General features: G+C 42.5%; 33 protein-coding genes and 1 pseudogene (1 of these 34 only partly in view). 16 read left to right on the plus strand and 18 right to left on the minus strand.

The window, feature by feature from the left end; genetic code table 11:
• Positions 1-311: the beginning of a DUF3612 domain-containing protein gene (locus BIW53_RS19285; protein ID WP_070993655.1), read on the minus strand. The gene continues 1,186 nt to the left of window position 1, outside the view; 311 of the gene's 1,497 nt are visible here — the first part of the coding sequence; it begins with the start codon at positions 309-311; its stop codon lies off the left edge, out of view.
• 172 nt (positions 312-483) lie between these two features.
• On the opposite strand from BIW53_RS19285, the gene BIW53_RS19290 reads away from it, so the two are divergent.
• The 6 genes from BIW53_RS19290 (at position 484) to BIW53_RS19315 (ending at position 7,227) form a co-directional block, all read left to right on the plus strand.
• Positions 484-966 carry an aldolase/citrate lyase/malate synthase family protein gene (locus BIW53_RS19290; protein ID WP_070993656.1) on the plus strand — a complete coding sequence of 161 codons (483 nt, stop codon included), beginning with the start codon at positions 484-486 and terminating at the stop codon, positions 964-966.
• A gap of 217 nt (positions 967-1,183) precedes the next feature.
• Complete coding sequence (locus tag BIW53_RS19295) at positions 1,184-3,082, plus strand: metallophosphoesterase family protein (RefSeq protein WP_139158893.1); 1,899 nt, start codon at positions 1,184-1,186, stop codon at positions 3,080-3,082.
• Positions 3,083-3,422: 340 nt separating this feature from the next.
• Positions 3,423-4,286, plus strand: a complete 864-nt coding sequence (gene kynA, locus BIW53_RS19300; RefSeq protein WP_070993658.1) for a tryptophan 2,3-dioxygenase — start codon at positions 3,423-3,425, stop codon at positions 4,284-4,286.
• Between the two features lie 20 nt (positions 4,287-4,306).
• Complete coding sequence (locus tag BIW53_RS19305; protein WP_070993659.1) at positions 4,307-5,494, plus strand: aminotransferase class V-fold PLP-dependent enzyme; 1,188 nt, start codon at positions 4,307-4,309, stop codon at positions 5,492-5,494.
• Between the two features lie 203 nt (positions 5,495-5,697).
• Positions 5,698-6,063 carry a cupin domain-containing protein gene (locus tag BIW53_RS19310; protein ID WP_070993660.1) on the plus strand — a complete coding sequence of 122 codons (366 nt, stop codon included), beginning with the start codon at positions 5,698-5,700 and terminating at the stop codon, positions 6,061-6,063.
• A 531-nt stretch (positions 6,064-6,594) separates the two neighbouring features.
• Positions 6,595-7,227 carry a DUF2306 domain-containing protein gene (locus tag BIW53_RS19315; protein ID WP_070993661.1) on the plus strand — a complete coding sequence of 211 codons (633 nt, stop codon included), beginning with the start codon at positions 6,595-6,597 and terminating at the stop codon, positions 7,225-7,227.
• 550 nt (positions 7,228-7,777) lie between these two features.
• Here the strand turns inward: BIW53_RS19315 and BIW53_RS19325 are convergent.
• A pseudogene (locus tag BIW53_RS19325) lies at positions 7,778-8,749 on the minus strand (transposase).
• A 69-nt stretch (positions 8,750-8,818) separates the two neighbouring features.
• Here BIW53_RS19325 and BIW53_RS19330 point away from each other — a divergent pair.
• The 3 genes from BIW53_RS19330 to BIW53_RS19340 all read left to right on the plus strand — a co-directional run bounded on the left by BIW53_RS19330 (position 8,819) and on the right by BIW53_RS19340 (position 10,960).
• Entirely contained in the window at positions 8,819-9,094 is a 276-nt protein-coding gene (locus BIW53_RS19330; protein WP_070993663.1) for a hypothetical protein, read from the plus strand.
• Between the two features lie 417 nt (positions 9,095-9,511).
• Entirely contained in the window at positions 9,512-10,303 is a 792-nt protein-coding gene (locus tag BIW53_RS19335) for a PhzF family phenazine biosynthesis protein (RefSeq protein ID WP_217495727.1), read from the plus strand.
• 51 nt (positions 10,304-10,354) lie between these two features.
• The gene (locus BIW53_RS19340; RefSeq protein ID WP_070993870.1) at positions 10,355-10,960 is read left to right on the plus strand and encodes a DUF998 domain-containing protein; all 606 of its coding nucleotides are present in this window, start codon (positions 10,355-10,357) and stop codon (positions 10,958-10,960) included.
• A 99-nt stretch (positions 10,961-11,059) separates the two neighbouring features.
• Here the strand turns inward: BIW53_RS19340 and BIW53_RS19345 are convergent, their stop codons facing one another.
• The 5 genes from BIW53_RS19345 to BIW53_RS19365 all read right to left on the minus strand — a co-directional run bounded on the left by BIW53_RS19345 (position 11,060) and on the right by BIW53_RS19365 (position 15,111).
• Positions 11,060-12,109: an acyltransferase family protein gene (locus tag BIW53_RS19345; protein ID WP_070993665.1), complete on the minus strand. Its 1,050-nt coding sequence runs from the start codon at positions 12,107-12,109 to the stop codon at positions 11,060-11,062.
• Between the two features lie 111 nt (positions 12,110-12,220).
• Complete coding sequence (locus BIW53_RS19350; protein WP_070993666.1) at positions 12,221-12,742, minus strand: GNAT family N-acetyltransferase; 522 nt, start codon at positions 12,740-12,742, stop codon at positions 12,221-12,223.
• A 106-nt stretch (positions 12,743-12,848) separates the two neighbouring features.
• On the minus strand, positions 12,849-13,370 hold the full coding sequence (locus BIW53_RS19355; protein WP_070993667.1) for a cytochrome b: 522 nt from the start codon (positions 13,368-13,370) through the stop codon (positions 12,849-12,851).
• Positions 13,371-14,004: 634 nt separating this feature from the next.
• The gene (locus BIW53_RS19360; protein ID WP_070993668.1) at positions 14,005-14,436 is read right to left on the minus strand and encodes a hypothetical protein; all 432 of its coding nucleotides are present in this window, start codon (positions 14,434-14,436) and stop codon (positions 14,005-14,007) included.
• Positions 14,437-14,523: 87 nt separating this feature from the next.
• Entirely contained in the window at positions 14,524-15,111 is a 588-nt protein-coding gene (locus BIW53_RS19365) for a DUF998 domain-containing protein (RefSeq protein WP_084228265.1), read from the minus strand.
• A 498-nt stretch (positions 15,112-15,609) separates the two neighbouring features.
• Between BIW53_RS19365 and BIW53_RS19370 the strand changes: the two genes are divergently transcribed.
• Entirely contained in the window at positions 15,610-15,885 is a 276-nt protein-coding gene (locus BIW53_RS19370) for a helix-turn-helix domain-containing protein (RefSeq protein ID WP_070993669.1), read from the plus strand.
• A complete protein-coding gene (locus tag BIW53_RS19375) occupies positions 15,878-17,113 on the plus strand; it encodes a type II toxin-antitoxin system HipA family toxin (protein WP_070993670.1) in 1,236 nt (411 codons plus the stop codon). Before BIW53_RS19370 ends, BIW53_RS19375 begins: the two co-directional genes overlap by 8 nt.
• A gap of 218 nt (positions 17,114-17,331) precedes the next feature.
• Here the strand turns inward: BIW53_RS19375 and BIW53_RS20610 are convergent, their stop codons facing one another.
• The 6 genes from BIW53_RS20610 to BIW53_RS19400 all read right to left on the minus strand — a co-directional run bounded on the left by BIW53_RS20610 (position 17,332) and on the right by BIW53_RS19400 (position 23,484).
• Complete coding sequence (locus BIW53_RS20610) at positions 17,332-17,679, minus strand: hypothetical protein (RefSeq protein ID WP_084228266.1); 348 nt, start codon at positions 17,677-17,679, stop codon at positions 17,332-17,334.
• Between the two features lie 60 nt (positions 17,680-17,739).
• Complete coding sequence (locus BIW53_RS21245; RefSeq protein ID WP_281179891.1) at positions 17,740-17,865, minus strand: hypothetical protein; 126 nt, start codon at positions 17,863-17,865, stop codon at positions 17,740-17,742.
• Between the two features lie 113 nt (positions 17,866-17,978).
• Positions 17,979-18,761, minus strand: a complete 783-nt coding sequence (locus tag BIW53_RS19385) for an MBL fold metallo-hydrolase (RefSeq protein ID WP_070993671.1) — start codon at positions 18,759-18,761, stop codon at positions 17,979-17,981.
• Between the two features lie 64 nt (positions 18,762-18,825).
• Positions 18,826-19,701, minus strand: coding sequence for a lipase chaperone family protein (locus BIW53_RS19390; RefSeq protein ID WP_070993672.1), 876 nt, complete (start codon positions 19,699-19,701; stop codon positions 18,826-18,828).
• Positions 19,698-20,615, minus strand: coding sequence for an esterase/lipase family protein (locus BIW53_RS19395; RefSeq protein ID WP_070993673.1), 918 nt, complete (start codon positions 20,613-20,615; stop codon positions 19,698-19,700). The genes BIW53_RS19390 and BIW53_RS19395 overlap by 4 nt, the downstream gene beginning before the upstream one ends.
• Positions 20,616-20,994: 379 nt before the next feature.
• Positions 20,995-23,484 (minus strand): amidohydrolase family protein, encoded by a 2,490-nt coding sequence (locus BIW53_RS19400; protein ID WP_084228268.1) that lies wholly within the window; start codon positions 23,482-23,484, stop codon positions 20,995-20,997.
• Between the two features lie 490 nt (positions 23,485-23,974).
• Here BIW53_RS19400 and BIW53_RS19405 point away from each other — a divergent pair, with 490 nt between their 5' ends.
• From BIW53_RS19405 to BIW53_RS19420, 4 genes are all read left to right on the plus strand, one after another.
• Positions 23,975-25,630, plus strand: a complete 1,656-nt coding sequence (locus BIW53_RS19405; protein WP_245699489.1) for a trypsin-like serine protease — start codon at positions 23,975-23,977, stop codon at positions 25,628-25,630.
• Positions 25,631-25,715: 85 nt separating this feature from the next.
• Positions 25,716-26,921, plus strand: a complete 1,206-nt coding sequence (locus tag BIW53_RS19410; RefSeq protein ID WP_070993675.1) for a hypothetical protein — start codon at positions 25,716-25,718, stop codon at positions 26,919-26,921.
• A 157-nt stretch (positions 26,922-27,078) separates the two neighbouring features.
• Positions 27,079-27,861 carry a putative porin gene (locus BIW53_RS19415; RefSeq protein WP_070993676.1) on the plus strand — a complete coding sequence of 261 codons (783 nt, stop codon included), beginning with the start codon at positions 27,079-27,081 and terminating at the stop codon, positions 27,859-27,861.
• Between the two features lie 279 nt (positions 27,862-28,140).
• Positions 28,141-30,741 carry an ExeM/NucH family extracellular endonuclease gene (locus BIW53_RS19420; protein WP_070993677.1) on the plus strand — a complete coding sequence of 867 codons (2,601 nt, stop codon included), beginning with the start codon at positions 28,141-28,143 and terminating at the stop codon, positions 30,739-30,741.
• Positions 30,742-30,786: 45 nt separating this feature from the next.
• Here BIW53_RS19420 and BIW53_RS19425 read toward each other — a convergent pair whose 3' ends face one another.
• Positions 30,787-31,572, minus strand: a complete 786-nt coding sequence (locus BIW53_RS19425; RefSeq protein ID WP_070993678.1) for a PhzF family phenazine biosynthesis protein — start codon at positions 31,570-31,572, stop codon at positions 30,787-30,789.
• A gap of 411 nt (positions 31,573-31,983) precedes the next feature.
• Here BIW53_RS19425 and BIW53_RS19430 point away from each other — a divergent pair, with 411 nt between their 5' ends.
• Positions 31,984-32,766 (plus strand): hypothetical protein, encoded by a 783-nt coding sequence (locus BIW53_RS19430; RefSeq protein ID WP_070993679.1) that lies wholly within the window; start codon positions 31,984-31,986, stop codon positions 32,764-32,766.
• Positions 32,767-33,060: 294 nt separating this feature from the next.
• On the opposite strand, the gene BIW53_RS19435 is transcribed toward BIW53_RS19430, so the two are convergent.
• The 4 genes from BIW53_RS19435 to BIW53_RS19450 form a co-directional block, all read right to left on the minus strand.
• On the minus strand, positions 33,061-33,390 hold the full coding sequence (locus BIW53_RS19435; protein WP_070993680.1) for a hypothetical protein: 330 nt from the start codon (positions 33,388-33,390) through the stop codon (positions 33,061-33,063).
• A 19-nt stretch (positions 33,391-33,409) separates the two neighbouring features.
• On the minus strand, positions 33,410-33,898 hold the full coding sequence (locus BIW53_RS19440) for a hypothetical protein (protein ID WP_070993681.1): 489 nt from the start codon (positions 33,896-33,898) through the stop codon (positions 33,410-33,412).
• A 513-nt stretch (positions 33,899-34,411) separates the two neighbouring features.
• A complete protein-coding gene (locus BIW53_RS19445; protein WP_070993682.1) occupies positions 34,412-35,026 on the minus strand; it encodes a hypothetical protein in 615 nt (204 codons plus the stop codon).
• 49 nt (positions 35,027-35,075) lie between these two features.
• Complete coding sequence (locus tag BIW53_RS19450; RefSeq protein WP_217495724.1) at positions 35,076-51,548, minus strand: putative Ig domain-containing protein; 16,473 nt, start codon at positions 51,546-51,548, stop codon at positions 35,076-35,078.
• Positions 51,549-51,669: the final 121 nt, after the last annotated feature.

The following is a 51,669-nucleotide window of genomic DNA, read 5'->3' on the forward strand; positions in this document are numbered from 1 at the left end:
AGGGCCATGCCCGAGATCCCGCCATGATTACCTTTAGCAGGTATGATATTGGTAGCTTCTGGTTCATTATCCAAGAACCAAGAGACCGGTTTTTGGAATACTTCGGAAAGATTCTCAAGCATACTTTCACTAGGTGTGCGCTTGCCCCGCTCAATCATCGACAAATAGGATACTGAAGGAGCTGATTGCGCATCAACCCGAATACAGCGCGCTGATAAATCTTCCAAAGTCAGGTGGTTACGCTTTCTCAAGTTACGAATTTTTGTGCCCAAGAAATGGGATTTTCGCATCAAACTTTGTTCTTTTTTCATTATTTTTATACCAACAAATTCACCTACCTGTGTTTGAAAATAACACAATTTGTAAAATTTACACTGTAAAATTCTTTTTGTGAAATTATCTAAAAAAGTCGCATACACTGAATTTGAACACTCTCACTAATCACGTACACAATTACAACGACCAGGAATGAGGTAACAAATTATGACAGCACTCACCCGTTCAAATTTTGAAACACAACCAAAAAGCTGCCAAAAACTCAGCATTGCAAAACAATATCTTGATCAGCACTGTCCGCTCGATCATGGCTCTCATCTACAAGCTACCCACTATGTTGTTTACTACAACCACCTGATGGCGTTTTTTGCTGATGGCAGTCATTGTGGTCTGAAATACCCAAAACAATTTGTTGCTCTATGTGGGCACAGAGATGACCCCAGTGCAATTTTGCTCAAAAAATCTGACAACTTGCATATTGAAATCGCGTTCAACCGCTGTGGCGAAACCGGTAAAATTGACCACGCCAATATTGACGACATTCAGGTTGAAACTCAACTGAGCAGCGTAGAACATCAAGCTCAACAGGTGCAACTTAATCGTATGTGGATGAGCTTTTTAACTGGCGTTCAGACCGCGACTCATTGTAAGCAATATACGGCTAAGGATGGCAACGACTACCTGCTGTGAGCGACGTGCATAAACATCATCAAGGCGCTGAAAGTAATACCAGTGCCTTGATTTTGTGCCAATTTTATATCTTTCAATAGTTGTCCCTCACCATCACAAGCCAAAGTACCAGTGTTATCTGTGTAAACCATAGGCGGTGGCATTGTGCTCGCACCTCACTTAAGGCTATATTTCCACTATTCTCATGGAAATTAATGAAATGGAAGGAATAATGGATATGAAAGTACTGTGCGGCCCCATGCTTAGAAGGGTCGACTCACAAACAGCCTGCATATGGCTGATCATACATGGAGAGTTTGAGCAACAAGCACTCAGCGCATCAACCACATTAATGATGGCACCGTTGAATGATGCAGCACACATTGACAGCATTCAAATTGGCAACAATTTAAATGCGGTTATGGTTACGATGAAAGCGCCACAAAGCGGCTGGCCAGAACAAGATTTAATACATTATGATTTACATTATAACCACGTCAGTCTCTTTCAAGCGCAATATTTTAATGGCCCTTTGCCAATTTACCCGGGCCATTCGCTACCTTGCTTTCGCTATCTTGCAGAAAATCACAAAATCCTCAATGCATCTTGTCGCAAACCTCACGGTGCTAAACAAGACGCTTTAGCTGCATACGATAGAAGTGTCGAACACAGTAACAAGCTGGATAAGTTACCTGATGTCGCATTTTTCACTGGAGATCAAATCTATGCCGATGATGTTGACCCGCAAGTTGCTAAATACCTGTTTGAGCAATCGCAGTTGCTATTTAACGATGAAGCACTAGCAACCCCTGTAGATAACAATACTGCACACTGGCAAAGTCACTTAAGCGCACTGGGCTGGCAAAATCGACATTTATTGCTCAATAAAAAAGAAGGATTTTACACGACACAAGGCCATCAACACCTTCTGGGCTTTCGCGAATATATATTAATGTACATGCTTGCTTGGGGAGGTCTGTGCCATGAACTTGCAGAACCTACCGATAAGCTACCCAGCAAGCGTAATGCACTCCCATATAAGGAGCGAAAACGGATCCGCAATGAGTGGGAAAGCTATGCTAAAGCCAATAATTTCGTAAAACAAAGCTGGCGTGTCCGGCGCTTATTGGCCCATATCCCCAGCTATATGATGCTCGATGACCATGAAGTTACTGATGATTGGAATTTGACTAAACAAGTTACCAATCAGCTCAGCAAACCATCAAGTCTAGGCCAACAAACTGTAACCAACGCTTTGGCCGCCTTTACTATCTGTCAAGCATGGGGTAACAACCCAGCACAGTATCAAAACCTTATCAATGAGGTACTGCCAAGCTATATAAGTAAGCTGAGCCAATACGATGCGACCTGCTACCAACAAACTTTTGAGTATCTAAATGGTCATAATTTTTCCACGCTGACCCCAACCTTACCCGTTGCACTATTGGTTGATACCCGCACTCAGCGGAGCTTTCGCCCAAATAAGCCTCTGTCACCCTTATTAGTCGATGACCAAGGCTTAGCTCATATCCGCTCCCTGCTATCAACACTGGATACTCACACCGAACGTTTGATAGTACTCTCTCCAGCTCCTGTGTACGGTTTTAGCCTTGTAGAGAATTTGCAGTTAGGCACCGTCAAACTATTTGAGCACAAAGCGGCAACAGGCGCTGACGGTGAGTGCTGGATAAGTGATGAACAACAAATGGCGAAGTTCTCAGATACCATCACTTCATTAAGCAACCTCAAGGAGTGTTATATTCTCTCTGGTGACGTGCATTATGGCTTTTGTAGAAAAAGTACATTTGCACACCCTAGCAATGGCCATGACGTTACATTTTGGCAATTAACCAGTAGCTCGATTTCAAATCGGCCAACAGGTAGCATTGAGATGGCCCTAAATGCTCTGCACAGAAGTGCCGTATTTGGTATCTCTTTGAACCCATTCTATAAAGAAAAAACCAAATACCTAAAACCCGAGAGTTGGCAAGGTAAATTCCTATCAGGTCATTTAAACTTAGGTATTTTAGCGCTGGATAACATCAATAAACATCAGTATTCAATGCACGTACTTAGACCTAACGGCAAATGGAAAGAATGGCAATATAATTTGAATCAGCCTAAATTATTGGGATAAATCAATTGGAGGCAGCTGTGATTTATCTAGCTGACTCCAATTCGTGATGGCTTGCTTTATTACATGTATGCTTAAAAATTAACCGCGACAAAAAAGTAACTATGTCACTTATGCTTCTGAACGTTAATAAATAAGCTCATTCTCATAAACCTGAGATGGCATTCCACAGTGCAATAATCTTTGTACCATTTTCTGTGTGTAAAGTTATATACACACTCACAATATCACCAACTCATGTGTACATTTTGTTGTTCTGTTAATTGGTTGTTATTCTTGGGCAAACTATCTTTAGTCGCATACATGTCAAATGCTGCGACTTTTGCTAAAGCAGGAATAAACCATGAGTTGCCCATACCATTCTGACAACAAACCTAGTAATTACCGCGCCATGGAAAAAGACATTCATACCGATTTTAAGGATGATATGTCATATGGTGACTATTTAAATCTTGAAAAGGTACTCAGTGCCCAGCACCCATTATCTGACCAACATGATGAAATGCTCTTTATTGTTATTCATCAGGCCAGTGAACTTTGGTTAAAACTTGCCGGTCACGAACTAAACGAAGCGATTGAAAACATCAAAAATGGCGACTTCGGTCATGCCTTTAAGGTGATCTCTCGTGTAAAGCAGATCTTGAGCCAACTGACTCAATCATGGGGCATACTCTCCACATTAACACCTGTTGATTATCTGAAGTTTCGCGATGCACTGGGTCATTCATCTGGTTTCCAATCATACGGATATCGAAAGATTGAATTTTTGCTTGGTAATAAAAATACCGAGTTACTTAAAGTACACGAAAGCAACCCAGCCGTGCACAGCGAACTCAGTGATATTTTGCATAAACCTAGCTTATATGACGAAGCATTAATCGCACTGCAAGCCCAAGGTCTACCGATTGATCAAAGTGTATTAGACAGAGACTTTAGCCAGCCGTACGAAGCCAACCAAAGTGTGTTAGATGCCTGGCTTATGGTCTACCGTGATGCTGATAAATATTTCCACCTGTACGAACTAGCCGAAAAGCTGGTTGATATCGAAGATAGCTTCCAACAATGGCGTTTTAAGCACATGTACACAGTACAGCGCATCATTGGAAATAAAACTGGAACGGGCGGCTCATCAGGTGTTGAATTTTTGAAAAAAGCACTAGATATCAGCTTTTTCCCTGAATTATTTGAACTACGTACGCACTTGTAATCCAACTCGGAGCCTTAACTATGACCACTGAACTTGCTCTAGAGCTGCAACCTCATTACAGTGACTTTAAAGTTGATAAGCGCATTTTGCTCTCTGGACATTCTCACCAGGCTTGGCCCAATGTTGCCAAAGATGGCTTGCTAGAATGTTATCAAGATGCCGCGTTGCACGTTGACGACAAATGGTCCAATGCCTTTGCCAAAGCACAGCGCGTGAAAGATTTTTACAGCTCACTATTGGGTGAACCAGATGCCGAGATCACACTAGGAGCCTCTACCCATGAGTTGCTGTTACGCTTTTTATCGGACCTAAACTGCTTTAAACAACCAACTTCTAGAGCGGTTAAAATTGTTACCACGGATGGTGAGTTTCACTCTATGCGCAGGCAGTTAAATCGCTTTAAACAACTGAATATGCACATTGAGATTGTGCCAGTTGTCCCCAGCGAAACGCTTGCGCAAAGGCTCATTGATAAAATTGACGCACAAACCGATGCGGTGATGATCTCCGCGGTCTTTTACGGCACAAGTGAGATTTTCCGTGATGTTGGCGCGGTTGCCCAACATGCTCATTCACACAATGTTCCTTGCTTGGTTGATACCTATCATGCTTTGAATGTGGTGCCATTTGATATTAAAAGCTGGCAACTTGAACATGCCTTTATCGTCTCTGGTGGTTATAAATACTGCCAAGCTGGCGAGGGAAACTGCATGATGCGCGTCCCCAAGGGCTATAATGGCAGTCCAATTATCACTGGTTGGTATGCGGAATTTAGCGCGCTGAACCAAGCCCCAGGACAAGTGGGTTATGGGCCAGGGGCAAGTGCATTCGACGGTGCAACTTATGACCCAAGCAGTCACTACCGCGCCGCTGCTGTGTTTGACTTTTTTGCCGAGCAACAGCTTACACCGACCAAACTCAGAGCCATTAATCAGCAACAAATTGCTCAGCTTAAAAATGGTATTACTACGGTGCCTAAGCTGGCAGACGCCTTTACGCTTGCGGCTCACCCACTTGAGAACAATGGTGGATTTTTGGCACTCACCACCGCCCATGCCAGTCAATGGGTTGCCAAACTCCATGAGCATGGCATTCAAACCGATAGCCGTGGCAGTCAATTAAGATTGGGGCCTGCGCCTTACATCAGCCAAGCGCAAATTGATCAGGCTTTAAACATTATGGAAGATATCGTCGGTAACTTATCGTAGCCCATATGCTATCACCACGGTGCAACGCCGTGGTGATACTAACTTAACAACCGTAAATACAAACCTAAATTGAAATTTTTTCCTTACAAAACAAAAATTAACCTACTGTTTCGATGAGCCCACACGACTTTACACAGGTACAACAAGAGAGTAAATTCATAGACTAGCTACAGCGGTTTCCCTTCTTTTATTAGGACAGATTTATGTCATCGGAAAAAATCAATTTACAAGAAAAACTCGCTAAGTTCAGTGAGCATTGGTCTCCTCGTGTTATTGCGCAAATGAATGATTACCAGTTTAAGCTCGCCAAATTTAAAGGGGAGTTTACTTGGCACGCCCACAAAGATACCGACGAAGTATTTTTAGTGATTGAGGGTAAGATGGGTATCGAGTTCAAAGACAAAGTGGTTGAACTTTCTGAGGGCGAAATGTACGTGGTGCCCAAAGGGGTGGAACACAAACCCTTTGCTCACGAAGAGTGTAAAGTCATGTTGATAGAACCCGCTGGCGTAGTCAACACCGGTGACGCTGGCGGTGAACTGACTGCCCAAAATGATGTGTGGGTTTGAGGTTATTAACCTCAGTAACTCGCACTGGGTTCCAAAGTTTAGGTTGTGGGATAGCGTTAGTTGGTTGTTATTCTAATGCTTGGTGTTAACACAAAAGTGGACCATCAGCGTAACTCGTTTCTGCCCCATTATGAGTTAACGTGAATGTTCTAAGCGCGGCTTAGACCGAAGAACGGCCGTTGGTAGCGAGCAAAGCTATGAGCGAGGAATGGACATTCAAAATCTAGACTTAAAAACAATCGATTCTCGTTATGTAATTTAAGCGGCTTCTCGTTAAAACTTTCTTAAAAACTTAACCTATTAATTTTCTTGCTATTTTAAATGTGTATTCTCGTTATGTAATTTTATTCATTCTCGATTAAGTAAATTCTCGGGTATGGGGTAGTCGAAACAATTGTAATTCCTTGTAGCTATGTGTAAGTTGTTAATAATTAGATTATTAAAAATCGTATTTTGATAATTCTGGCAATTGACATATTAAGTGTTAACAGGAATTCTCGATAATACGCTGTTAGGCATCAAGGAAGGCATATGAGCAAAAAAATCTTATGGAGTATAATGACTCTTTCAGCGGTACTGGTAGCTATTTATGCTATAGGGCTTCTTGCTATGCCTAGTATTAGGCCACCTTTTATTCAGAACCTTTTTACAAATTTTCCCAGATTTACATCGATTCATTTTATGGGCGGTGCTATTGCAATAGTATTCGGAGCTCTTCAATTTAGTACTTTTATTAGAATAAAGTACTTATCTCTTCATCGATTGCTCGGTCGATTTTATGTTGGAGCCATATTGTTTAGCGGCATTTCTGGTTTTGTTTTGGCCGTTAATTCAGTAGGCGGTTTTTATGTACAATCAGGATTTGGCCTTATGGCTATCTTTTGGTTGGCGACAACCATCAATGCTTATCGCCTGATCCGTAAAGGCGATGTTAGGTCGCATGAAAACTGGATGATTCGAAGCTATGCCGTTACTTTAGCTGGTGTAACTTTAAGGCTCTACCTCGGTCTTAGTATGGTACTGGGAGTAAAGTTTGTCGATGCATATCCCGTTTTGGCATGGATTTGCTGGATTCCAAACTTATTAATAGCTGAGCTATTCCTTAGGAAGAGAATAAATAAAACTAAAAAAAGTACCAATCAAAGCTTACCAGATGCGTGCTAATTGTTTATCTAAAAGCAATTGAGAATTGATGCCTAACAAGTCATTTAAACCGGACAAAAACAGTTGGCCTTTTGCTCCAGAAATTCAAAGGACAGCCACTTTAAAAAGACATTAAACAAGCTCTCAATAACAAACCAGCTAACTTTGTCGCTAGATGTTATCAAAATCATGCCTACTATGGGTAAGTGATTGAAATCAATGGGGTCAGAGTTGTTGATTTTATAAGAAAATAAGTGACACCCATCACTATTAATGAAATCAATGAAATCAATGGGGTCAGAGTTGTTGATTTTATAAGAAAATAAGTGACACCCATCACTATTAATATCCAAGCTAAGAAAATAAGTGACACCCATCACTATTAATATCCAAGCTGAGGAAGTGAAGTAAAAAAGTATAAAAATACTTCAATCACTGGGTACAAAAACTTTTTTCGATGGGCCAATTTTAGCGCCCAAGCGTATCTCTACACCAAAACCGGGTTATCGCGCACGACAAAGCGCTGTAAATACAGAAGTAAGAAATTCTAGAATTGAGAATGTGAGTTTTGCTAAGCCAACAAGCGCTCGCAGTTTGTTAGGTTTGTCCGTCGTCGTTTTTGCAGTGTTTCACATTAAGCGGTTATTGTTCGCTCTCGACCTACTGCACCATGGAATACCCGAGAAAATTGCGTGGTGAGTTTTATCCAGTTCTCAGGTTCGATATTTAATCGAGTAAGAATGGGTTGCGCTTCGTTGATATAACCGCGTTTATCGGCTCGAATACTCTGGCCTGTGAGTTCAACCAACTCAATATAGGATTTGAGTTCAAAAGGTAGCCCTTTAGGCATATGTTTTCGTGGGCTGCCCGCAAAGCGTAGTAGGCTTTTTGGTTGTTTGCCCTGTTTAGCGTGGTCGATGCGTTTTTTGATGCTGGTGTAATCTGAGGTTTCCGGCGTTGCGGCGATTTTAGCTCTAATGGGGTTCAAGTCTACATATGCTAAACACGCAGCCAGCGCAGCCTCGTCTAGTAATGCTTGGGATTTAAATCGTCCTTCCCAGAATCGGCCTGTACAATTATCTTCTTTATTTGCTCGGCGGGCGATGTCTTCGTTAAGTACCCGCATAAACCAGCTAATATCTGCGAGTCTTTCCCTGTACTTGGCGACTTGCTCATTAAATATCAACTGCTCCGACTCATTGAGCGGTTCACCTTCAGTGAGTTTATGGGTTATCCAATTACCTTTAAACAGCTTATGCCATCGTATCACAATCGCTTCATCCGACAGACGCATAGCCTTTTTATCATCAACATATAAAACAATGTGGGTGTGATTACTCATCACAGCATAAGCACAGACATCAATACAAAACACAGACGCCAACATCAAGAGTTTTTCTTCAACCCAATCACGGCGGTGTTCATATGATTTTCCAGTAAATTTATCTTCACCGCACAGAAATGCTCGTCTTACGCAACGGGAGATACAGTGGTAATATTTGGTGTCGGTTAAACTGATTTGTCTTTTACGGGCAGTTGCCATAGTTTGGTTTCCTCAATCCTTTGAGTGTAGAATTAAAGCTTAGGCGGCATCTTAGGAAGGTGCAAATTAGTGGTGGGTGTCAGCGATTTGGCGATTCAAACCCTTGAGAAGAGGTATATAGCTGAAGTTGAGGCTAATGAGACTACGATAGAAAGCCTCAAAGCTCAGTATTTCTTTCTTCGAGACCTGATATCGGAATCTGGCGATAAACTTGTATCGGCTGTAGAGCACTATCTCAAGTGGCTTGAATTTCAAATCAATGGCAAATCAATGGGGTCAGAGTTGTTGATTTTAATAATACTATTTAACGGCTACTTTTGGCACAAAGCTGTCATTAGTCTCTAACACGTTTATGTCCAGAAACGAGCTAGAGCGATTATAGTGGCACTACAGTATCATAATATAAAAGTTGCAATGATTTCTTTTTCGGAAGCGCTAAATAAATTAAATTAAGTGGACACCCACCTTAACTTCAATGTTAGTGTTTATCAACGTCGGATGGCGTGGCTTCGCCACTTATCCGACCTACGGCAATATAACTGTAGGGTGGATAAGCGCAGCGCCATTCAACAATCTGGCAAACCACTCATACATCAATAACAGCAATTAAGTGGACTCCCACCCTAACTTTCCCACCCTAACTTTAATGCGTTACTACACTTTACATTTTTTAAATTGAATTGTGTTTAATCTTTGCGCACAATGACTTGCATCAGGTGCTGGCATCCAATGCCGCGTTATAAAACCAGAGGAGTGAGTCAATTGAAAATGGATATATTCGTTGTTGATGCGTTTACCAGTCAACAATTTAAAGGTAACTCTGCGGCTGTTGTGCCGGTAAAAAACTGGTTATCTGATGAGTTAATGCAAAATATCGCCGCTGAGAACAACCTCTCAGAAACCGCCTTTATCAAGGAGATTGATGCTAACAAATACGAGATCCGTTGGTTCTCGCCACTGACCGAAATAGATTTTTGCGGCCACGCCACCTTAGCGTCTGCTTTCGTGCTATTCCATGAGTTCGGTGTTGAGGCCCAAATCGAGTTTATCACCAAAGCAGTTGGCAGCTTGACCGTTGTTCTAAACGCAAGCAACGAGATTGCAATGACCTTTCCCAACCAAAAGCCACAGAGCGTTTCATCCGTACCAAAACAACTACTCGAAGGGCTGTCAAAAAAACCAACAGAAGTACTCATCAATAGGCAAGCTTACTTTGCTGTCTTTGCTAACGAACAAGATGTTTTCGACTTAACTTACTCATCCGAACAATTACGGCAGCTCGCGCCATTGGATGTTGTCGTCACAGCACCATCCAACGAGTATGACTTTGTTTCTCGTTACTTTTGGCCTGCAAATGGCGGTGATGAAGACCCAGTTACAGGCTCAATTCATGCTGGGCTTGCCCCTTATTGGGCTGAAAAGTTAGGCAGAACCGAATTAATTGCTTACCAAGCTTCAAAACGCGGTGGTGTACTTACATGTCATGTTGCAGATACGTCTATCGTTGTCTCAGGTAATGGGGTGTTATACCTCAAGGGTAAAATCAACGTTTAGATTTATGACGTACTAGCGTTTGGAAGATCAACATACAAAGGAAATGTGATGATGTTTGAGAGTATTGCAGTTTATTGTGGATTCATAGCCTCTGTTTGGGTTTTCATTGGTGTTTATGTGGCAAGTCGATACTACCCCGGCTACAGTCACACTAAACAATTTTGCAGTGAGTTAGGGGCAACTGGTAGCCCTACAGAGAAGTTGTCTCCCTTAATTAATAATTATCCGCTGGGGTTGCTATTTTGCTTCTTTGGCTGGCACTTAGCGCAGCTTTCCAACGTTTCTGTGCTCGTTAATGCTACCGGTTGGCTTGTCATTGCACATGGAATAGGTACTTGGGTTGCGGGTTATTTTCCAATGGATGCAGACCCTTATACCAAAACTCCCAGCTTTAATTGTAAAATACACACTTGGGCAGGTTTTGTTATGTTGCTTTCGTTAATTATTGCACCAATTTTAATTGCCATCAGCCCAACGACCGAACTGGTTACGCTATCTTTTCGTATTTTTTCAATCTTTTGTGTTATTGCCACTGTTTGCACTTTGGTTGCTTTGACCAAAGCCTTTAAAGCGCAAAATAATCCCGGCATCCATCAACGTATTTCTTATGGCTTTCAACTACTTTGGTTGAGTGTGTTGTCATTCATATTGGTGTAGCGGTAAATAAACAATAACTAAGCGAAGGAGCTACCACCCCTTCGCTCACTTGTACTCACGGTGTTTATTCACTGGCGATATTATCAATCACGATGGTCGTTACACCGCAGACTGTGACGTCACGCCCGAGTGGCTGCTTTGATTCGGTGAACCCGCACGCCGAATAATCTTAGCAATGGGTCGCTCAAAAAGTCGAAATGACAAGTAAGCAACGAGCACACTTAACAGCAGAGACAGCACCAGTTTTAACTCAATCGAAATTGATAGATGATTAACTGCATTGATAATTGGCATATGTAGCAAATACAATGAATAAGATATTTTCCCAACAAAGTCCCCCACTCTATTGGCCAACAACACATTGTTATCTGGGACTAAAAACACCACGCAAAAGAATACCGCCCCCATTAACAATAACACCTCATAGCTCAGCCACATTCTATGTTTGGCATCGGATTTAATGGGCGAAAATTCAGGATATAACAATGGAATCAAACACAGCGCCAGAATAAACCAATGCTTTTTGAGATAACTGGGGATCACTGCTGATTTATAATGCATGCCAAATAGCATCCCAACAAAAAAGTAGGGAAGTGATCTGAGCACATTAAACTCGTTGTATGGCACCCCTTTAATATCACCAAATATTTTCGGGAAATTAGTCAAAAACAAGCCTATCATCACCGCGACGACCAACAGATAGATATACCCTGCGCGATGTTTTGCTAGCGACCAAAATACTATGAAAATCAAGTAAAACTGTATTTCGGGGGGAATAGACCAAAGTACACTTTCACCATACAAGAACAGTAAGTGACCGAGTAAGGCATTCACATCGGGTATCTGGTACAAGCTATCGTTACCGACCTGTGTTAACAAATACGACCCCATAACAACCAGTAGATAAAGTGGTAATACTCTGCCCGCTCTAGCTAAAAAATAGTGACTGACGTTATCTTTAGTAAATCCCTGTTCTAAATAGAGATATGACATCAAAAATCCACTCAACATAAAAAACAGCATCACACCATATGCCCCTGAGCCACCTCCTAGCACCCCTTCGAGCCAATTGGTGATGTCGCTAAAGTGGGTGAAAAAAACGATGAGCGCTGCAAGCCCACGAAGCGTATTGAGTTTTCTTATTTGCATAGTACTTTTCCCTATTTATTATTTTTTTAGTCAATTTGCTACACAGTGTGATGGTATATCCCGTGAAATCGAGCAAACTTATTCAAGCTGTACCTTGCGTATGGATACGATTTATCTAATGAGTGTTGAGGGGCCTTTCCAAGTGTAAATAAATTCTTTTGCTTTATTACCACAGGGAGTATGCCAATAGCCCTCTGAGCGTTTTTGTCCACCTAATGCTTCATAAAAGCCAATCGCCTTTGGGTTGCATTCCAATACTTCTAGATATACACCAAGATCTTTGTAGTGAGTGTGTACCCACTTGGCCGCTGACGAGAGTAACTGAGTGCCAATCCCTTTTCCTTTGGCGTCTGATGTGACATGTAGGTTATCTATAATACTACCAAACTGCGGATGCTTATCGCCAAAAACACAGATAAAACCACTAAACACACCGTTTAACTGGGCTATTAAAACCAGTTGATTATCACTTGGCGCCGTTAACCTGTCTGCCCATAGTTGAGTGCGTTCTTCAATCACTCGGTGCGCTAAGTAGTCAGAGGATAAAACCTCTGTATAGTTTTCCTGCCAACTTTTGGCATGTAACTGTGCAATATCGTGAAGATCATTCGCTGTAGCGGCTCTGATAAACATAAATAGACTGCCTTTATGGATTTTTTCTCAGCCTAGCTTTTTTTTGACACAAAACCAAAGCTTTGCGTTTATCTACAGGTTGCTATGCGATAGACCACGTTGTTGCTCACCACAACATACGCTGCAAGATTTTTTTACCTGCGCGTTGATGTATTATCACTGCGAAAACATGGAGTATGATCAATGCCGTCAATAGGTAGCTGACATATTGATGAACCCAAGAAAAAAATTGTGAAACCTGAGTTTGCTCTATCAATGGCGGGATTGTTATCAGCCTGAACACTTGAAATTCGCTGCGCATCATTAGCAACCCAGATATAAATAAAAGCATAACTAACAAATACATAGTTATATGTACATAGCGTACACACAAGATCTGTGCAGCGCTCAGCTCCCCCTGATAACAGGGCCTAGCAGTGCGTGCTGCATGAATAATCCGTACACAAAAAATGGGAATAAACACCGTTGTAAGGGATACATTAAACTCACTAATAAGTAATTTCCATTCGCTTTTCCCCCCAACTGCAACAAGGAAGAGCCCTGAAAACGTGGCCCAAAGAATCACAATGGCTGATAACCAATGCAATACTTTGGCAAGTGTGTCGAACTTAGTCACTGAAGTTTCCATATCTACGTACCATTTATACACTCAATCTAGCTTTAGATTGCAGTCTAAAGGCATCAAGGTTAATTTTTAGTTAAATATGTAGCACAATTGAATATTAGCTATTTTAGTGAAATTGCAAGAGAGGTATTTTTGTAACTATTGCGCACAGCTTTATTGTCTTCCATCTGCACTTCGCCCAAAGTTTACTACTTTCAAAGCGATGAATTCACTTACGAACCTTTAGATGTAAATACATTTGGAGGCGTTGCTTGGCAATGAGTCGTTCGGTATCTATATTTGAAAAGTTATATTGCTGACCCTTTCAAAGGAGTTGAAAATGGTTAAAAAAATAATAGCGATGATAACTAAATGGGTCGGCATAGGCGGGCTCATTGCAACGTTGTTGATATCTGTTTCTATATAGACTCAGTAGTTTATAAAAGCTGGCCTGATAGAATGAGGGTCGTGTTTGCCTCTTTAGGTACTTTTATGAACTCGATTGTGCCTACAGCACACGCATCTACTGTAGAGTGTAAGAGTATGAAGGCAAGACAAAAGCCTACATATTGAGCAAACTAAAGCTGCCACGCTGATTATATGGATAACCAGCAAAAAGATTTAATCAATGTGTTGCGTCCATTCGTTGCTGCGCTTGTTAGCTATGGTTTCCAACCGAGAAAACTTGTTTAACAATAGAGTCACCAACTTTGTCTCTTGGAATTGCCAACTTGTCCATCATAGCAAAAATTATATTTGCAAAAGCTTGATTTGAAACTTCTTCGCTGAATCCCGAATTACTTCTTATTTTTACAAATTCATTGTACTTATTTATAACTTCTGGAGACTCGCTGTATGCAAATGGTATTTGATTGAAAGCTGATACAAACCTTTCATAACCAGGTCTATCTGGGAAATTTAAAATGTATCTAAAACCAGCTACATCTCTTAATATTCTTGTCTGGTAATCTACAATAACCCTCTCCTTTTCGTAAGATTTCGTCCAGTAAATAGTAATACCTGTAGCAATAATTGTTGCTAACAATCCAGAGATTACAGAGGGGATAATATACTTTTTCAAATAGCGCAAAATATTTCCTTTGAGTAGCTAACACCTAAATAACAGGCTACGTAATGGTTAGCTAAAATTGTGAGTGCATCGAAACGTAGCCAACTGTTACGTATCCTTGTTTATTTTCTTGTTAGCTACCGATACAACTTGATAGGCAGCTAGCCCGTACCATACAAGAGTAATTGCAACCCAAACTCGCTGCGTAACTCCTTTGTACTCGATAGGCATGAATCCATAACTAAAGAACCAGAAGAAAACAATATGAATTAATGTTATTAAAACACAGAAATCTTGGAAGTTCTTTGAGGAATAATAATCATTCATTTCTAAGGCGAATAAAACAGGAACTACTATTAATATCGTTGTTAGACCATACAGATCATGCAATGGACTACCTAGAATAAATATACCAGCAAAAATCCATGTTATGCCAAATGAAAACATGGTTAAAAAAGTAAATTTGGCTCTAGCAATCGAAAGACAAGCTATTGCGAATAGGCACATCGACAAGCCAATTAGCACATCAGCAAGTCTATGAGAGTAAGCAAAGAACTGCGCTTCCAAAGCTAGTTCACTAATATGTTGAGTTACAACACTATAGCCTGATACCAATAGCCCTACGAATATATTATAAAAAGCGAATACAGGAATAAACATCGCTTGCTTGATTGCTAATAAGTTATTTTTATTCAATGAGTACTCCAAATTTCAAAAGGTAGCTAACTATTTAATAGTGCGAAAATCGCGCACTTTTCTGAATGATTTAGTTTTAACAAAATTGATAACTAGTTGCCAACGTTATCAAAAATATATGTTGTTAATTTTTAGAGCAAGATTAATAAAACTCACAAGTATAGTAGCCGTCCGTAATTCGCCCGCTTGAGACTTCTGTACTCCAGAATTCAGGCGCTTACTTCTCAATATGTCTCATACTGGAAAATATACCCCGCAGCCCCCTCTTCTATAACTGAAGGATGTTAGCCTGCTCTTTTATTCTGTCACTATGATAGCAAATACAACTCAAAAAACCTTATTTTTGCTATTATAGTAGCACCTTAACACTCCCAATAATGGCCTCTAGTCGTGTTAATTAAGCAATGACTATCAACCCCATTTATTTGCTACAATAATAGCAATAAAATAAATATTCATGCTACAATTGATACTATAGTGACAATTTTTGAGGCATGTATGTTATCTCTCTATACCGCTTATGATTTGCAGATGGATCTCAAAGAATTTATCAAATCCGCTCGAAAAAAAGATAAACTCAGCGTTCGGAAGATGGCCGAACTATCTGGTGTGCCTTACGCGACGATCCGAAAGTTTGAGTCATCTGGAAATATCTCATTGCGCCAGTTCCTCATGCTTTATGAGACTGTCGGTGACTTGAAAAAAGTGAAAGAGCTGACAAAGTCGTCTGAGCCTGAATTTAAATCAATAGAGGATGTGCTCCGACATGCTTAAATCACCCCTAACCGTAAAACGAACGCTTAGCACAGGTGAAAAGGTACTTGTCGGCAAGCTCGTTGAAAATAGTCAGCAAAGCTTCTTTCAATTTGATGAGGCTTATTTAGGCACTCACCCAACCTCTCTGGCTCCATTCAATTTAAAGGCTGATACAAGCCTCCAAGCTGCGCCTAGAGAGCCACATTACGGCATTCACGGGGTTTTTGGAGATAGTCTCCCTGATGGCTGGGGTCTTTATCTCATGGATCGTGTATTTAGGCAAAACGCTCATAACCCAAAAGAAGTTACCGCCCTAGAACGTTTGGCTTATCTAGGTGATAGATGTATGGGTGCGTTGAGCTATGAGCCAGAATTAGATTTACTTGATGAACCCACGGAGTCGATTGATATCATTACCCTTGGCCAAGCTGCAATTGAGGAGTTTGAAGGCACCGAGTCTGCTTTGCTCGAGCATTTAATGAGAACTGGTGGTTCGGGTGGTGCTAGGCCCAAAATGAACGTTACACGTTTATCGAATGGGGAATATACATCATTAGATAATGCACTAGGAACAAAGCTTATCGTAAAGCTGACATCTGAAAAGTTTGACTTGAAACACTCTGAATCATTAGTCGAATATTGCTACATGCAGATGGCCCGTGATGTCGGCATAGAGGTTCCTGAATTTAATTTAATTGATGCAGGCAATGGACGATTTTGGCTAGAGCAGGAACGATTTGATTGCACCGAGCAAGGCGGTCGAATTCATATGATTTCTGCGTGCGGATTGTTAGATGCACCGTTTCGAGAGCCTTCTTTGGATTATGTAGATTTAGTTAAAGCGACACGCATCATGTGTGGTGTCACTGAGTCTCAAAAGCTCATTAAGCGCTGCATGTTTAATTACCTGACGGTTAACCAAGATGATCACAGTAAGAACTTTAGTTTTCTTGCCAGTGACGCCGATAACTGGACGCTATCGCCTTTCTACGACATTGTTTATAGCCCTTATAAAGAGCATATGACGGCATTTGGTGGTAATGGCCGAACGCCAAAGAGCGCACTAGACCAGTTAGCTGCTCAGTCAGGGTTATCTTCTAAGAAAGCGATTATGATTATGGCTGAAGAGATCTTCGAAATAACTCGTTCGTTTAGTCATCAAGCCAAACATCTAGGCTTACCACATACGCTTATCAAGGAGATTGATAAGCATATGGTCGAAAAATTTAATACTTTGACAGGGTAGTGTAAATTGAGGTGCAATTTTAATTTTCCACCTATTTTATTGAATTTAAATAGGAAAAAAATTATGGCTAGCTAGAGAGTAAATATTCGTTCCTCACTCGTTTGAAGCCTAGTCGTTTTAAAGCTCAGTTACTTACGTCTCATTAGTGCTACGAGATCAACTGGTAGACGCAATAATGGGTCCGAAAAGCTTGGCTAAATGAGCACAAGCCTACTGTTTTACGTCCCTTGGTTGGAGCAGTTGTTATACCTTCTTTGACAATGCATCTCTAAGTTGCTCCAGCACCCTACGAGACTTTTATTCTTATCGGTTTTATCTATGTCTTCTGGACATAACCAATTTAGGAATTCACTTACATGATTACCGCCAAACATAGATACAATTTCATTCTGAACTTCATTTGCACTAAGGTAATCTGCTTTATTACTAACATGAGCAACTGTGTAATTTCTTAGCTTTTTAATCGATGTGTTTTTATTAAGTTCGTTATAAAACTTATTCCTTAATTCGGTATATTCGTGTAACTCCTCTTTAAAGTATTTTCCGTATTTTTCGTTAACTTCCATATACTTTGAGCAATTCAAAACTATTGCCGAAATACAAAGACGCCAGACACATTGTTTTTTCTACATGTTGCTTGGCTCCTGAAACCAAGCTCTTGACTCATAATCTCTTAATACATCCACAGCTGTAGCAAGATCCATCATTACATGAGTAAGAATTTCTTCTAGTTCTAAAAGTTTTACATTCATAGTTTTACCTAGCTATAACAGGTTACTAGCAAAATCTTGCAAGTTAGAATACCTTGTGAGGTTGGTATCTTTCACCATCTGAAATTCGCTGTCAGATCAGATATGAGCGCACATTAATTACCGCTATCAATCACCGTAAAGGTTCTTTCAATAAATCGTTTAAAGGCATTTTTTGGAATAAAGTCCTGTTTATTAGCGATGTTGAAATTGCGCAACAACGCTTTAACCCTGTCGTTGTTCATGATTTCTTCAACGCTCATGCCCTTTTCTTTCAAGGCTTTTATTTCTTCTACCCATGTAATGGTGTGATTTCTAAACTGACGTAACTCTACTTTACTCGTCGGCTTGCCGTGTCCCGGAATGATCAGGCTATCCTCATTCCCTATATTGAGGATTTTCTCGATGGCTTGATTAAATCCTGATAGACCACCGGCGTAAAATGTTGGGTGCCAACTGGTGTCATAAATATCACCAACAAACACACTATTGCTTTTGCTGTGGTAGAACACTTTGTCTTTTGATGTATGTGATTTTAACTCAAACTCTGTAAATTCGGGTAAATCACTAACAGTTGCAACAACCTTGCTGCCTTGTTCAACAAAGTAGGCGTTTCCACCGGTATGATCGCCATGTTGGTGGGTATTTAACACATAGCGTACAGGCGCTTTACTGCGCTGTTGTATAACTTGATAAAGCTTGTCTAGATTCTTCTTACCTGGCATTGGATCTATCACCACAACGCCCTCGCGGGTTTTGATTAGCCCAATGTTGGTCCCGTAGTCTTTCTCAGTGATGATAAAAGCGGCATTCGACACGCTAGTGACTTGAAAATTTGACGTACCACAGAGCCCACAGGCCGAATATAAAGCCACAATCAAAAGCAACTTGACTCGCATGGCATTCCCTTTCTTGCAAATTTTTCTGTGAGAATAACAAAGTACCAGTTATTACAGATAAAAATCAAAACTTTGCTAAGGATGTATTGGGTAGGCGTTTTCGCTCGTTTTCACTAAACATAATTTGCTTTAGGTGTTCAATGGCTTGAGTTTCTGCATCTGGCGCCAGCTCAAGTGCAAGTATGTGTGAACGTTCCTGTTTGAACTTGACCAGTTTCTGTTGCCAATTGGCCTGTTCGACTTGCAGTGCAACAATACGCTCAGCAGCTTCATCACCAAAACGCGCACTGAGTTGATTGTAATCTTGTTGCTGCCAGCTGTCGGCAAGTTCATGTAATTGTGTACTGTTTCTGATCAACCGCTGCTCTTGCTCAGGAAGCTGGCTGATATGTTGATTAATAAGTTGTTCTTTTTGAGCATTGCTCAAGCGCTTATCAGACAGTATCTGCCAGCGCTTGATTGTTTGTTCATTCCAAGCATTTTCCTCTTTAAACCAAAGTGTTATTTGATCTGATGAGAAGAAGCGTTGCTGTAATGATTGCAAAAGCGCATGACGCTCTAAAATATTTAGGTTCTCATCTACTTCCATCAGTGCTTGTTTGTAGGCCATGTAGTTTTCAACATCATCATGTAAACACTCATCAAGTTGCTTAAGATGCGAGCGCCACTGTTGATGTTGGTTATTTTTTTGTAGTGCCAACAACCAATCGTCTAGTGTGTTTTTATCGGCTTTCGAAATAGCGTCACATTGTTGATGGCTTTGCTCACCGGCTTGAATTGTATTTATAAGTGGAGTCTTGCCAGTTTGACTGAGCTCAGACTCATTCAAAATAATCGTGTGTTTGTGCTCAAATAATAGCGTTTCACCGTCAATGAAGTAGACATAGCCCAAGATCAAACACAGACCAAACATAACAACGGCAAGACTCCACTTACTCATAGATTTAACCCTTTAAGACGACGAATATGCTGACGGTAAAGTGTTAGCGGATCGGTTTCAAACAAATGATGCACACCGATTGTTTGGTTAACTTGGTCAAGGTGATTCATTTTATATTGATTACCTATTACTTGGCCTAAGTTGCTTGAACAAGCAGATACCAGCCCGTCGTTGGGCTCATCAAATACCTGTGAAAACAGTGCTAATGCGTTATCGGCAGGGTCAAACACGTTAGTCCACGCTTTACTGCCACTCCATGAAAAGTAATACACGCCGTTGCTAGCCAAAGCGTCAGTTTGTCCACAATAATGACTTGGTACGCCCTCAGGATATTTTTGGTTAAACGCCACAGAACCCTCAGTTGTCAATGCTGACAAAGCTTCTAAGGCATCTTTAGGAGCGGTCGCTTTACCAGATAACAAATCAATCAAGCCTGCTAAACCATTGGCCAGTGAGGCTAAAAACTGCTCTGAGAATGAACCGCTGTCGACACTGCCTCTTACCACATCAGCAAAGCGACTGCCCCAGTTAACCCCGCCAATACTGGTAGCTGAAGCCACCCATTGAGGTTTAACCGAAGCCACATAACGAATAGTTTGTGCGCCTTGGCTGTGACCAATTAGGTTTACCTTATCTTTACCGGTAATCGCTCTGATCAGTGCTACTTGTTCGAGTAATTGCTCGCCACGTAATTCAGAGTTATGAGCTGATGAGACCTCAGCTACGTAAACAGCTGCCCCTTCATCTTCAATAACAGAAGGTACTCGGTAGAAATAATCGACTCCCAATAGGTTATCAAAGCCAAACAGGCCATGTACCAGTACCACAGGATATTCAAGTCGTTCACTACTGTGAGCTACCTGCGTGAAAAAAGTAAATAGGCCAATCATGGCCGCCCAAACATGTTGTTTCATATACTTGCTCCAATTATTACATTTTAATAACAAATTAAAATTAGAGCACAATGGTCAGAGGTCAAGCCAGAATGTTAAAAAAAGCCACCTTTTGTAAAATTAATTTCAACACTCGCTGCGTGCTACGCTAAATCTCAAATCCAAAACAACACCTACACCATACCTTTTACAAAGTGTATTACATTGATTTTTAAGATTTAAATAAACCATTTCAGAATTTATGGGAAGGTGAAATGTCGATAAACACATTACTATCGCAAACGAGTCGACTTTGATAAGGCTAGGGATAACAAGCAAAGTAAAAGACTTTTATCAGCTTTAGTTATCTGTTGAGTGAATAAAAAGCGCACAGATAATCCCGTGCGCTATCGTCTGTTAATTATAAGGATTTAGTGTAAAGCGGGCATTTAGAGTCTTTATACTTCTCATTGCCTTTGCTTAGCTCAGCTAAATCAAACCAAGGGATCTGCTTTGCTGATACAAACGCACATTCAACATTAATTTTATGTATATCAAATGGTTGCTTCCCAATCTTATCGGTATTGAAATCAAGTGGATTACTGTCTAGCACAATAAAGTCGGCCAGCTTACCTTCTTCTATTGAACCAAGTTTATCCGCAATATTGTGTTGCTTTGCAGGCACAATAGTGAGAGCTCTAATCGCGTCCATAATGTTAACACCCTGATCAGCATTAAGCGGCGTGCCATTACCTTCAAGGTTCGGGTAATACCAGGTATTGCGGGTAACAGCCTGTTCAATAAACCATATAGGAAACAGTGGACTAATGCTTAAATCGCTATGAATTGAAAAAGGAATACCGGATTCTAGCTCTACCTGCATTGGGTTGATCATTTTAGCTCTTTGTTCACCCAATTCATTTTCCATTGAACGACCCCAATAAGCAATGTGGCCAATTAAGTGACTGGGCATAAGATTTGGCAGTGTTTGGCGTGCTTCTATATATTTTGTAACCACACTTGGAACATCATCTGTAGAGAAGTCATCAGCACGATTAACCGTTGAATGAATAATGGTATGTGCCAAACAAGCATAGCTGCTTTGATGATCCGCATCATCACACAGTGGCGCTGTTGAGCGATTCATATCTAGCAAAGCACCGATGGAATCTTCGATCCCCTCATCTCCATTTGCATGCAGATTAATGTACCAGCCAGAATCCGCAAACTGTTGTAGATTTTTCGCGATTTGCTTGCGATTAAAGTCAACATGCCCAGAACCAAACATCTCGCATAAGCCAGCGGCATCATAGTCATGACTTAAGTTGGCGCTACACCCTTGTGTCGAGCCGTCAGACCATAGCTTCACTCCCTCAACCGAAAGCATGCCTTTGTACTTTACGTTATCGAATGCAATTTTGTACTGGTCACTATCACTTTTCTCTTTGCCTTCGTCTTTATCTTCAGCGAGCTTCTTACTCAAGTCATGCCAATCATACAAGGAGCGAATGCGAGTCGCCGCTTTGCCAGACTCTACAATACACTTATAACTATTGACCATGTCTATCGTTGATCCGCCCTCAACGAAGGTGGTCACCCCTTGCTGTGATGAAGTATTAAGTATATTTTCCATCACTTTTGTCACCGGGCTCTTCGATTCTAAATCACATACAACTGGGTTGGATGCTACATTTGCACCGCCATGTTTGAGCATCCCAGCAACATTAAGATGCTTTGAATCAAAGTTTTTAGCTATCGCCTCTACAAAAGGCACATAAGAACTTTGTTCCTTTAACAACCCTGAATACTGCCACTGGCCCTTATTTTCTACGATTGCCCAATCCCCATCAGGAAAATACTTAGCTTGCACAATACGCTGATAAGATTGCATAGCACTTTTACTGTTTGCTTCACAGCTAAGCGTGACACTACCATCACGGTTAATCACACTTTGGTCTATCTCATCTTTAAGCTTAAGGTCGGCAATCTCTGATTTTGACAGCGTTTTGTCACACAGTCCCGTTTGTTTAAACGCAACCATATTGGCATAACCCAAATGCCCCGATTGATCTAACACCAAAACTGGATGAGTCGCTAATACATCACTTTGTCTCTTTACTGCATTCGTACCAAACGCTTGTGCATCTTGTATGTAATGCATAGGAAATTGTAAGAATGCCTTGTTGTCGTTAAGCGCTTTAGCGAACGCAGCTTTATTTTTCGCGTCGATGCCCGCATCGTTATTTGGGTTAGGCAAGAATGAATAGTTATTACTTTGAGACAGCAACATCCGTGATGGATCAAGTCCATTACCAACCAACCATTGCTTATTACTGCTGACTTTGCTGGACCTTAGAGCATCTAGTGCCTCTTCAACATAGAGGTAGCAATTTGCTCTTACATTCTGTTGCAGAGTCGGTATGTCCTTACCTTGGTAATACAACCAACCATAATCTTGGTTAAGCTGCTGCTGATATTTATCTGGCAAGCACGGCATTAAATTAGGAACAAAAGAGGTTTGTGCAGTGAGCTTTAAGTGAGCATGTGGCTCAATGAAGCCCGGCATAAGTGTTCTACCAGCTAGATCCAAATAGCGTACAGGCAACTCCAAGTGTGAGTAATTAACCTTGATATGAGCATTAATCTTACCTAAGTCACCTATTGCAGCAATGGTATCGTCAACAATCAGTAGGCCGACATCATCCTGTTCATGTCGAAGCACATGATTTTTTTCATCTGCGGTAATAATATCACCACCATAAACGACTAATATACGCGGTAGCTCATCAATACCTTCTTGCAGCTTTGCACCCTCGACTTCCTTTCGGTACGTTTCATTTCCTATCAATGAACAGCCAGCCAAAACTAACGGTACGCACAAAGATGACGCCCACACTAACTTTTTCATCATTTTTTCTTCCCAGTATCAATGCCTTAAATGGTAAACAATCTGTTTGTCACGGAGGCAAAAAGTAAACAAACACTAATGTTTAAGAACCTTATACATTAGCTTCGTTAGGGAAAATGTCGATTACGCGGCATTACGCCATATACAATATCCAAAACTGAGCCCCTTCATCAATGACTGGATAAACACACTAAGTGATGATTTATAAGTAAGTTAGACGGCTAGAGATCTGGCGCATTAATTACACCACCCCATTCAATTAAACAAAAAATTCATCCAATTATCATAAAATACCAACATATTTACATTCATTTACATTGCTTTTGTAAATAAAACAATACGCATAAGTCACTAATTTAGGAGAGTTTATTGTTCCAGTTGGTCAAAAAACATCTGGTCATACCATGGGTAAGTTTTAATCTAGCTATTGATCCAAACCGTATCTCAGATTATTCCTAGATTACTCATTCACGAGTAACAACAAGGATACAACATGAACAACATAAAAATGACAACAATAACTTTAGCTGTTTTAGGAACGCTTTCTTCTCCTCTGTTGATAGCCAAACAATCAGCACTACCAGACGTAGATATCAGTATTGTTGGTGGTGTTGAAACCCAACCACAATCAAGACCTTACCAAGTTGCATTACTAATGAATGGCCGTCAGGGCTGTGGTGGTACATTGATTAGCCAAGACTGGGTTTTAACTGCTGCACACTGTGTAGACAACGCAAGCACAAGCGGCTTAACTGTACGTGTTGGCGCACATTCAATCAGCCGTAACGACGGCCAGACATTACGTGTATCTCAGATTATCAGCCATGAACAATGGCGTGGTGCTAACAGTATTCGTTCAGGTTATGATATCGCGGTACTACGTTTAGCATCGCCAGCTAACAGCCAGTACACTCCTGCAAAACTTGCAACACGCGAAATTGAACAGCAATACGCATCGGTTGGTGATAACGTGACCGTATCGGGTTGGGGGTTAACGTCAAACCGAGGCAGCGCAAGCGATGTGCTTCGTGAAGTAGATTTACCTGTTATCAGTAACTCTACCTGTAGCAGCCAACTAAATTTCAACATTCCCAGCTCTGTGATCTGTGGTGGCGGTCAAGGTGGTCGTTCAGCATGTAACGGCGACAGTGGTGGTCCATACGCGGTACGCGTTGGCAATGAGTTTTACAGCATTGGTACTGTAAGCTGGGGTATCTCGTGTCAAGGCGCATCAGCATTTACCAGAACAACCAGCTACCTAGACTGGATCAAAGCAAAAACTGGTATTGGTAACACTGACCCAGATGATGGCGCACCAGTAGCTGACTTTGACTTCTCTGTTGACCAACTATCTGTAAGCTTTACTGACCGTTCGCGCGACGACAACGGTATTCGCAGCCATAGCTGGAAGTTTGGTGACAACCGTGGTGGTACTTCGGCACAAGCGAACCCAACTTATCAGTTCAGCGAAGCAGGCACTTACAATGTTCAACTTACCGTAACTGATACTAAAGGTCAGACGAATACAACTTCTAAACAAGTACGCGTAACCAACGGTGATGATCCAGGTAGTTGTACCGGTGTTGAAGCATGGAGTGCATCAAAGTCTTATGCGCTTAACGATAAAGTTAGCTTCAACGGTTATGAATACAAAGCAATCTGGTGGTCACAAGGTGCCCAACCTGACATGTACCCAAGCGTATGGCAAAAAGGTGAAGCTTGTGGTGATGCATCAACACCTGTAGCTGACTTCAGCGCATCTGTATCAGGCTTGAATGTAAACTTTAGCAACAATAGCAGTGGTAACATTGTTGCAGTACAGTGGAGCTTTGGTGACGGAAACCGCAGTTCAGCATTTGCTCCTAGTCACACTTACGCACAGGCTGGCAGCTATCAAGTTACCTTGTCAATCACTGACAGCAATAACCAAACAACTTCTGTGACAAAGTCTGTTTCAGTAACAGATGGCGGTGCTGGTGATTGTAATGGTATCGATGCTTGGTCTGCGCAGAAAGTTTACCAATCAGGTACTCTTGCACATGTCAATGGCAGTGTATATCGTGCTAACTGGTGGGTACAGGGTGAACACCCAGAGTCTTCAGGTCCTTGGGGTCCATGGACTCGTGTAGGCGCTTGCCAAAGCATGTAAGTAATTTTTAATTTCTCGACCGGACTTTAAAAAAACCTAAGTCCCATGTAATCTAACTTTTATATAAAAATAACGACTTGATATCATGGGACTTAATCAGCAAACCGCCAGTGAACTTACCAGATTAGGTGAACGAATTAAAAAAACCCTCAATGCGGTTTTTGCAGAACTCCCCTTACAAGCTCATACAATCAATGGGTTAACTCAATTTTTGGACTATCACAGGTCAAACAGTCAGCGCGTTTTCAATGCAAAAAAGGCAGCAACGGGCGAATTAGTACTATTGCAATTACCTGGAATTAAGGCCTTAGAAGAGTTTACCAGCAAATTACAAACCCACATTAGTGTCACGAATTACCAGCAGCTCCAACAAGTATGTCATTTGTTTGCTAAGAGCATAAAAATGTATGCCAGTAGCCATGCTGATCTAAAGCGCCAACTACAGAGCTTACACGAGCCTAATGTCGATGAAATCCCCCACCAGCAAGATAAACGCGCGCAATTGTATTACGCAGCAAAGTCACTGTTGGGGTTTAGTGTTGAGCACATTTTCTGTACCTATATACTAACTCGTCAAAGCCCGAGCGCTGATTTTTTGCAAGAAATCGCACTTATCAGTAAAACAGGTATTAAACGCCAACGTGGAGCACCTCCTTTTGTGCAGTTTTACACACATCCACACCCTAGCGATTTCACCCAACCAAAATTGTTAACGCAAGCCAGTCGTATCCAATCCAATTCATTTACGATAGGTATTGCCAGTGAGTTCTCAACAACAGGATTAGATCAAGCATATAGCAGCTATTCTCCCAGTAATTCAGGAATAGTGTTTGACGATCTTCCCGACGCACCTCGCTTTGACGCCACCTTCATTTTTAATAATCCAGATGAACTGGTTAATCCACTGACTCATAAAAGCCAGTGTAGTTCTACCAGTATCTCAATTAAAAACCCAACAAAACGGCTGACTTTGTTGGTGCTCGTAGACAAAGCTATAGATAGGAGCAGCAATGTTAATGTCGGTTGCTATCACGGCAATCAAAAAATTGAAGAGGGTAAGTTAAACTCAAGCGATATGTGGACAGAGCGCTTACCTGACTTTCCTGAATTACGAGTGATCTCTCTAGAGAATCCTCATAACCTGTTAAACCAAGATATGAAAATGCAGGCTAAAGTCGAGTATCTGTTAAATTATGCAAACCTTAACGCCGACCAATTTGTCTGCTACCTCATGGATGTTGATTTTCCAATTTGGTCAGCAACCTATCGCATCTATTTTGAGCACAATTGATATTCTTTTCAACATACTGATTCTGCTATTCATTTTTCCAAATACATGTCACACCTTTAAGCTTGCATTAAGTCTTAAAGGTTTATAAGGTACGCACAAAATTAGGCTAAGCCCTATTAGCCCTTCGACTTATTTATCTAACCATGTAAGGAACACTATGCGTTACTTGTTACCTCTTTGTTCGTTGCTGCTACCACTTAGTACGTTTGCAACAACACAAAACTCTTCTGATAAGCAATGGTTTAACACCGCAGAATATAATCACGTAGAGCAAAACAGCGTTGACTCTATGGTACTGTCAACGAGTTACTATTTTGCTCCACAGCAAAATACTGGCGTATGGGACGACTTTGGGTATTTAGATACCGACTCGAAAATCTCAGCAAGTTATACTGACTCTGATTTCGATAACTATTTTAGTCTCTCTGGTGAAGCCTTTTACAACAACTGGTTTGTTAATGCCGAAGTTCAAAACTTAGGAGAAGAAGACAATCATGCCATTGGGTTTGGTTATCTTTATAATGATGCACTCAAAGTATCAATCACTCAATATGTGCGTGAAGACAACTCTGATCCACTTTGGTTGCAAGCGCAATATAACCATCAGATCAATGAATCGGACTATTTAGGTGTTACTGTAAGCGCGCAAGACAATTTAGATAATTGGTCAGTATCAACTCGTTACTTTAGAAAGTTGGATGACGGTGCATTTTTTACCTTAGACGCAAGTCATGCTGATGGCGAACACAGTAGTTCAGTAACCGCCTTTATGGCGAGCTATTACTTCAACACTAACTTTGCTGTTGGTGCGGGCCTAAACGACTCAGACCTACAGTTGGAAGCGAAATACTTCTTATCTGACAAGTATTTTTACCGTGCCTACTATTCAGACAGTGACCAAGGTGACTTAATTTCAGCGTCATTTAATGCTTACTTCTGACTTAGTTGACTAGTAATGTGCGATGTCACCCATCGCACATTAATTTCATTATTTCGGACCAAATGTTAACCAATATATCTCATTAGTTGCCAATTCATCACTAAACCACTTCTTTGACTAGTCCCGTAACCCTTTAAAAGAAACAGAAAAAATCACATGCATACATCACCAATGTACTGGATATGAAAATATTTAAACACAAATGCAATAAAAATAGAGTAGAATATCCAAATCTAGTGAACACACTAGATTAGTGCTAAACACGGGAACTATAATAAAATGTTAAAAAAAACAATTCTAGCAACCCTGATCTCAGCGGCTTGCATTCCAGCTCATGCAGAGCTAATAATTTCAGAATATGTCGAAGGTAGTAGCTATAACAAAGCGGTAGAGGTTTACAACACAAGTGAACAAGCTATTGATTTGACTGACTACGCTCTTTCTTTTTATTTCAATGGCAGCGCTGATGCAGGCCGTACCATTGCATTAGAAGGAAGCTTGGCAGGTAAATCGACTTACGTTGTTGCTCACTCAAGTGCCAATGAAACACTGACAGCAAAAGCACAATTGCTATCAGGTGGCAGTTGGTTTAACGGCGACGATGCGGTTGTACTTGCCAAAGCTGGCAACATTATTGATAGCTTAGGTCAAATCGGTGTTGACCCAGGCTCTAGCTGGTCAGACGGCGATGCCAGCACGCAAGACAAAAGCCTAGTTCGTAAACCACAGTTCATCACTGGTGATGCGGATACCAGCGACACATTCTTACCTTCTACACAATGGCTTGCTAACGCTAAAGATGACTTTTCAAATATCGGTTTGCACTCTAATGAGTTGCCACCTGAACCTGAAGACCTGATCTGCGACCAAAATAACGTGCTGATCAGCCAAGTACAAGGTGCCGCTGATGCGAGCCCACTAGCTGGTGAAGTTGTTGAAATACAAGGTATAGTCACCTCAGCATTACAAGGTGATGACCAGTTGAAGGGCTTCTTTTTACAAGAAGAGCTAAATGACCAAGATAATGACGTATTAACCTCTGAAGGTATTTTCGTTTATTATACTGGCACCGCTGTAAACAACGGCGATATCGTAAAAGTGCTTGGAAAAGTTGAAGAAAAGTACGGCCAAACACAACTGACTTCGGTTACTACTTTAAAAGTATGTGGTTCAGCTGCGTCAGTACCAGCAACACGTATCACTTTACCACTAGAAACAGGTCTTGAATCAGTAGAAGGCATGTTGGTTGAAGTAACCAACGAGCTAGTTGTAAATGATACTTACGGCTTGAAACGTTACGGCGAAGTGCGCTTAGGTACTGAGCGTTTGTATCAATCAACACAAATTGCATTGCCAGGTGAAGCTGCAAACGCAGTTGAAGCGCAAAACAAACAAAAAGAAATTTTGTTAGATGATGGTTCATCGGCGCAAAACCCTGAGGTGATCCCTTACCCTGCTCCTGAGCTAGATGCATACAACACGTTACGTCTAGGCGATAAGGTCACTAATGTGCAAGGTGTGCTAGGTTATGGTTACGGTCAATATCGTATTCAGCCTACGGTACAGCCAAACTTCATCTTAGCAAACCCACGTACTGACGCTCCTGAAGTAACCACTCGTGGCGATTTGCGTATCGCAAGCTTTAACGTACTTAACTACTTCAATGGCGATGGTCAAGGCGCGGGGTTCCCAACTCCACGTGGCGCAGACAACGCAGAAGAGTTTGAGCGTCAAAAGGCCAAAACAGTTGCCGCTATGCTGCAACTAGATGCTGATTTGTTCGGTATTCTAGAGATGGAAAATGATGGCTTTAGTGAACTAAGTGCACTGGCTGATTTAACCGCAGCATTAAACGCACAAGATAGCGAAAACACCTACGCATATGTAAACCTAGGCACTGAAAAAGTTGGCGGTGATGCCATCATGTCAGCCATTATTTACCGTAGCAACAAAGTAAAAGAAGTAGGTACTGCTGCATTTACAGAAGTGGTTCCGTTTGACTACGGTAACCGTCCACCTGTTATACAGACCTTCACTGATTTACAAAACAATGAAACGTTCAACCTTGTTGTTGCTCACTTGCGCTCAAAAGGTAGCTGTTCAAAAGCACAAGGGCTAGACCAAGATCAGAATGATGGCCAAGGTTGTTGGAATCAAACTCGCGTTGATGCAGTTAAAGCACTTTCTAGCTGGTTAGCAACAACACCTACCGGTCTGGACGATCCAGATACGATTATTCTTGGTGACATGAATGCATATGGCCAAGAAGATCCAATCCGCACTTATGTTGAGCAAGGCTATCAAGATATTAAAAAGCAGCTACACCAAAGTACAACTGATTACTCATATGTATATCAAGGCCGTATTGGTAGCTTAGACCACGCTTTTGCAAGTGAGTCGATGATGGAAAAAGTTGTAGACATCGCTGATTGGCATATCAATGCTGATGAGCCTGTTGCGCTTGACTACAACACCGAATATAAGTCAGATAAGCACAGAGCAAGCTTGTACGCTGAGCACGCTTACCGTGCGTCTGATCACGACCCAATTGTGATTGAGCTTAAAACCCAGTCTAAGCAAGATATCATCGAAGGCGAGTTTACTGCTCTATCGGGCTGGTTCTGGTGGCAACGTTTTTCTATTGAATTGCCAGAAGGATATAAAAATCTAGAAGTAAGTATCAGCGGTGAAGGTGAAGCTGATCTATATGTCCGTCGTGGTAAGAAAACGCACTTCTTCAAGTATGACTGTCGCCCATATCTATGGGGTAGTAATGAGAAGTGTTCTTTAGACAACCCACAGGCTGGCGTATGGCACTTTGGCCTACGTGGGATCCTTCCCTATGCAAATGTGACGCTTAAGTATAAAGCGAGCAAATAATACTGCATAAAGCACTACCGCCAGCCCAAACGCTGGCGGTTTTATTTATTCACAAGTAATTTCACCTTTCATATAATCTACCGCACTGCCAATTAAAGCGATACGCTCCCCTTTCACTTCACATAAAATGGTGCCACCACGCGAAGAGACTTGTATCGCCGATAGCTTATTTTTACCCAGTTTTTGCGCCCAAAATGGTGCTAATTCACAATGTGCTGACCCCGTCACAGGATCCTCATCCACACTCAGGTTTGGAAAAAAACAGCGACTGACAAAATCAGCCTGATCGCCAGGTGCTGTTACCACAACTCCCCTTAAGTCCAAATCGCGCCAAGTATTATAATCAGGCTCTAACGCCCTGACTTGTGTCTCATTTTCAAGTAATACAATATAGTCAAATGCAGTAAAAACTTGTTTTGGTTCAACATTTCTTAGGCCACCAACAAGTGACAACGGAGCTGTGATCTGTTCAAGCACCGCGGCTGGAAAGTCCATACTGTATCCCTGTGCCGTTTTGCACACTTCTAAAACACCACTTCGCGTATGAAACAGTATCGACTCATACTCATAACCAAGGTGTTCGTATAACACATGAGCGCTTGCCAAAGTTGCATGGCCACACAAGTCGACTTCATCTTTGGGTGTAAACCAACGTAGCTCGTAACCCGACTGCGCTTTCACAAAAAATGCGGTTTCTGATAGGTTATTCTCTTGTGCTATTTTTTGTAACAACGCGTCCTCCAACCAATCATCTAGTGGAATTACCGCCGCAGGGTTGCCCTGAAACAATTTATTGGTAAAAGCATCGACTTGATAGATAGGTAACTTCATAGCGTTTCCATGCAGTTGTTCAGTAAACTTAACTTTAGCGGCTAACCATTAAGAATATCAACAAAATTTGTGAATATATGCAGGACAACCTATTTGTTGATAGAGCAGAAAATTCACAGTGCTTAGCAATCAATGAAGTCCCGTCAACCTCCAACCGGATAAAAAATGTAGCTGTCATTTCTCGTCACACAATAGTGTCTCATTGCGCATTATACGGATTCGTTTCAGGGCATAATGTAAATGAAACATCAAAAACATGAATATCATAATATATTGATTTATATCATTAAAAGTTTACACCCACACATTGTCAGCGCTGTCATTTAGTTCTATGATCGTCTCGCTTAAGCAAGGAAGGGCCCAGTTCCACATTCACTCGTCAACTTTATAAAAGCAAAAGGATTAATTTGTATGAAAAAGTTAAGTTTATTCGCCGCCGCGACGTTAACAGCGTCTGCAAGCTCACTCGCATTACCAGAACAGGCGTTTGATACCGATGGTTTTGAACGAGTCACTGAATATAGTTATGGGCCTATTGCATCGGCTATCATCACCAGTGAATTTGCCCATCAACTTAATGTGTATCTGCATCCACGCAATGTAGGTGATTCGTGCCAGTATGGTAATATTTATACCCAATCAACTGGTGAGCATGTTGCTCATGCCGATGTATCAAACGTTGCTGCTCAAGTATTCATTCAACAAGCCGCAGCCGACATCCCCGAGCGGCATTTGGTGGAAAATAAACGACTAAGAGTTTCTTGTACCAGTGCAGCGGGTGAAGACTATGATGTGCTTGTCAATATTCCCGGCGCCCCCATTGTAGATTGGCAGATCAGCGTTGAACCCAAAGGAGAGTTTGTTCACCGCCCAAACACCTATGGTTATCACAGCAGCTATGAAGTAACCAGCAAACTCAATATAAACAATCAAAATAACGGTAGTCGCTGCACTACTTTGTCTAACCGTGGCGTAGAGCTCGGATTATTTCACGGCGAAGGACGCTTTGGGCCTTTCCATTCTGATGTATTCACAACCAATTTAACAGTCGACAATTCACGAGCTGGTCAACCTGTTTTATACCAAATCATTGAATGCGAAAACGCGGCTGGAAAAACCATGGCGGTTAAAGTATTTACACTGACTAACCCTGATAGTATTTATTTGCTTGAAGAAGATGTAATTGTTAAGTGATGTATTGCCACCCAGTATTAGACACAACTTGTCTTTCTAAACATTTTTGATTTTGGGGCCTCATTTCGAGGCCTTTTCAACACTTTGCGAAAATCAATAACAAACCAGCATGTTGCTGGATTGCTGGTGCATTGTTCTTATAAAGGAGTTTAAACCAGCGTTAGATACAGCGATGGACGATGCTTGACTTATCTAAGTAACTCTCATCAGACTTTATACATAAAAACCACCCAAAAAATAAAAAGCTGGGTGGCTGCCCACGATCTATATCACTGTTAACTGGCTTTGCTCTACTTATATTAAGGTAAAACCTACCGCTGTGTTTACAGTATCTTTGACTACGTCTAGCGCAGCATTTATGGCTTGCTCAGCGGCCAGTGTACTGAGTCCTTTAATCGTCAACAAAACGGTTCTACTAGCATTTTTTTGGATAGAGAAATGCAAAGCAGCTTCTTCTTCATCTATTTTCCCTGCGCTCTTTAAGGTTTGAATTGCTACAAATGATTCCGCCAGTTTTTTTGCTTCGGACTCTGCATACTCTTTGATCTCTGGCCACTTTTCAGATAAAACACCTTTCATAGCAGACAACATGCTTTGCGCTAATTCTCCTGCATCAATACTCATCTCATTTTCTCCAGTTTAATTAATCTTCTTCGCCGCGTTTCTTTGCCAGCTCTAGCTTCAATATTGCAGTAAAACTAGAATTAAATGCGCTTCTAAAAAGTGCTACTTCATTTGAACTTATACACTTAAGCTGGCCACTCGATTTTGACTTCTTATCTTTTAGTTTGTGCAAGGACTCTAAGTCACTTAAGCTGTCAGCGAGCAAAGATACTTGCTCCACTGTAATTTCGTTTTGAGGAATGGCTTCAGCACGAACTTTAATTGCGCTCAAATCAACCTTTGATTCGCTATAAAAATCCGAATTTTTTTCATAACTACACTCAGGAAGTCCATCTTTAGTCTCAAGATCAATAAGAAATGTCTCGAACTTTCTTTGAAGAGCAGTAACATTTTTGTCAGTTGTTTCATCGTAAGTCGCTATTAATTTTACTGCGCATCCCGAAACGACAAACAACATCGAGATAAATAATATTACCCTTAGTGGGGTGGCTGTATTTAACATCTTCATAGGTTCCCTCCTTTAGGGATGCCGTGTGTTATGGGACGAGTATTGGCTTGCTAGATTGCTTGCAAAAAGCTCAAGCAAGCTTTTGTGAAGCTTACTTGAGCACTTGTTATATAGCTTTACGATCGGCTATCTCTAAATGCAACCAAAGAATGTACCGAAAAAGCAAACCCACAAATTAGAGTAGGAGTTAGAGTAGATATCCACGGTTGCGCCTTGCGTTTACTGTAAATATCACGCTGACCACATTTTGAGTAACGTTGTAACTATCGTGTAAGAGTCAATCAATGTCTATTACTCAGCATTACATCAAGCTATAACGCCCACAAAAACGCTCTGCAAACACAATGATAATGATAGCTATCTGACAAACTGATTTGCCGCTTCCTTGCCAACCCCATCGCTCACTCCTTGAACTTAGAATTTGATACGAATTTGAAGAATTAAAAGCTTAGACAAACCACTCCAAGTTAGCAAACGATGCTTCTGATGCAGTAAATCATTTTACTTTTATCTTTATTTCTTAACTTTAAAATCTACTAAACAGGTGGAAGTAGACTTGTCTGTTTTATGGTAATTAGACATGAAATTATAATATCTAATTTTAACCTCGGACCCGATGTACTTTTCAAACAGCGTAATTATGTCACCTGTAAAACACTTTGGCATATCGTTCTTTTGAGAACGATCCCAATCTATTTCCATATTAAAAATCAAGCTTGAGTTAGTTGTCTTAACTTCTGCAAATTTCCATAAATAATCTTCTCCCAAAGCATCAGCCGTGTGACCCGGCCACTGCTTATGAAAAAGCTTAACATCTATTAAACGCCCCTCTAACTCACTTATTAAATTAAAGTTTGCATCTTTTTCGTAGTTCAAATAAGTTGATTTAGTTTCCTTAAATCTATCCTGATAAGTTACTAATTGATAGCAGGCTAAAATCACCGGTAGTCCTATCAATAAAACCCTATGATAGCCTTTTTCCTGAGCGTTACTTTGTTTGTACTTTGTATATAGAAATACAACAGCACTCAATAACAACACTGAAATAACGCTAGTAAAAATTAACTCATAGTGTATTTCAAAGTTGTCTATCATTGCTGGAGAATAAACAGTCGTATAATTTTTCATAATGGTTAAGAGTGAGCCTTTTACAGCTCACTCCACATTCCTTTTTAACTTATTTTGTCAGCCAGTTATATTGTGCAAAATGCATATTTTGGAACCCATATAAAAACTCCCCTAAAGAACTCGAATCCCAAGAGCTTTTTTGGAAAGATTGCTGACGTACTACATGACCAGACACTCCATAATTTCTAATGCCAGAATTAGATTTCCTCGCGGAACCAAATTCGAAGGTTTTAGCAATTTGGGCACCATAAAGCTCCTTACGTGCTGGATTAGACCCTCCAACACCGTGAAGCAAAGGGTCACTATCGTAAGTGTGACCAGTAAACACACCAGCGCTATTAGGAAGTAAGGGGTGACGCGAAGTTGGTAAGTCTACATCTGCTCCCCCAGCCAAAACATAACCATTTAAAAAGTCATTTGCTTCCATCTGAGGGCCCGTAGCCAGAGACACGTCGAAAGAAACCGAGTTCTTGCGAACGAAATTCTCGAACCCGAAATCAGACGCTAGTGCCGTTCCGCCACTGCCATCAGGGTTAAACGAAATCGCAGCTGACCCACCGCCTCCTAAGCCACTTGAGTGGGTATAATAGCTCCCCCCTTCAAGCTCAACAGCCCCACCGTTTAGATAACCAAGCTCCTGATATATAGGTAGTACTGTTGCAGACAAACCAACTTCAACCAAGTTAATCGCAACTTTACCAACATCTGCTGCCATGCTACCAACCCCTTGCATTAATTCAAAAGTGAGATCGGTATAGTTATCATGTCTTCTATAAGCACTTGACATATCAACAGCCGTATTCCAAATCGAGACACTGCTATCTGCAACTGATTGACCTAAATCCCATAGGTCATCACCTAATCTTGACCAATTTGGGTTATCTTTCTTCCACTGTTGCATTTGCAAGACTTCTGACTCTCTCCACTTCAAGTAACCTTCCACATCAACTCCCGCCAGCAAATCAACACCGATTTGTTCGCGGTTTCTCACGCCTGATGCATACATGGCTTCACCACGTGCAACGCCCCGTGTAAACGCGGCATCTCCGCTGACTTGAATGCGCTCCATTTGTTGATTAAAGCGTGCGGTTAAGCTTGATGACTTTGCAGCATATTCAGCTTGCATCGCGTTGGAGCGTTCGGCCAATTCTAGGCTACTCGACTGCCACTTTGACATCTCTGTATCATAGCGACTGTTCAGATCAGCAAGCAGCTTATCGCTCACGTTTTGCGTTGCTGCATCTAAATCCGTTGCCATTTGCGTTTGGGCGTTTTCTAGCGTTTCATTCAGCTGTGCATCAAGTTGCGTATCGAGCTTCTTATTGACTTGCTGCGTCAGTTTAGTGGACATCGCATCTAGCTCAGCCTGTCTATCCTGATTAGCCTGTGCCGTTTTGCTCATAACCCCTTGCACTATCGAATTACCAATCGCATTGCCAAATGCATCAACCGCTACATTACCAAAGTTCCAACTTGCTTGATTGCCAAACAGTTTATCAGCACCGTAATTCACAGCGGCATTTACAATACCATTGATTGGGTTCAACGTGCCTTGTCCGATTTGCCCTGCGTTCGCGCCAAGACCGGATGTCACAGCCGATGCAGCCACATTACCCCATCTAAAGCTGGCCTGATTACCAACCAACTTATTCGCCGCTACCGAGCTAATTGAACTGGTCACGCCCATTACCGCACGCCCTTGCCAAGTCAGATCTTTGAGGCCTGTGATGCTATTCATCGACTTAGCACCTTGGTTAGCCCATTCAGCTCCCTGTAGGTAACTTCCCATACCCGCAGTAGCTCCGGCGGTAAGCCCCGATGCAAAGGCATTTTTCAATGAGAAGCTATCAATCGCTCCGATGGCCTTACCCACACCTTGTGAAATTACCGACCCCATAAAGCCACCAACTGCCGCTGCCGCGACACCAACCGCACCTAAGCTACCGCCCAGTGCAGCAGTACCAGCTGCCATAATACCCATCGACGAGGAAGCGGCTCCCATCGCAACAGCCGCTGCGCCCGCTGTGACAATCGTTGCAACCACCGCAACTGCAATCATTACGATTGATGCAAGCGCATTACATCCTGCTTGTGGTGGGGGCGGTACATACGGCATTGATGGGTCCGTATTACCGATAATTTCACCCAAGTTAATCGGCTTAAAGCTATCATGGCTGTTAAACTGGTTCGCTCGTGCTGGAATATCTAAGGTTACACCCTGTGTCAGATCAGAACCCGCGCCTAGACCATTCATATCAGCAATGATGTACCAAAGGTCTTCATTACCATAATAAAGCTTGGCAATGCCTTTGAGCGTATCGCCAGATTGCACCTGATGGCGCGCCATTACAGTTGAATCTTTACTGTCTGGTGCACTAAAGTGTTGTTCTTTGATCGAGTTGGTACCTGACTTATTGATCTCACCCAGATAATTGCCACTGCTGTACAGATAGTAACTACCAGTTTCACGGCCTAAATAGGTTGTATCTTCTTTAAAGCCTACATTTTTAGCCACAGTCGTTTGCCAGTCGATTACTTCACCCGTATATGGGTTGTAGTAAGTTCTTTGTGTATTGAGATCGCTGGCGGTCAGTAGCCGTGTTTGCTTACCGGTTACTTTGGAAATGATCTTACCTTGCGCGTCATAACGCATATAACGCGCGTTAACGTCTTTATCACCCTTGTAACGTGAGTCCGTAATATGCTCTTCAATACGCGTGCGATTTCCGTTTGCGTCATAATGAGAAAGCGTTTCTGCATCTTGCAGGTTTTGGCTTTCTTTATGTGACGTGTCGCCGCGACCTCTGGTTATTTTCTCAAGGTATGAATCTCTCGCTTCATATTCTTTTGAGAACCGATGAATCAGTTGCGATACCCCAGAAGGCAACCCTGTTTTTTGATAATAGGCATATGATTTCACCATGCCAGCACCGTCATACACATAATTTTGTGTAATCGACTGAACTTTTAAACTCGACTCTGTCCAAGGTTCAGATATGTAAATCTTGCCGGAGCCTACAGGCCCACTTTTTGGCACATACTTATCAAGGGCATTTTTTATATCCAGTGTTAAGGCCTTTTCTTGCACCCATGTTACTTCACCAGCTGCGTTGTAGCGTGTTTGCGTATGATGTTTAATAGCACCACCGTAATTTACCAGAACGTTATAACCGGGATCGCCTCCCATGCCGTCAACTTGCACATTAAGTGTGGCATTCGCGGAGAAGAATTCACGTTTATCGGTAACACGACCCATCGCGTCGTATTCAAACTTACTGCTGGCTCTCCAGTTTGAGTGGCTCGGTGTACTCGCCAATGTGGCACGGGCACCGTATAAGTCGATATCTCCTTTGTTTAAGAAACTATCAACAAATGCAACCTGACCCCAACTGTTGTATACAAACTGCTGCGCGTTTTTGTTGTTTGCTGAGATCAGTAACGTTTGCTGGCCCACATCGTTGTACGCGATGTATTGACCTTGTGTTCTCGTTGTAATCGTTCCGTTAACTAAATTACCGCCATCATGTACTACACGGTTGTTACCGTCGTACGTAAACCAATATTCCGTAACGCTGCCATTGGAGGTGCTGGTCGCACTGGTCGCACTGGTTGTGCTTGCAGTGCTCATCGTCGCAACCGTCGAAGATAACTCAATAGGGGCAGCTTCAGGCTCAACCGCTTTCAATTGCATAGGCGCTGCAGCCACTTTGATATCATCTTGTGCAACCGCCATAGAACGCATCGCTAAGCGCGGTTCTTGTACTAAGAATGGTTCTCGCTCTCGCGGGTCAAAGCCACCAGGCTCCACTTCCAAATTCAGCCTGGTAGACGCGGTTAATCCTTTCGGATCTCGTGCTGTAATGGTGATATTGAAAATACCCGGTCTAGTCACAGTACCATAAATTCTATTACCGCTAATCCTTACATCTGTTGGCAGCCCAGTCGCTGAATAAGTCAGTGTGTCTCCATCAGGGTCGGTAAATGCATTACTTGGAATGGTGTAGCTAAAGTATCTATCCTCAAATGTAAAATGGAACAGGTTTTTATTCGCCACCGGTGCACTGTTGCTAACCGTTGCACTTGTTACACTGATGTTCTTAGTTACCCAGCCGCTCCAAGCACCATCATTATCTTTAACACGAACTTTGACCCATTGACTGCCTATGGTATTGCCTTTGATCGTTACTTTGTTGCCACTGCCTGTCAGGGTCACTCCTGATGAGCGCTGCCATTCGTATTGAGCAATTGAGCCATCCGAATCGCTTGCCGATGCCGTGACCGTTATGCTGCTGCCTTGCTTAACACTGCTGGCCGCACTTAAGCTTACGGTTGGAGCTTTATTAGGCACGACATTATTGATAGTTAACGTGAACTCCCTGGAAGCTGCTAATTTGGTCGACTTTTGCTCTGTAGCAGTGACCACCACTTTGTAGGTGCCACTGGTCGAGTAGCTTGGTGTGCCACTGAGTACACCTGCAGAGCTAAAGCTTAAACCAGAAGGCGCAGCAACTGATTGATAAACCCAGCTGCCACCATTGGTGGTATCGCCGATTGAAGGCTCAACCGCCATGCGCAAGAACCGATCTCTTGGATCGATAGGATCTGGCTGGAATACTCGCTTTAAGTATCGCACGGTGTAGGTTAAGGCATCACCATCAGGGTCTTTAAAAGTACTTGCTACGTTGTAAGTAAATGCACTTCCTTCAGATACGGTTTTATTTGCGATACTGCCGCTTGGTGCACGGTTTGGTGTTTGCGTATCTTTTACCAGCACCGTGTACTTTCTTGTTCCATACGTAAAGGTACGTCTTAATTCTGGGTCAAATTCACTGACAGTCAACGTAAAGGTATAAGCACTGGAGCGCCCAGCACTTGCATCTGGCCTTAATATCAGATATTTCTTGTCACTAGATATTGTCGCCCATGAAGGTGCACCAGAAGACAGCTGCTTGGTGATCATCGTGCTCGTGCCACCAAACGAAGAAATATCTATTTGCTGGGTTTGACCTTCATTCAGCGTTATATAGTTAATATTGTTGACACTTAGCGTAAAACTGCCTTGAGCCTTAATACTACTATTGTTCTTATCTGTTGCTGTAACGGTAATACGATGAGTGCCCGCAGTGCCATCTTTAAGCGCCCCCGAGCTGCTAATAACACCCGTTGTCGCGTTGATTGACACACCACTAGGTAACCCAGTCGCGGAGTACACCAGTGTTCTGGTTGTGACATCGGTTTTAAAGTAACCAGCAACATTATATGAGAGACTTTGCCCTTCTTCCGCTTGTTTACTAGGAATGCTCGATACCGCAATAGGTGGCTTCACATTCTCTACTGTCAAGGTGATCTGTGCTGTTGCGCGATTTGGCGTAGCACGATTTGATTCAGTGGCAGTGACATTAATACGGTATGTGCCTGACGCTGAACTGCCAAAAGTCCCTTGTAAGTAACCGGCTCGGTTGAATGACACCCCTTCAGGTGGACTAACAACGACCCATTTACGTACTACGACAGGTTCCATTCTATCTTTTGAAACATCAACCAGTTTCTCTTGATAGAATGTCGCTGTGTAGCTAAGCGAATCATTATCAGGGTTAGTGAAGAATTGTTTTACATTACCGCTAGAGCTCGACAGTGACTGACCTTCTTTGTAATTCAAAGTACCATTTTTAGCGGTCAGTGGCTGGTTCACTACTTTGGTATCGGGCACGATGATATGATATTCGTAATCACCGAGTTTGAATTCCCTGCCCAATTCAGTTTCATAGATATATGTTGCGTATTTAACAACATACGGCGCCGTTCTGCCATCGGCCGCACTAGGTGTGATCACAAGCGTATTTGAATTATTAATTTGCGCGAAGCTTGGCCCACTGATCCTGCGAACTGTGACTCTTGTCCCTTGAGAATCACCTGAGGTCAGGTTAATCTCTTTTCTGGTTTCTTCGCCAACGGTCACCACCTGCGTACCTGAAACTCGTAAGGTAAAGCTTTGCTCACGGCTAATACTGCTATTGTTCTTGTCTGCAACCACCACTTTGATGGTGTAACTGTTTGCACTGGTATAACTTGGCGTGCCTGAGATTACTCCGGTAGATGTATTGTAACTGAGTCCTGAAGGCAAACCGGTTACGGTATACTTTAACAGTCTGGACGAAGAATCAGCGATAAAATAATTACCTAGGTTTATAGTAACCTGAACACCTTCTTTCACGTTGTGTGTCGAAATCGGTTTGACTTCAATAGGTGCCGCCACATTGGCGATATTGAGCTGAATTTCGCCGTTGAAAGTTCGTACTGGGGACTTACTCTTGTCGCTCGCCACAACATCAATTCGATATGTACCAGCAGCTTCGTAGCTCGGAGTACCGATTAATTTTCCGCTACTGCTAAATGACACACCATCAGGTTTGGTTATCGCAACCCATTTGTTCGCATCATTCGCATCCTGCTTATAAAACTTGGCACTATATTCAAGGTTTGGTAATTGCAACGCTTGAAAGAAGGTTGCTACGTCACCGGTTTTTTCGGTAAATGCGGTGTTCTCATTAATGCTCAACGCACCATAGAACTTGTACGACGGATCAACAGATAAGTCGCCCACAATGCCATTTTCAACTTTCATACTACGTCTGTTACCCACCGCATCATAGCGATAAGTAACACGAGATAGGATTTTTCCTTCCACCCATACAGGGTCGCCCGAGGTACGAGTATTATTGTACTCTTTGGTCTGGGTCAGCGTAATTCTGCCGTGACTATCGTATTGCGTCGTTGTTTCGTGACGGATCACTCGCTGCAAATCATCCCAAGACTGGCGAAGTTCTAACGTTTTTCTGCCGGCTTTATCATACTCAAAGTACATGTAGGCATCCGTTGCCTCATCGGTAATGCTCTTAACCCAACCATTCTCATAGTAGGTATACCTAATGTCCTGCCCATGGTCATTTTGCTTGCGAATAAGTCGACCGATATCAGTTTTGGTCGTTGCACTGCCAGTGTTGGTTAAGGTGTCAATACTATTGTTTTCGCCCCAGCCTTTACCATAGGTATAACTAAAGCCTTTGCCACCTAAGTCATTACCGGACTGTAAGTTGCCATATTCATCGTAGTAACGAGTATTTTTATGCTTATCCGGCGTTGTACTACTATGTAAGTTTGCATAGGTTTCATGACGCTGCGTGCCATCACTGTTGTATACGTATAATTTTTCACGTCCCATCTCATCGCGGGCGTATTTAACGTTACCGTATACATCAAACTTGTATGACTTGACCCCTCCGACCGCATCATGTTCATGAGTACGGTTTCCTAGCTCGTCATATTCATAAGAATTGTTGACGCGATATTGCCCAGCTTGATTATTAATCACCCCAAACTGGCCTGTTTCAACTACTCTATCTACCTTATCATAACTGGTTGTAGTGGTTCGGTTTTCAGCATCTGTTGTCAGTACTTTACGGCCAAAAATGTCATACTTATAGTGGGTTTGATTATTCTCACCATCCTGATGTAAAACCTGATTACCACGCTCATCAAACTTGAACGTTTGCTTGTGACCGTTACCATCTATTTTTTGTATTAAATGACCATGTTCATCATAGTGATAGATATTAATTGGTGTGGTACTGGTGGTTTGACCATTTTCTTCGGTCACGGCCACCAATGGCAAGATCTCTTTGGTTACCTGATTGGCATGATTGTACTGAGCCTGAGTGATAAAGCCTCTGGCGTCTTTAAGCTCAATAACATTGCCCCAACGGTCAAAATCTTGCTCAATTTGCGGCCTGTACGTCACGCCGTTTTGAGTAAATTTAGGTTGCTTGATGAGCGTCGCATTGCCCGAAGCATCGCGTGTTATGTCAGTTAGACCATTAAGCGCGTGAGTGGTACTTGTCATACGACCGGCGAGGTCGTAACCATAAGTTTTTAGTACACCATCGCCCTTAGTGGTTTTCCACAGCTGCCCTTGTTTGTTATAGACATAAACGCCATCGTCATCTTTTTTAACTTCACCAAAGGCGTTGTAGTGGGTTGACCAGGTATAACTCGACACATCTCCTGAACCACTGTTAATACCGACCGACTTTCTACTCATTTGGCCAGCTCTGTTGTACTGATACTTAGTGAATCGTACTTTTACATCATCCGCCCCACTGTGTGGCTCTCTCCACTGAGCAAAAGCAGTGGCGGTTGTTTGGCCATTTTTGCTACTGAATGAACGGGTTTGCACCTTGGCGCTATCCGACGATAAATAGTTTGCGCTCAACGTAATGGTTGCCGACGTATGGCCTCCTTCATCGTCATCAGGAGAAAAGTAGAAAATGCGCCCGCTTAACTGACCCGTGCTTGAATTGAAAGAAATACCATTAGGTAAGCCTCGTAACTCACCCGACGACCTAATGTATTTGCCCGTTGAGTCAAAATGATAGAGCCTGTAGGTAAATGAGTAAGATTCATTGTCGTGGTTCCACTCGTTGTAGCTTTGACGTGTTTCCTGCAACTGACCCAATGCATCATATTTATGTGTGGTTTTATTACCCAACGCATCATACTCTGCGATTAGTTGCCCGCGAGTATTATATTCATGACGAGTCAATTTGTCGTTTGGACTACTCGGCGGTACTGAAATATCAGAGGTAGTGGTGTTTAACGAGCCCCTGTTGGCATGTTCTACGCGCCTTACCAAGTTGCCAAACACATCGTAACCCATTGATGAAATGTGTCTACCCGAGCTCGTACTGAGAGCTCCTGACAAGTCTTTGCTTAGATCCAGCGTAGTGTATGATGAAGAAGCAGTTGCAGTGTGGCTTAAGCGACCAACAGCATCATACTCCCAGCCTTGTACTTGGGCATTTTGCGCAGGCAAATTACTTACATCACCCGAGTTAAGTGCACGCACGGAAGACTGCACTGTATTACCTAACTTATCATAAGCAAATGAGGTAATTTTGTGACTGCGAGTTTGCAGGTTTGTGCCTGAAGTAAATGCACTAACCCCCGCATTAGATTGTACCTGATGCACCACGCGACCCATCAGATCGTAGTGGTATTCTATGCTTCTATTTTGTCCATAGGTCGCATTACCATTAGTACCACTTGGGATCGTATGCTCATTCACACTGGCTGAGATTGCTACTGCGTATTCTGTTTGAGTACGCACCTGACCAAACGCATTATACGCCGTCGTCGTGAGGTATTTTCCAGGGTCAACAGAAGCAACTTGCTGCCCTAGCTCATTATAATAACTATAACTAACCAGTGCCTTATAACCCGCAGTACTGAAACTGCCCTCTAATAACTGCTCTTTTTTAACTTCCTGACCAAATGCATTATAAACAAAGCGAGTACTCTGGTTACCGACGTTTACCTGAACTTTTCGCCCCGCTGCATCATAAATGGTATCAATGCGGCGATCATTACTAGCGTACACATTCAGGTTAGGAACATTATTTGATTTTATGTTGCCATTACTATCAACCATATCCGATAGAACCAATGCACGGTTAGGGATCCATGTGGTTTCATCAGAATATTTAATTAATGATACTTCTTGACCCAACGCATTGTAACGTCTTTCAGTAATGTCGCCTTCACCACTAATTTCAAAACGAACATTGCCAACATTGTCATAAATCTTCAAGGTGGTAATGCCGCCTCGGGTCGAACTAACAGCTCTACCCAGCGCATCGTACTGCGTCCTCGCTTCGATAGCAGGTGCATTTTGGGCAGCATTTTGTTTCATTGAGATTTGGCGGCCAGCATTATCATAGCTAAAATGGGTAATTGCTTTTGGTATACTGCTTACCCAGCTACCGTTCTTTTGACCACCTTCAGTGATAGCACTAACATTACCTAATCCATCATAGCTAAACTGTTTGGTAACGCTAACACCTTGAATATCACTAAGGCTACCGCCAGACCAATTGTATACTGTCAGTTGTGGGCCACGCTCATAAGCCAAACGGCCAGCGTTATCATAATCATATCGCCAAGTCGCGCCGTTTTGATTGGTATAGCTGGCTTTTAACCCGTTGTCGTAATAACTATAAGATTCTGTTGTACCATCTGCATGACGTTGCCATGTTATGCGTCCCATCGCATCACGTTCGAAACTCGAAATTCGCGCACCGTTAATTAAATTGTCGCCAAAATGAGCATGCAGTTCGCTGTACTGCAACGAGCCTGCGTCGAGGCTAGCTTTGAGCTGCGCGGTGTCTTTGATGGATGCCCAATATTTGATAGTACTAATAATATCACTGACTTCGTTATAACGGTGTTCGGTAACATATCCCAGTGCATCGATACTAAACCTCAAGCGCCCAGCGTCATCGTAAAATAGGTTGCTGGTTCTGTCCTGGTTCGATTTGCTGATCTTAGCTATGGCAGTGCTTTCGTCTGTCACCTCTGTGTAATTAACCGTATTTACATAGGCAATGGTTTTGACCAATAAACCTGATGCGTCATAGATACTTTCTTTAACACTGGCACTGTTGCCCTCTATTAGCGTCAGTGAAAAACGCGCTTGACCGCTCGCGTTATAGATCGTTTTTACCTTACTATCAGCGACAGCGATGCCTGTTTTGGTAAGCTCTGACGCAGTTAAAACCCCAGTTTTCAATTTTTGTAACTGAGTTTGTGTCAACGCTGAAACGCGCTGCCCCCATTGAACAACTTCAGACACATTACCTTGGGTATTATAGTGCCATTGAGTCACGGCTCCTTCGGCGTCAATATGCAGTGATTTTCTGCCATTAGTATCATAAGCTGTGTGTGCTGTTGCATATTCGCCGCCGTAGGCAGTTATTTTACCGTTTATGACGCTTGTTTGATTAAGTAAAAAGTCCGCCAGTGAGCGCTCTTTACTCACTTCCTGATAAGCAATCAGAGTCAGCTCACTGAGCCCTTGTCCATTACTAATCAACTGGCCATTAGCGTTGTATGAATAGCGTTTAACGCTACCCGAGAGGTTAATTTTGTTGGTTACATTAGTACTGAAGGTTCTAATTTGGGCATCATCATCAACCTCAAACCCTGACGTAGACATGACCGATGGTGGGTTCGGGTCAATTGGACCGGTATCAATCGGAGGCAAACCATCAAAATTGGTTACCGCCGTCGCAGACGCCTTCGTACTTACAAACTCGTGGGTTACTTGATTTGCCTCGTTGTAAACATAGTAGGTGACTTTTTGATTCAGAATACCCGTTGAACTGTTAAGATCGTTATAAACCTGAGTACCAAGCGACTCAGCTTTAACAATTAAGTTATCATTGGCATCGTATTCAAAACGCGTAGTGCTATTGCCTATTTGTGTCGTACTTAAACGACCCAGTTCATCATAGACATAAGAGGTTGACACCGCTTTGCTGCCACTGCCTTTAGTAGCAACAAGCTGTTTACCAGACGCATCATACTGGTAAGAAGTTTGACTTTGTATGGTGCTTCCTTGACGCACCACGATGGATAATGCTCGACCCGCCCCATCAAGCTCAGTAGTCGTGGTATGTAAGGTGCCCGAGGCAATATTGCCTCCGCTTACAACCGTATTGATACGTTCTGTTTTGATAATTTGCCCGCCATGCTTTGCATAGGCAAACTCGGTACGCAGCGCTAAGCCATCAGGGTCAACAATTGTTGTTTCAACACGACCGACAGCATCATACAATGTTTCAACCTGTGTGCCACTTCCATCAACCGTATGAGTTAAGCGATTTTCACTGTCATAGTCATTCAAAGACTGTACCTGACCATTAAGCAACGTTTGCGTTAAATTACCGTTGTAGTCATAGTCATACTGGGATTCGCTCACTTTGACACCAGCGGCATCAAAATAAGCAACCGATGCTGTTTTTCCTAATGCATTCCGGGTAGTGACCACGAAACTATTATCTGGTTGAATGACTTTTACACTGCGTGTTTGTTCGTTGTATTCGTAGCGTGTAACCTGATCCAACGCATCGGTAACCGATAGAACACGACCAAGCATATCGTAACGTGTTTCAATCGTTCTTGCAGTGCCATCTACAGTCTGAGTCGTTGATACAATACGACCAATATTGTCTTGTGCTGTGTTCAGTTCATGCGTGGTCTGTTTGCTGTTGTTATTCGCATCTGTTGAGGTGATCACTCGGCCAAATGCATCATAACTGCTGCCAATAACCTGTGTTTCTGTACCCGCGGTACGCGTCGTTGTGAGTAATAGTCCACGGTTATCATAATCAAAACTGGTTTCAATGTTTGTCAGACCCGCAGCACCTTTTTGCTTATCTACAGCGCTTAGATGTGTTTTTTGTGACTCTTTAACAAGTTGTGTGAACGCATTATAAGCAAAGGTTTTTTCATAACCTTGTGCGTCTGTTTTACGGACCAGCATGCCACGTTGGTCAAACTTTAGTTGCTCAGTATATGCCCCCCCAGTTGCCAAAAATCCGCTCAAATAGCTATCGACACTTTGACCGCTAGGTACTTTGTTGCTGACCAAGCCACCAACCAAACCCGCTTGTTTGATTTGCGCTTCGCTCAAAGATTTGTGATGGCGAATAATATCCGTACGCTCATTAAAACCATTGTATTTAAACTCAGTAACCTGACCAACCGCGTCAATTTCAAACCTTGTGTTACCTTGAGCGTCATAATAGTAAAGTGTTTTTGCGCCTTCTTTGTCTATATACGACTGAATGTTACCCAGCACATCATACTGCGTATAATCACCTTTTGTGGCAAAGGCATCATCAAGCTCGCTCATTAAGCTAGCACCTGTGGCTAGACCTCGCTGCGCCAATTGTGCCGTATTAAGATCGGTTAACGATACGTTGCCGATTCGACCTGAGCCACGAACCAACATCGCGTTAATATTCTTAATATTGTTATCTGGTTCTACTGACTGTAAATCTGCCTGTAAATCGCGCGTTACCGAGTACCAATTACCATCGGTGGTGTTCACTGGTAATGGGATTTGTGCATATTGCCCGCCTAATGAAGCTCCATGAGTACCTGGGTTGTAGGTGATATAACGATGCCCTTTATCTGTGTCAACACTAATATATACCGTGAAGTTTTCTGAGTACTTCATATCCCAGCTAATGGTTTTCTCAAGCGCATCCCATGGTGTTTTTCCTGGATTTTGCAAACGATAGCCATTACTTTTTCCAGCACCTTGTAGCGCTAAAACTTCTGAGCCATACTGCTCGTCGTATACCGCCTTCATAGTTGCGCCTTCAGGCGTAGGGTCGTAAATATCCCAACGAGCTGTATCGACAGGGTGATTTAGGTTGTCACCTAACAGCTGATTGCCCTCCAACGACGAAGTTTTACGCCCTAGCAGATCGTATTGATAACGTGTACTGCTGACCTCATTAAGAGACTGAATTTTGAAGTTATCAACATATACTTCACTGCCATTTGCACCAGGGTTTGGATTGTTATAAAAACGCAAACGCGCAGAATTGCTCCAATCTTGTGTCGATACCTTTGCCGAAACTGCCTGCTCAGGCTCGCCTTTTGGATGTACGGTTAGCGTTGTAAACTCATCATTTGTAGTCCAATTAACAACATAGGTAGTACTGGCAGACAGCGACATCAACTTCTCTCGACCTCGCCCTTTACCATCTCTGACAACATCAGAATAAACCGCATTGCCATCAAAATAGACCGCATGGCGGTCCAGAGTCAGGTTTGACCAAGAACCAGAGTTGTCAATCCCACCATAAAAATACATGCCACTTAACGTGCTGCCTGTAGAGACCTCGATAGTGGTTGAGATATTATCTTTGAACTCAAATGTCTGTTTTGAAATAAGGCTCGGCCATTCACTTTTATCGCTCTTTAGTCGTTTAAAGCGTACTCGCTGATCGACCACTTCGATTGATGTTGATGAGCCATTTGAAATAGTAAACGCATCTGCGACATTATTGTTGAAATCATCGCTTCCATAAACCTGACTAGCATCTTTTGCTTCAGCTGAGTCGAACAACTGCCTTTGCACCAAGTTATTCATTTTGTCATAACTGTATTTGGTCAAAGACCCATCGCTGTGTGTTTGCGTCTCTACCTGACCTGCAGCAGTGTACGTCCAGTTTAACGTGGTCTTTTCACCCGTTGGTATTGATAACGGCGCGCCGATCACCGGGTTTGTGATTTGTTTGTGGTAACGGGTTTGCGCTATTTTTTGTCCATCAGCATTGTAGGCATACGTTGTCAGTGCACCGTCAGCAGAAATGCTGGCACTGACTCGACCTTGAGCATCATAAATAGTGTGGCTAATTCTGTCTTTATTTGACTCACTAATGTTACCGGGCACGCCCTTATTAAAGTAGCGACGTGTTGCAATTTCATTACCCGCTTTGTCGTAGTAGTAGCGAGTGACATAGCCTTCGGCATCGGTTTTATACTCTAGTTTACCAGCCTCGTTGTATGTGAATTGAACATTCGCCGACGCCGTAGCTGGGGTACGTTCTTCATTTAGACCTGACAAGCTAACCTGACCGACTTTGCCCGAACCACGGATCAGGAAGGCGTTAATATTAGTAATCGATACATTGGGTTCTACCGCCGCTAGATCAGCCTGAAGGTCTCTAGTGATGGTTTGCCAATTTCCTTCTTTCGTACCTTCAGGCAAATAATGCGTTGCATATTGACCATTCAAAACAGGCGCAGAGTTGCCCGCATAGTAGGTAATATAGCGATGACCTTTGGTGGTATTGACGCTAATGAACACAGTATATGACTCTGCGAGGTTCATATCCCACGAGATGATACGATTATCCGAATGCCAGTTTGTTGAGGTATTCTCTCTCAAACGATAGCCATTGGAAGTCCCGCTTCCTTTAAGCACCATCACTTCTTTGCCATACTCCGCATCAAAGGTGGGGGTCATGGTGGCACCTGCTGGGGTAGCGTCATACACTTGCCACTGCGCCACATTCACCGGACTATTATGGCTTTGATAGATAAGCTCACCCATCGGCTCAGTGTATTGCTTTTGCTCCGTTAGCTGGCCTTTATCGTTGTAGATAAACTCAGTCACATAGCCTTTGGCGTCGACTTCATATTGTTTACGGCCCCCTAAAGTGTAAAGGGTACGTGTGGTGCGGTTGTCTTCGTTATTGGCTTGGGTTTTTAGGTCATTATCTAGCTGTGCAAGGGTTTTGCTCAATGTGCCTGCGCGGCTTAACCAACCCGCGGTACTGACTTTTTGCGCATATTGGGTGGTTTGCGTGACGCGCCCTGCTCGGTCGTAGTAGTAACGGGTGACGGTGCCCGTGTTACTCACCGTGGCCGCCAGATTGCCCGACTTATCATATAAGCTGTAGCTTAATGAGTTTTGTGCATCTCTTTTGGCAACAGCACGACCATGTTCATCACGGTAAATACGCTCTATACCATACGCCTCACTGCCCAAAATGGTGCCTTTGGCATCTGAAACCAATGCGCCTGTTTTATCAAACACTTGGGTTTGCCATAAATTGTTAGCAAAGCGAGTTTTAATACGCTGATTGGCATCATCATAGGTGTACAGGGTTTGCGCTTGGTTAGCGTCGGTTTGACTCAGTACGCGCCCTAAGCCATCGTAGCTATAACGGGTGCTAAAGTCGCCCTCTGTGCCCTCAGTTAACACGCCACGTGGCGTGGTTTCTTGTAATAGTTTACCGTGAGCATCGTACACATAACGGGTGGTGCTACCATCCACCCCTTGGCCTTGACTGTTCACGCTGCTGTAACGGGTCACTGTGCTCAGCTGACCTCTAAAGTCATAGCCGTATTCGCTGAGCTGTTGGGCTGTTTTATCTTGGTTATTAATAAAGCTCTGTAACGCACTGAGGCTACGATTAGTGCTGGTGTAATTCGCTTTGGTGTAAGTGTGCTGGCTAACTCGTTGCCCTAAGCCGTTGTAACGATACTCCACCACGGAGTTGTCTGCCCCCAAGGTAAAGCGCAGGCGTTGGTTTGCATCATCATAAATATAGTAGCTGGTGTTATCACCGCGTGTTTCACTCAGTAGCTGATTATGGGTATTATACGTACGTGTGACCGTCACCCCATCCGCATCGCTTTGCGTTGTTAGGTTACCCGCGTTGTCATAGCCAAAGGTTTTGGCTTGGCCTAGGCCGTTACGAATTTCTGTTACTTGCCCTGCGCTGTTGTATTCATACTCTTCTCGCACATGTTGACCGTCCACCACGCGCTCAACCGCGGTGAGGCGTTTTGCGTTATCAAAGTAATAATCAACGTGTGATTGACCCAGTGTCACTCGGGTATGCGTAGCTGACACATAGCTGTAAGTGGTGGTATTACCCTCGCCATCTTGCAAGGTTTTAACGCGATAGTCGCCATTATGGGCTTCATAGCCAATGGTCAGTTTGGTGCCATCCGACTGACTGACCGACTGCACGCGATTGCTATCACCATGGTAGGTGTATTTGGTTTCGTACACTTTGCCATCGGCAATCGAGTTATCATCCGGTGTTAAATCAACTTTAACGGAATTTAGGCGCTTATTCGCATCATAACCATAGTACACACGAGTATGGGCGTTACTCGTGCCTGACTGGGTTTGAATGCTTTCTAATACGTTTTGGCTGTTGTATTTGAATAACGTGGTCTCAGTACCGCTGTCTGTTTTGGTACTGATTTGGCTAACA

The organism is Pseudoalteromonas byunsanensis, from assembly GCF_001854475.1.
Lineage (GTDB): Bacteria > Pseudomonadota > Gammaproteobacteria > Enterobacterales > Alteromonadaceae > Pseudoalteromonas > Pseudoalteromonas byunsanensis.

What these genes read in the sequence shown, in the direction of transcription:
- BIW53_RS19290 (WP_070993656.1), top strand. Translation starts at nt 484, where the DNA reads ATGACAGCACTCACCCGTTCAAATTTTGAAACACAACCAAAAAGCTGC.
- BIW53_RS19295 (WP_139158893.1), top strand. Translation starts at nt 1,184, where the DNA reads ATGAAAGTACTGTGCGGCCCCATGCTTAGAAGGGTCGACTCACAAACA.
- kynA (WP_070993658.1), top strand. Translation starts at nt 3,423, where the DNA reads ATGAGTTGCCCATACCATTCTGACAACAAACCTAGTAATTACCGCGCC.
- BIW53_RS19305 (WP_070993659.1), top strand. Translation starts at nt 4,307, where the DNA reads ATGACCACTGAACTTGCTCTAGAGCTGCAACCTCATTACAGTGACTTT.
- BIW53_RS19310 (WP_070993660.1), top strand. Translation starts at nt 5,698, where the DNA reads ATGTCATCGGAAAAAATCAATTTACAAGAAAAACTCGCTAAGTTCAGT.
- BIW53_RS19315 (WP_070993661.1), top strand. Translation starts at nt 6,595, where the DNA reads ATGAGCAAAAAAATCTTATGGAGTATAATGACTCTTTCAGCGGTACTG.
- BIW53_RS19340 (WP_070993870.1), top strand. Translation starts at nt 10,355, where the DNA reads ATGTTTGAGAGTATTGCAGTTTATTGTGGATTCATAGCCTCTGTTTGG.
- BIW53_RS19345 (WP_070993665.1), bottom strand. Translation starts at nt 12,109, where the DNA reads ATGCAAATAAGAAAACTCAATACGCTTCGTGGGCTTGCAGCGCTCATC.
- BIW53_RS19350 (WP_070993666.1), bottom strand. Translation starts at nt 12,742, where the DNA reads ATGTTTATCAGAGCCGCTACAGCGAATGATCTTCACGATATTGCACAG.
- BIW53_RS19355 (WP_070993667.1), bottom strand. Translation starts at nt 13,370, where the DNA reads ATGGAAACTTCAGTGACTAAGTTCGACACACTTGCCAAAGTATTGCAT.
- BIW53_RS19370 (WP_070993669.1), top strand. Translation starts at nt 15,610, where the DNA reads ATGTTATCTCTCTATACCGCTTATGATTTGCAGATGGATCTCAAAGAA.
- BIW53_RS19375 (WP_070993670.1), top strand. Translation starts at nt 15,878, where the DNA reads ATGCTTAAATCACCCCTAACCGTAAAACGAACGCTTAGCACAGGTGAA.
- BIW53_RS20610 (WP_084228266.1), bottom strand. Translation starts at nt 17,679, where the DNA reads ATGGAAGTTAACGAAAAATACGGAAAATACTTTAAAGAGGAGTTACAC.
- BIW53_RS21245 (WP_281179891.1), bottom strand. Translation starts at nt 17,865, where the DNA reads ATGAATGTAAAACTTTTAGAACTAGAAGAAATTCTTACTCATGTAATG.
- BIW53_RS19385 (WP_070993671.1), bottom strand. Translation starts at nt 18,761, where the DNA reads ATGCGAGTCAAGTTGCTTTTGATTGTGGCTTTATATTCGGCCTGTGGG.
- BIW53_RS19390 (WP_070993672.1), bottom strand. Translation starts at nt 19,701, where the DNA reads ATGAGTAAGTGGAGTCTTGCCGTTGTTATGTTTGGTCTGTGTTTGATC.
- BIW53_RS19395 (WP_070993673.1), bottom strand. Translation starts at nt 20,615, where the DNA reads ATGAAACAACATGTTTGGGCGGCCATGATTGGCCTATTTACTTTTTTC.
- BIW53_RS19400 (WP_084228268.1), bottom strand. Translation starts at nt 23,484, where the DNA reads ATGATGAAAAAGTTAGTGTGGGCGTCATCTTTGTGCGTACCGTTAGTT.
- BIW53_RS19405 (WP_245699489.1), top strand. Translation starts at nt 23,975, where the DNA reads ATGAACAACATAAAAATGACAACAATAACTTTAGCTGTTTTAGGAACG.
- BIW53_RS19410 (WP_070993675.1), top strand. Translation starts at nt 25,716, where the DNA reads ATGGGACTTAATCAGCAAACCGCCAGTGAACTTACCAGATTAGGTGAA.
- BIW53_RS19415 (WP_070993676.1), top strand. Translation starts at nt 27,079, where the DNA reads ATGCGTTACTTGTTACCTCTTTGTTCGTTGCTGCTACCACTTAGTACG.
- BIW53_RS19420 (WP_070993677.1), top strand. Translation starts at nt 28,141, where the DNA reads ATGTTAAAAAAAACAATTCTAGCAACCCTGATCTCAGCGGCTTGCATT.
- BIW53_RS19425 (WP_070993678.1), bottom strand. Translation starts at nt 31,572, where the DNA reads ATGAAGTTACCTATCTATCAAGTCGATGCTTTTACCAATAAATTGTTT.
- BIW53_RS19430 (WP_070993679.1), top strand. Translation starts at nt 31,984, where the DNA reads ATGAAAAAGTTAAGTTTATTCGCCGCCGCGACGTTAACAGCGTCTGCA.
- BIW53_RS19435 (WP_070993680.1), bottom strand. Translation starts at nt 33,390, where the DNA reads ATGAGTATTGATGCAGGAGAATTAGCGCAAAGCATGTTGTCTGCTATG.
- BIW53_RS19440 (WP_070993681.1), bottom strand. Translation starts at nt 33,898, where the DNA reads ATGAAGATGTTAAATACAGCCACCCCACTAAGGGTAATATTATTTATC.
- BIW53_RS19445 (WP_070993682.1), bottom strand. Translation starts at nt 35,026, where the DNA reads ATGAAAAATTATACGACTGTTTATTCTCCAGCAATGATAGACAACTTT.